The organism is Streptomyces sp. ID05-26A (assembly GCF_033794685.1).
GTDB lineage: Bacteria > Actinomycetota > Actinomycetes > Mycobacteriales > Pseudonocardiaceae > Lentzea.
This window is the reverse complement of sequence record NZ_JARAYZ010000007.1, coordinates 226835-284505: the sequence shown is the minus strand read 5'-3', so window position 1 is coordinate 284505 and position 57671 is coordinate 226835. Positions and strand designations below refer to the sequence as shown.

At 68.7% G+C, this 57671-nt stretch carries 54 protein-coding genes and 2 pseudogenes (2 of these 56 running past the window's edge); 43 read left to right on the top strand and 13 right to left on the bottom strand.

All coding sequences use genetic code 11. The features are described 5' to 3' along the window. Positions 1-1023: the 5' portion of an FAD-binding protein gene (locus PV646_RS41090; RefSeq protein ID WP_500348162.1), read on the bottom strand. The gene continues 198 nt to the left of window position 1, outside the view; 1023 of the gene's 1221 nt are visible here — the first part of the coding sequence; the start codon lies at positions 1021-1023; the stop codon falls past the left edge of the window. Then, a complete protein-coding gene (locus PV646_RS41085; RefSeq protein ID WP_500348160.1) occupies positions 1023-3224 on the bottom strand; it encodes a helix-turn-helix domain-containing protein in 2202 nt (733 codons plus the stop codon). The genes PV646_RS41090 and PV646_RS41085 overlap by 1 nt, the downstream gene beginning before the upstream one ends. A 321-nt stretch (positions 3225-3545) precedes the next feature. Here PV646_RS41085 and PV646_RS41080 point away from each other — a divergent pair, with 321 nt between their 5' ends. The 28 genes from PV646_RS41080 (at position 3546) to PV646_RS40945 (ending at position 26414) form a co-directional block, all read left to right on the top strand. Continuing rightward, a complete protein-coding gene (locus tag PV646_RS41080; RefSeq protein ID WP_500348159.1) occupies positions 3546-4190 on the top strand; it encodes an A24 family peptidase in 645 nt (214 codons plus the stop codon). A gap of 225 nt (positions 4191-4415) precedes the next feature. Continuing rightward, positions 4416-4976, top strand: coding sequence for a hypothetical protein (locus tag PV646_RS41075; protein WP_500348157.1), 561 nt, complete (start codon positions 4416-4418; stop codon positions 4974-4976). Between the two features lie 344 nt (positions 4977-5320). Then, entirely contained in the window at positions 5321-5836 is a 516-nt protein-coding gene (locus tag PV646_RS41070) for a hypothetical protein (RefSeq protein WP_500348155.1), read from the top strand. Between the two features lie 152 nt (positions 5837-5988). Beyond that, the gene (locus tag PV646_RS41065) at positions 5989-6630 is read left to right on the top strand and encodes a hypothetical protein (RefSeq protein WP_500348153.1); all 642 of its coding nucleotides are present in this window, start codon (positions 5989-5991) and stop codon (positions 6628-6630) included. Further along, positions 6630-7487: a MinD/ParA family ATP-binding protein gene (locus PV646_RS41060; RefSeq protein ID WP_500348152.1), complete on the top strand. Its 858-nt coding sequence runs from the start codon at positions 6630-6632 to the stop codon at positions 7485-7487. The genes PV646_RS41065 and PV646_RS41060 overlap by 1 nt, the downstream gene beginning before the upstream one ends. Then, complete coding sequence (locus PV646_RS41055; protein ID WP_500348149.1) at positions 7484-8986, top strand: TadA family conjugal transfer-associated ATPase; 1503 nt, start codon at positions 7484-7486, stop codon at positions 8984-8986. Before PV646_RS41060 ends, PV646_RS41055 begins: the two co-directional genes overlap by 4 nt. Further along, positions 8983-9891 carry a type II secretion system F family protein gene (locus PV646_RS41050; protein WP_500348148.1) on the top strand — a complete coding sequence of 303 codons (909 nt, stop codon included), beginning with the start codon at positions 8983-8985 and terminating at the stop codon, positions 9889-9891. Before PV646_RS41055 ends, PV646_RS41050 begins: the two co-directional genes overlap by 4 nt. 1 nt (position 9892) lies before the next feature. Beyond that, positions 9893-10795 carry a type II secretion system F family protein gene (locus PV646_RS41045; RefSeq protein ID WP_500348146.1) on the top strand — a complete coding sequence of 301 codons (903 nt, stop codon included), beginning with the start codon at positions 9893-9895 and terminating at the stop codon, positions 10793-10795. 46 nt (positions 10796-10841) lie between these two features. Then, positions 10842-11033 carry a hypothetical protein gene (locus tag PV646_RS41040; protein WP_500348144.1) on the top strand — a complete coding sequence of 64 codons (192 nt, stop codon included), beginning with the start codon at positions 10842-10844 and terminating at the stop codon, positions 11031-11033. 16 nt (positions 11034-11049) lie between these two features. Beyond that, positions 11050-11505, top strand: coding sequence for a TadE/TadG family type IV pilus assembly protein (locus PV646_RS41035; RefSeq protein WP_500348142.1), 456 nt, complete (start codon positions 11050-11052; stop codon positions 11503-11505). Positions 11506-11672: 167 nt separating this feature from the next. Continuing rightward, positions 11673-12335, top strand: coding sequence for a hypothetical protein (locus PV646_RS41030; protein ID WP_500348140.1), 663 nt, complete (start codon positions 11673-11675; stop codon positions 12333-12335). Continuing rightward, the gene (locus tag PV646_RS41025) at positions 12332-12820 is read left to right on the top strand and encodes a TadE/TadG family type IV pilus assembly protein (protein ID WP_500348138.1); all 489 of its coding nucleotides are present in this window, start codon (positions 12332-12334) and stop codon (positions 12818-12820) included. The genes PV646_RS41030 and PV646_RS41025 overlap by 4 nt, the downstream gene beginning before the upstream one ends. Next, on the top strand, positions 12817-13263 hold the full coding sequence (locus PV646_RS41020) for a pilus assembly protein TadG-related protein (RefSeq protein WP_500348136.1): 447 nt from the start codon (positions 12817-12819) through the stop codon (positions 13261-13263). Before PV646_RS41025 ends, PV646_RS41020 begins: the two co-directional genes overlap by 4 nt. Positions 13264-13329: 66 nt before the next feature. Further along, positions 13330-13734, top strand: coding sequence for a hypothetical protein (locus PV646_RS41015; RefSeq protein ID WP_500348134.1), 405 nt, complete (start codon positions 13330-13332; stop codon positions 13732-13734). Positions 13735-13989: 255 nt separating this feature from the next. Next, a complete protein-coding gene (locus PV646_RS41010) occupies positions 13990-16983 on the top strand; it encodes an AfsR/SARP family transcriptional regulator (RefSeq protein WP_500348132.1) in 2994 nt (997 codons plus the stop codon). A 1378-nt stretch (positions 16984-18361) separates the two neighbouring features. Next, entirely contained in the window at positions 18362-18613 is a 252-nt protein-coding gene (locus PV646_RS41005) for a hypothetical protein (RefSeq protein ID WP_500348130.1), read from the top strand. Between the two features lie 64 nt (positions 18614-18677). Beyond that, the gene (locus tag PV646_RS41000) at positions 18678-18899 is read left to right on the top strand and encodes a hypothetical protein (RefSeq protein WP_500348129.1); all 222 of its coding nucleotides are present in this window, start codon (positions 18678-18680) and stop codon (positions 18897-18899) included. Between the two features lie 13 nt (positions 18900-18912). Continuing rightward, positions 18913-19185, top strand: coding sequence for a hypothetical protein (locus PV646_RS40995; protein ID WP_500348127.1), 273 nt, complete (start codon positions 18913-18915; stop codon positions 19183-19185). Positions 19186-19228: 43 nt separating this feature from the next. Beyond that, entirely contained in the window at positions 19229-19492 is a 264-nt protein-coding gene (locus PV646_RS40990) for a hypothetical protein (protein ID WP_500348125.1), read from the top strand. A gap of 94 nt (positions 19493-19586) precedes the next feature. Next, a complete protein-coding gene (locus tag PV646_RS40985; protein ID WP_500348123.1) occupies positions 19587-19988 on the top strand; it encodes a hypothetical protein in 402 nt (133 codons plus the stop codon). A gap of 54 nt (positions 19989-20042) precedes the next feature. After that, positions 20043-21314, top strand: coding sequence for an AAA family ATPase (locus PV646_RS40980; RefSeq protein ID WP_500348122.1), 1272 nt, complete (start codon positions 20043-20045; stop codon positions 21312-21314). A gap of 33 nt (positions 21315-21347) precedes the next feature. Then, complete coding sequence (locus PV646_RS40975) at positions 21348-23093, top strand: hypothetical protein (RefSeq protein WP_500348121.1); 1746 nt, start codon at positions 21348-21350, stop codon at positions 23091-23093. Between the two features lie 133 nt (positions 23094-23226). Continuing rightward, complete coding sequence (locus tag PV646_RS40970; protein ID WP_500348119.1) at positions 23227-23601, top strand: hypothetical protein; 375 nt, start codon at positions 23227-23229, stop codon at positions 23599-23601. Further along, complete coding sequence (locus PV646_RS40965) at positions 23598-24179, top strand: hypothetical protein (RefSeq protein ID WP_500348118.1); 582 nt, start codon at positions 23598-23600, stop codon at positions 24177-24179. Before PV646_RS40970 ends, PV646_RS40965 begins: the two co-directional genes overlap by 4 nt. After that, positions 24166-24465, top strand: coding sequence for a hypothetical protein (locus PV646_RS40960; protein WP_500348117.1), 300 nt, complete (start codon positions 24166-24168; stop codon positions 24463-24465). The genes PV646_RS40965 and PV646_RS40960 overlap by 14 nt, the downstream gene beginning before the upstream one ends. Before the next feature lie 15 nt (positions 24466-24480). Then, positions 24481-25080, top strand: a complete 600-nt coding sequence (locus PV646_RS40955) for a hypothetical protein (protein WP_500348116.1) — start codon at positions 24481-24483, stop codon at positions 25078-25080. Further along, positions 25077-25376: a hypothetical protein gene (locus tag PV646_RS40950; protein ID WP_500348114.1), complete on the top strand. Its 300-nt coding sequence runs from the start codon at positions 25077-25079 to the stop codon at positions 25374-25376. The genes PV646_RS40955 and PV646_RS40950 overlap by 4 nt, the downstream gene beginning before the upstream one ends. A gap of 381 nt (positions 25377-25757) precedes the next feature. Then, entirely contained in the window at positions 25758-26414 is a 657-nt protein-coding gene (locus PV646_RS40945) for an HNH endonuclease family protein (protein WP_500348113.1), read from the top strand. A 162-nt stretch (positions 26415-26576) separates the two neighbouring features. Here PV646_RS40945 and PV646_RS40940 read toward each other — a convergent pair whose 3' ends face one another. Further along, the gene (locus tag PV646_RS40940) at positions 26577-27500 is read right to left on the bottom strand and encodes a hypothetical protein (RefSeq protein WP_500348111.1); all 924 of its coding nucleotides are present in this window, start codon (positions 27498-27500) and stop codon (positions 26577-26579) included. 1239 nt (positions 27501-28739) lie between these two features. On the opposite strand from PV646_RS40940, the gene PV646_RS40935 reads away from it, so the two are divergent. From PV646_RS40935 to PV646_RS40925, 3 genes are all read left to right on the top strand, one after another. Next, the gene (locus PV646_RS40935; RefSeq protein ID WP_500348110.1) at positions 28740-29009 is read left to right on the top strand and encodes a hypothetical protein; all 270 of its coding nucleotides are present in this window, start codon (positions 28740-28742) and stop codon (positions 29007-29009) included. A gap of 229 nt (positions 29010-29238) precedes the next feature. Further along, positions 29239-29724 carry a hypothetical protein gene (locus tag PV646_RS40930; RefSeq protein WP_500348108.1) on the top strand — a complete coding sequence of 162 codons (486 nt, stop codon included), beginning with the start codon at positions 29239-29241 and terminating at the stop codon, positions 29722-29724. Between the two features lie 299 nt (positions 29725-30023). Continuing rightward, entirely contained in the window at positions 30024-31211 is a 1188-nt protein-coding gene (locus PV646_RS40925) for a restriction system modified-DNA reader domain-containing protein (protein ID WP_500348106.1), read from the top strand. Between the two features lie 152 nt (positions 31212-31363). On the opposite strand, the gene PV646_RS40920 is transcribed toward PV646_RS40925, so the two are convergent. The 7 genes from PV646_RS40920 to PV646_RS40890 all read right to left on the bottom strand — a co-directional run bounded on the left by PV646_RS40920 (position 31364) and on the right by PV646_RS40890 (position 41886). Beyond that, on the bottom strand, positions 31364-32335 hold the full coding sequence (locus PV646_RS40920; protein ID WP_500348104.1) for a C40 family peptidase: 972 nt from the start codon (positions 32333-32335) through the stop codon (positions 31364-31366). Positions 32336-32342: 7 nt separating this feature from the next. Beyond that, positions 32343-33419 (bottom strand): replication-relaxation family protein, encoded by a 1077-nt coding sequence (locus PV646_RS40915; RefSeq protein ID WP_500348102.1) that lies wholly within the window; start codon positions 33417-33419, stop codon positions 32343-32345. 70 nt (positions 33420-33489) lie between these two features. Further along, positions 33490-36153, bottom strand: coding sequence for a DUF8128 domain-containing protein (locus PV646_RS40910; protein ID WP_500348100.1), 2664 nt, complete (start codon positions 36151-36153; stop codon positions 33490-33492). 40 nt (positions 36154-36193) lie between these two features. Further along, complete coding sequence (locus PV646_RS40905) at positions 36194-38149, bottom strand: VirB4 family type IV secretion system protein (protein WP_500348099.1); 1956 nt, start codon at positions 38147-38149, stop codon at positions 36194-36196. Then, positions 38149-39408 (bottom strand): PrgI family protein, encoded by a 1260-nt coding sequence (locus PV646_RS40900; RefSeq protein ID WP_500348098.1) that lies wholly within the window; start codon positions 39406-39408, stop codon positions 38149-38151. Before PV646_RS40900 ends, PV646_RS40905 begins: the two co-directional genes overlap by 1 nt. After that, a complete protein-coding gene (locus PV646_RS40895; protein ID WP_500348097.1) occupies positions 39405-41036 on the bottom strand; it encodes a TrbL/VirB6 family protein in 1632 nt (543 codons plus the stop codon). Before PV646_RS40895 ends, PV646_RS40900 begins: the two co-directional genes overlap by 4 nt. A gap of 568 nt (positions 41037-41604) precedes the next feature. Next, on the bottom strand, positions 41605-41886 hold the full coding sequence (locus PV646_RS40890; protein WP_500348095.1) for a pilin: 282 nt from the start codon (positions 41884-41886) through the stop codon (positions 41605-41607). 480 nt (positions 41887-42366) lie between these two features. Between PV646_RS40890 and PV646_RS40885 the strand changes: the two genes are divergently transcribed. Next, a complete protein-coding gene (locus PV646_RS40885; protein ID WP_500348094.1) occupies positions 42367-43581 on the top strand; it encodes an IS110 family RNA-guided transposase in 1215 nt (404 codons plus the stop codon). Here PV646_RS40885 and PV646_RS40880 read toward each other — a convergent pair. After that, entirely contained in the window at positions 43559-44638 is a 1080-nt protein-coding gene (locus PV646_RS40880; protein ID WP_500348093.1) for a hypothetical protein, read from the bottom strand. The two genes, PV646_RS40885 and PV646_RS40880, sit on opposite strands and share 23 nt — an antisense overlap. Before the next feature lie 536 nt (positions 44639-45174). Here PV646_RS40880 and PV646_RS40875 point away from each other — a divergent pair. The 3 genes and pseudogenes from PV646_RS40875 to PV646_RS40865 all read left to right on the top strand — a co-directional run. Next, positions 45175-46263, top strand: a complete 1089-nt coding sequence (locus tag PV646_RS40875; protein WP_500348091.1) for a hypothetical protein — start codon at positions 45175-45177, stop codon at positions 46261-46263. After that, positions 46260-47447 (top strand): TRM11 family SAM-dependent methyltransferase, encoded by a 1188-nt coding sequence (locus PV646_RS40870; RefSeq protein ID WP_500348090.1) that lies wholly within the window; start codon positions 46260-46262, stop codon positions 47445-47447. Before PV646_RS40875 ends, PV646_RS40870 begins: the two co-directional genes overlap by 4 nt. Further along, a pseudogene (locus PV646_RS40865) lies at positions 47444-47854 on the top strand (DNA cytosine methyltransferase); the annotation flags it as partial. The gene PV646_RS40870 and the pseudogene PV646_RS40865, both read left to right, overlap by 4 nt. A gap of 96 nt (positions 47855-47950) precedes the next feature. Here PV646_RS40865 and PV646_RS40860 read toward each other — a convergent pair. After that, on the bottom strand, positions 47951-50293 hold the full coding sequence (locus PV646_RS40860) for a site-specific integrase (protein WP_500348088.1): 2343 nt from the start codon (positions 50291-50293) through the stop codon (positions 47951-47953). 3 nt (positions 50294-50296) lie between these two features. Beyond that, a complete protein-coding gene (locus tag PV646_RS40855; RefSeq protein ID WP_500348291.1) occupies positions 50297-50893 on the bottom strand; it encodes a tyrosine-type recombinase/integrase in 597 nt (198 codons plus the stop codon). A 189-nt stretch (positions 50894-51082) separates the two neighbouring features. Here PV646_RS40855 and PV646_RS40850 point away from each other — a divergent pair. From PV646_RS40850 to PV646_RS40815, 8 genes and pseudogenes are all read left to right on the top strand, one after another. Continuing rightward, positions 51083-51718: pseudogene (locus PV646_RS40850) on the top strand (hypothetical protein); the annotation flags it as partial. 196 nt (positions 51719-51914) lie between these two features. Further along, positions 51915-52328: a hypothetical protein gene (locus tag PV646_RS40845; protein ID WP_500348086.1), complete on the top strand. Its 414-nt coding sequence runs from the start codon at positions 51915-51917 to the stop codon at positions 52326-52328. Between the two features lie 59 nt (positions 52329-52387). After that, the gene (locus PV646_RS40840) at positions 52388-52714 is read left to right on the top strand and encodes a hypothetical protein (protein WP_500348295.1); all 327 of its coding nucleotides are present in this window, start codon (positions 52388-52390) and stop codon (positions 52712-52714) included. After that, positions 52711-53694, top strand: a complete 984-nt coding sequence (locus tag PV646_RS40835) for a hypothetical protein (RefSeq protein WP_500348084.1) — start codon at positions 52711-52713, stop codon at positions 53692-53694. The genes PV646_RS40840 and PV646_RS40835 overlap by 4 nt, the downstream gene beginning before the upstream one ends. Before the next feature lie 131 nt (positions 53695-53825). After that, positions 53826-54329 carry a helix-turn-helix domain-containing protein gene (locus PV646_RS40830; protein WP_500348082.1) on the top strand — a complete coding sequence of 168 codons (504 nt, stop codon included), beginning with the start codon at positions 53826-53828 and terminating at the stop codon, positions 54327-54329. A 201-nt stretch (positions 54330-54530) separates the two neighbouring features. Further along, positions 54531-55670 (top strand): tyrosine-type recombinase/integrase, encoded by a 1140-nt coding sequence (locus PV646_RS40825; protein ID WP_500348081.1) that lies wholly within the window; start codon positions 54531-54533, stop codon positions 55668-55670. 236 nt (positions 55671-55906) lie between these two features. Beyond that, entirely contained in the window at positions 55907-56134 is a 228-nt protein-coding gene (locus PV646_RS40820; RefSeq protein WP_500348290.1) for an ArsR family transcriptional regulator, read from the top strand. Between the two features lie 2 nt (positions 56135-56136). Then, positions 56137-57671, top strand: the 5' portion of a protein-coding gene (locus tag PV646_RS40815) for a heavy metal translocating P-type ATPase (protein ID WP_500348080.1). Its footprint extends 109 nt past the window's final position; the window shows 1535 of its 1644 coding nt (coding positions 1-1535); the start codon lies at positions 56137-56139; the stop codon falls past the right edge of the window.

Sequence of the window (57671 nt, the reverse complement as noted above, 5' to 3'; positions counted from 1 at the left end):
GGCGAGAACAAGGCCGAAGTCGCCGTACAGGTCGGCGCTGAGGTCATTTTCGGTGTGGCGCAGCAGTTCTTCCGCGGCTGTGTTCGGCACGAGCAGGTTGCACCACGGGTGCGGAGATTCCCACAGCCCGGCGTTGCGCAGGAGGGGTTCGCCGTCGGCGAGCCGGTTGACGAAGTCCCAGTAGCTCGCGGTCCGGGTGTTGGCGTCGCGGAAGCCGAGACTGTCGAGGCGGCCGTGGCCGGCGGAGACGCCGGTGAACGTGACCGCTTCCAGCTCGGCGACACGCTGCCCGTCACGGATCTTGAGCTGTCCTTCGACGTAGTCGAAGGCGCCGGTGGTGACGAGGTGCCGCTGGCTGGCGATGAGCTGGTCGACGGTGTCGTAGTGGAGTTTGTGCCATGTCACGGTGTCCGGAGCGGGCACAAGGCACACGGTGGCGCGGGTGATGATGCCGCTGCGGCCCCGGCCGGCGCGCACCGCGTCGAACACCTCCCGGTTGTCGTCCGGGCCACAGGAGACGATGGCGCCGCTGGGCGTCACGACGTCGAGACTGAGGAGGTTGTCGGTCTGCGCGCCGTGGTGGTGGCTCGCGCCGCCGAGGCCACCGACCGACAGGGTGCCGCCGACAGTCAGTTCCAGGTAGTCCGTGAGCACCGGAGGGGTCAGGCCGTGAGGCAGCGTCGCTCGGAGCACATCGCTCCACCGCGCACCCGCGTCGACGACCACGCGATCGGGACGGACGTCGTGAACGCCGTTGAGCTGGTTCATGTCGATCACCACGCCACCCGGCGCCTGAGCCTGGCCGCCGGTGGAGTGGCCCTGCCCGCGGGGCACGACCAGCAGGCCGTGCTCGCGGGCGTACCGGACCACGATGCTGATGTCGGCCGCGGAGACGGGGCGCAGCACTGCTGCGGGTAGGTGGTGGACTGTGCCGCCGTAGTCGTGCGCGGCCCAGCGCAGCGCGTCCTGGTCGGTGTCGAGCGTGCCGGCCAGTTCGGGAAGGGCCGCAAACGCTTGGCGCACTACTGGTCCTCCTTCAAGCTGTTGATCATCTGCTGGCGTAGTCGCGTCGCGGTGGGCTCGATGTTGCCGTTGAGCAGCTCCGCGGCGGCAGACCACGCTTCGTGGGCGGCGTGCTGATTGCCGCGCTCGGCCTGCAGGTCGCCGATGCGACTGTGGACGTGGGCCTGGCTCCACACATCACCGACGTGGCTGAACGTCTCCAGAGCATCGTCGAGGTGCCGCAGAGCGCGGTCGTACTCGGCCGTCGACTCAGCCAGGCCGGCGAGCAGGGTCGACGCGCATCCCGACGACATGAAGTCCTCGGTCTCGTCGAGGCTCTTCCTGACGAGCTCGAGTAGCTCGCGCGCGTCGGTGGTGGCGCCGCAGGCGGCTCTTGCCATCGCGAGGTGTGCGGTCGCGACCGCGTGCTCCCAGCTGTCGCCTGCGTCGTCGCTGATCTGGCGGGCGGTCTCGCAGTGCGCGATCGCGGTGTCGTAGTCGCCGAGCTGGCAGTAGGCCCGTCCGAGGCCGACATGGCCCGCGGCGATGCCGCTGCGGTCACCCAGCTCGGCGCGGATGGTCATCGCCTCCCGGTAGAGCTCGATCGACGAGGCAGCGTCGCCCGCGTCGATTCCGGCATCGGCCAGTGTCTCCAGCATCCACGCCTCGGCATCACGGTGCCCACCTCGGCGCGCCATCGCGAGCGCGTCGCGCAACGCGGGCACCCACCAGGACCAGGCGCGCCGGTGGAACAGCATCTCGTTAATCACCACCGGCAGGTAGGCCACGGCGGTGATGTTCCACTGCGCTCCGCACCGGACCAGCCGAACGAGCAACCGCAGCTCCTCCTCGAACCAGCGGATAGCGTCCGCAGGCCGCCGGAATGTCAACGTTGTCAGGTTGTGGCTGGGCAGGTCTGGTGGACGCCGGGGCCGGGATGGCCAGAGCAGTCGTGTCGCCGCCGCTCCGGTACGCAGGTAGGAGTCGATGAGCCGATCGAGGGCGGCGATGTTGGCTTCGTGCGGATTGTGCTCCAGGGCGAGTTCTTGGGCGTAGGAGTGGACGAGGTCGTGCATCACGAACTGATCCTTGGCGGTCAGCTCGATCAGGTGCACGCTGGCCAACGCTGATAGGTGGCCCAGTGCGAACTCTGGTGGGAGTTCGGTGAGCGCCGCCGCGGCCTCGATACGGATCGGCCCACCGGGATGCAGCCCCAGCAGCCGGAACGTCGTTGCCATTTTTGCGGGCAGCGCGTCGTGGGAGTAGGACAGCACCGTCCGCACGGCCAGGGTGTCGTCGACGGCGAACACGTCGAGCGGCTGGCGCCGCGTGAGTTCGTCGGCCAGCGCGCTCAGCGGTGTGTTGCGCGTCAAGTTGGCGCGTTCGGCCGCGATGCGCAGGGCGAGCGGGAGTCGTCCGGCCCGGTCGGCGATAGCGCGCGCCGCGGCGGGGTCGACGTCAAGCCGCGGCCCGATCACCGATCTGAGAAGCTCGTGCGCTTCGGTCGCGCTCATTGGCTGGATGGTGAGGCGGACCGCGCCGTGGTGCACGACCGCACCCGACAAGCGGCTGCGGCTGGTGATCAACGCGAGCGAGGTTGCCGAGCCTGGCAACAGCGGGCGGATCTGCTCGGCGTCGAACGCGTTGTCCAGCACCACCAAGGTTCGGGTGCCCTCCAGCAGGGTGCGATATAGGGCCGCCCGCCCGCCGAGGTCGCTGGGGATTTCCGACGGGGAGGCGCCGAGTGAGAGCAGGAAGGCGCCGAGCACGACCGCGGGGTCTTCGGGCGGGCCGGCGGCGTAGCCGCGCAGGTCGGTGAACAGCACACCATCCGGGAAGTCCGCAGCGATCTCGTGCGCCCAGGTGACCGTGAACGCTGTCTTGCCCACGCCGGCCGGGCCGTCGATGGCGATCACGCCCTCGTGCACGGCCAAGGCTGCCTCGGCCTCCTCGCGCACCTCCCGGCGCGCTACGAAGCCGCGTACCGCAGCCGGAAGCTGCGCGGGGCGCACGCGCTCGCGCGTCGCCCTGGAACGGGGCTTGGGCACGACAAGCTCGACGAGCCGACCGCTGGCGCCGAGCGCATCGTCGATCGCCGCGGCGACCTCGGGGCTGGGTACGCTGCGGTCGTGTTCGAGGTTGCTGAGATAGCCCCGGCTCACGCTGGACTCAGCACTGAGCAGGGTCAGCGACTTTTTCTGCGCATCACGCAACTCACGCATTCGCCGACCGAACGTCTGGCAATTCGTTTGGATATGTTCATTCTTCGACCCCCCGGTCGTGTGGATAGCTGTCTTCTGTCTCTTGTTCATCGCGATACAGCTCCCCCCTAGCGGTTCCCCCTTGAACCTGCCAACACTGAACGTTGTCAACTGACCACAAGCAGTGGAAACAGCAGGTCCGAGGAGGTGAGGGTATGCAGACGACACGTTGCTACGTCACGTATTCCACGCAACCACGCGTACGAAGTCACCCGGTCGAACGACAACTTTCGTCGGTCATCCGAAACGAATTCGCATTCTGCGCTCGTCACAGGAGGCGCAATGTCGCTCTGGCTGACCTATGGCCTTCTCGGCGCGGTTGCGGGCCCCGTCGTCACCGTTGTTGGCCGTTGTGTGGCGCTGCGCGAGCCACTGTCGTGGAGTCCAGCTGTCCGAAGCGAATGGGCGGCGATGCTCGCGGCAAGCGCGCTGCTGAGCCTCGCGCTGGTCGAGGTCGCCGAGCGACAGCCCGCAGCAGCGGGCGCGATCTCGTGGCTTGTGATCATGGGCTTACTGCTCACATCGATCGACTGGGCGTGCCACCGGCTTCCCCAGATCCTGGTCGGCACACTGCTCGGCGGAGGCGTCATCCAGCTCGGTCTCGCCGCACTCGTCCAACACGACGGTGCCGGACGCGTACTGAGGGCTGGCAGTGCTCTTGCGGCGGTCTTCGCGGTCACGGTGACGATGGCGTTGGTGTCACCGCAGGGCTGGGGTGCCGGCGACGTCACCCTGTCCGCCACAGTCGCGTTCTTCCTCGGCTGGTTCAGCTGGTCGCACGTGGCCATCGGGCTCGGCCTAGCGCTCGCACTCGGCGCGGTCACCTTCGGTGTGCTGCGCGCGAGAAGAGCCTACTGGCAAGGACTGCAGATCCCCCTCGGACCAGCGCTGGTCTTCGCACCGGTCTGCACGATGCTGCTGATGTAGCGGAGGCCTCCTGATGTGCCTGCCGTTCAGAGAAGACGATCCCGCGATCCTGTACGGGGCACTACCGACGCTGCTGCACGCGATCGCGCTGTTCGCCCTCATCTTTGCTGCCACTCTCGGAAAAGACCTGCGCCCGCACACCCCCATGTACGCCGGGCGCGCCGGTCGAGGCGGACCCCGTCCCCCCTCGGGGTCCGCCTCGGCACCACTGTTTAAGTTCCCGGTTTGGAGGCCGCGGTGAACCCCACGACACGATTGGTGATCACGGCGAGCATGCTGGTCCTGCTCGGAGCCTGCGGCGCCCCGCCGGCCACGACGACGAAGGCGCCGACGACGGCCTTGCCGCCGTCCTCGGCGATCAACCCGGCAGACGCCGCACGCAACGAGGCTGTAGCCGTCTATCTGAAGATGTGGAGTGTCTTCTTCTCCGCGGGCAGCACCTCGGATTGGCAATCCCCCACGTTGGGCCAGCACGCCGTCGGCACTGCCCTCAACAAACTCACCGACGGACTTCGTCGTGACCGCGACCGTGGTGTCGTTACCAAAGGGGAGCCGACCCACGACACCAGTGTGTCCTCAATGGAGCCCCCGGTAGACCCGAAAAAGGTCGTTGTCCGTGATTGCAGCGACTCGTCGAACGCGCTGAAGTACCGAGCCGACAACGGTGAGCGCGTCGGCAACACGCCTGGTGGCCGTCAGCGGATCGACGCGATCGTGGAGAAGCAGCTGGATGGCGTGTGGAAGGTTTCCGATTTCGGGGTGCACGAGGTGGGATCATGCGACTGACAACCCGGCACGCCCTAGCCGTCGCTGCCCTCGCACTCACGGGGGTTACATCTGCTGCCCCACTCGCGTTCGCATCCGGGGACGGTGGCTACGGAAGCGTCGACTGTATCCAGACCCCTTCAGCGGCGTGCGACATCGCGGCGGGAACGCGCCCGAACCGGCCAACCCTCAACGGCCAGCAGCCGATAGGCACATACGACGACAGCGCTGCCACCGAGAGCGAGTTCGGCTGTCGGTACGTGCCGGTGGACTATCCCGCACCGAGCGGCCCGTCGCCGGAACCTGGCGGCTGGTTCATGGTGTTGTGCAGTCCCGACGGTAAGGATCCTGACTCGCACGGTCCGGTGTGGGTTCCCGCGGGTGCGGGCACGCCGCCGACGTTGAGTCCGGAGCAGGTCGCGCAGATGGCGCGCAAGCAGTTGCGGTTGCCTGCTCCGACGATTACGGCCAGTCCGTCCGGGACGCAACTGGTGCACTTGCCCACGTGGCTGTGGCTGTCCGCGGGGTGGACGGATTCGGCCGCAACCGCATCGGTGCCGGGTGTGTCGGTGACCGCGGTCGCGACGCCGGTGACGGTCAGCTGGTCGATGGGGGACGGCACCATCGTGACGTGCACCGGGCCCGGTACCCGGTATCAGGCCGATGCCGACCCGAAAGCGAGCTCGCCCGACTGCGGGCACACCTATCGCCGCTCCTCCGCTCATGAGCCAGGACAGGCTTTCGCCGTGTCAGCCACCGTGCACTGGACCGTCAGCTGGTCCGGCGCCGGCCAGAGCGGCACTTTCCCGGACCTGACCACCACGAACTCCACGACGTTCCGGGTCGCTGAGTCACACGCCCTGAACAACGGGTCCCGCTGACCTTCAACTGAACCCCCTTCCCTCAACCGCTCGCTGATGCTCATTCGCGACGCGGCGCACTACTCCCATGCCTTTTGGAGGGCGACATGAATACCTTCGTCACCGACGGCCAAGCCGTCACGAGTCAATCCACATCAGACAGTGGAATGTGGATGAGCGGCAAGCAGCGCAACGTCTCACGCTTGCGCGGCAGGCGACGAAACCGTCCCTACCTGGTGCTCGGCTTGTTGCTCCCAGGTCTGTGCGCGGGAGCGTTCCTGTGGATCTCGCTCGCCACCGACGATCAGCGGCCGGTGCTGGCGCTCGCCCGCGAGGTGACGGTCGGGCATGTGGTGGTGGAACAGGATTTGCGGCGCGTCAAGGTCGCTGTCGATGCGGGCGTGCTGGTCGTGGACGCCGGACAGGCGGCCGGCGTGGTGGGCAAGACGATGTCGGTGAGCCTGCCCGCGGGTGCCTTGCTCACCCCGCACGCGGTGGACTCCTCCGCGGTTCCCGTGGCGGGGCAGGCGATCGTGTCCTTGGCGTTGAAGTCCGGGCAGTTTCCTGCCGAAGTCGGGCCGGGAGCGCGGGTGGCCGTGGTGTTCGTGTCCGGCGCCACGAGCGGATCCGTGCCGCGTACTCCCTCCGCGGAGGGCAGCGGCACGTGGTCGGGTGTGGTGACGAGCGTGGCGACGCCGCCCAACGAGCAGGTCACGGTGGTGTCGGTGCAACTCGCGGAAGCCGCGGCCGGTCAGGTCGCCGCGGTGCCGGTCGGCCAGCTGTCGCTCGTGCTCGTAGCGGGAGGTGGCCGGTGATGCTGGTCGCCGTTGTCAGCTTCAAAGGCTCACCGGGTGTGACGACCTTTTCTGTCGCACTGGCCGCCCGCTGGCCGGCTCCCACGCAGCCGGTGCTCGTCGAAGCGGATCCGTCCGGAGGCGACATTGCGACGCGGTTCTGCTTGCCGTCCTCGCCCGGCCTGCTCAGCCTTGCCGCGGCCGCACGGGGCAGCGCCGACCCAGGGTTGCTGTGGCAGCACACCCAAGCGCTACCAGGAGGCCTGCTCGCGGTCACCGCGCCACCGGACGCGGATCTCACCCGCGGTGCCCTGCTCACCCTCACCACAGACTCACCCTGCGCCACAGGCCTCATCCGGGTCAGTGCGCACAGGCCCGATGTCGTCGTGATCGCCGACTGCGGCCGGATCGATCACGCCTCCGCGGCGATGAACATCGTCCGCGAGGCCGACGCCCTCGTACTGCTCAGCCGCGCCCACGCCGACGATCTCGCGCACCTGGCCCGCAGACTGCCCACAGCCGCGCGCTGGACACCCCGGCCGATGCTGCTGCTGGTCGGGGACGGCTACGCCACCACCGACGTCGGCCGCGAGCTCGGCGTGATGCCGCTGGGCCGCATCCCGCACGACCCACACGGTGCCACTGTCCTGTGTGGACGGCAACCGCGATCACGGTGGCGCCGCAGCCGGCCGTCGCACTCCGCGCTGGGCCGGTTCGCACACAAGGTCGCCGCCGAGCTGGCCCCCAGGACCGCGGCACCCACTCTCAGTTTCGTCACCGCCACCGGCCCACCCCACGAACTCCCTGTCACACCACGGCTTCCCGCAGACGACCAGTCCGGCGGGCAGGAGCACTCCTGGAGAGGAGTCTTGTCATGACTCACCCCGTGAACGGGCATCTCAGGTCGGTGCCGCCGCTGCCCCGCCAGGAGCCGTGGTCACCGCCCCACCAGCCCGGCACCAGCCCTACCGGCGGCGGTATGTGGAACGCCACAGCGGGCGGCAGTCCGCCCACCGTGCCACGCGACGATGCTGGTGAGGACATCGATCGTGCCGCGCGCGACGGGCTCCGGCAGCACCTGCGCGTCGTGCTGGCCGACGAACTGCCCAGCCAGGTAGACGCTCACGAGAAACGCAGCGGCGCCGCGATGATCCCGTCGGCCCGCCGCGCGCTGGGCGAGGCGATCCTGGCTGACGCGGCGCTCAGGCACAGCGAGCGTGAACTTACGGCCAACCGGCCTCTCGTCGCGCCGGATGTCGAGCGCCAGGTGGTCGTCGAGGTGCTCAACGAGATGTTCGGCATGGCGGGCCTGCAGCCGTTGCTGGACGACCCGACGATCGAGACGATCAACGCCAACCGCTTCGACCGTGTGATCGTGCAGCACACCGACGGCCGCCGCGAACCGGTCGCGCCGATCGCCGCGTCCGACGACGAACTCACCGATCTGGTCCGGCTGCTCGCCGCGCGGGCGTCCAGCCAGGAACGGCGGTTCGATCACGGTTCTCCCGCGGTTAACCTTCAGCTGCCGGGTGGTGAGCGGTTGTTCGCGGTGATGGGGTTGACCGCGGACGGGGTGACCTCGCTGTCGATCCGCCGGCACGGCTACCTCACCGCCACGCTGCCTCAGCTGCGCGAGCGCGGCACGATCGACACCGGCCTGCGGGAGTTCCTGCGCGCGCTCGTGCGCGCCCGCAAGAACATCCTGATCACCGGCGGTGCCGCGGCCGGGAAGACGACCATGTTGCGGGCGCTGGCCTCGGAGATGGATCCGCTGGAGCGGATCATCACCATCGAGGACGCCTTCGAGCTCGGCCTGGAACGCGACCCGAACATCCACGCCGACGTGACGGCGCTGCAGTCACGCGAGCCGAACGTCGAGGGCGAGGGCGCGGTCTCCCAGGCCGAGCTGGTGCGGTGGGGCCTTCGGATGTCGCCGGACCGGGTCATCGTCGGCGAGATCCGCGGGCCCGAGGTCATCCCAATGTGCAACGCGATGTCGCAGGGCAACGACGGATCCATGGCCACCCTGCACGCCTCCAGCTCCCGCATCGCCTTCACCCGCCTTGCCTCCTACGCCGCCCAAGGCGCCGAGCGGCTGTCGCTGGAGTCCACCGCGCTGCTGGTCGCGAGCGCGGTGCATTTCGTGGTGCACCTGGGCCGCGGCAGCGACCGGACCACCAGGGTCGTGTCGTCGATCCGCGAGATCGTCGACGCCGACGGACCCCTGGTGGTCTCCAACGAGGTCTACCGGCCCGGTCGCGACGGCCGGGCTCGCCCGGTGGCCGGCGCGCTGCGCACCGACACCCTCGACGAGCTTGCCGCCGCCGGACTCGACCCTGTCGTGCTCGACCAGCCCGACGGGTGGTGGCCACGATGAACGTCTCCCTCGGCACCGCCCAAGGACTTGCCGTCCTGCTGGGCCTCGGTACAGGGCTGGGAGCGCTGCTGTTCGTCATCGGCTGGCACGGCGTCGAACAACGCCCTCGCCTGTGGCGCGCGCGACCGCGCAGTGGCGAACAACGTCAGCGCATCGGAATCCGGTTCGGTGTCGCGCTCGCGGTCGGTGTAGCGGCCGGCGTGGCGACGGGCTGGGTTGTCGGCGCGGTCCTGGCCGCGATGGCCTGCTGGGCGTTGCCGCGTGTTCTGGGCCGCGACCCGGAGCACGCGCACCGGGTCGCGAAGGTCGAGGCGATCGCCACCTGGACCGAGATGCTGCGCGACACCCTGTCGGCCGCATCCGGTCTGGAACAAGCGATCCTCGCCACCGCGCCACTGGCACCGGCCCCGATCCGCGGCCAGGTCGCCGGCCTGGCGCATCGCCTCGAGAACGGGCAACGGCTCCCGCCGTCGCTGCGGGGGCTGGCCGACGAGCTCGCGGACCCGACCGGCGACCTGGTGATCGCCGCGCTGGTGAAAGCCTGCGAGCAGCAGGCCCGCCAGCTCGGCGAGCTGCTCGGCGCGCTCGCCCAGACCGCGCGGGAACAGGTGTCGATGCGGATGCGGGTGGAGGCCGGTCGAGCGCGCACGCGCACGTCGGTGCGGGTGATCGTGGGGACCACGCTGGTGTTCGCGGTGGCCGTGGTGCTGCTCAACCGCCCCTACTTGTCGGCCTACGACTCCGCGACAGGGCAAGCGGTGCTGCTGGGTATCGGGTTGCTGTTCGCGGTGGGATTCGCCTGGCTGGCACGGATTACCCGCATCGCGCAGTCGCCGCGGCTGCTGGCCTCCGCCCAGGCGCCGATGGGGGAGCGTCCCCGTCCGGTCGCCGAGGGGCAGGTGTGACGTGGCTGCCGTGGCGACCGCGCTGGTTCTGGGCGCTGGATTCGGTTTCGGCCTGTGGGCCTTGGCGTTCGCGGTGTTTCCGCCTCGGCCGGCGCTGGGCGTGGTGCTGGCGCGGGTCACCGCCGCGCCAGCACCGCCGCCGATCGCGGTCGTCGAAGGGACGGGATGGGCCGCGCGGCTGGGCAGTCCCGCGGTCGCGCCGCTGCGCGCGCTGGGGCTGCCCGGCGAGCGGCTGCGCCGCGACCTCGTGGTCATCGGACGGCCGATCAGCGCCCACCTGGCGGAGAAGGCCAGTTTCGCTCTCGCCGGACTGGTGGTGCCCGCGCTCCTGCTGCTGGGGCTGTCCGTCCTCGGGCTGCCGATCGGCTGGCAGTTCCCGATCATCGCCGGGCTCGTCCTGGCGGCCATCGGATTCGAGCTGCCCGATCTGCGCGCACGTGCCGAAGCGGCGAGGCTGCGCACCGCGTTCCGGCATGCGCTCTCGGCGTTCCTGGACCTGGTGTGGATCACGCTGGCGGGCGGCGCGGGCGTCGACAGCGCGCTCAACGACTCGGCGGCGGTCGGTCACGGCTGGGCGTTCACCCACATCCAGCGGGCACTGGCCGCAGCACGACTGACCCGCACGACCCCGTGGGCCACGCTGCGGCAGCTCGGCGACGAGCTCGACATCCCGGAGCTGGTCGAGCTGGCCGCCTCGGTCAGCCTGGCCGGCACCGAAGGCGCCAAGGTCCGCGCGAGCCTGGCCTCGAAAGCCACCGCCTTGCGGACGCGACAGCTCACCGACGCCGAAGCCGAAGCCCACTCCGCGACCGAACGCATGGCGCTGCCCGTCATGTGCCTATTCCTCGGCTTCCTCGGCTACGTCGCCTACCCGGCACTGACACAAGTGATCAACGGCCTCTGAGCCGAGGCACAAGCTCCGTTTTTCGCTATAGAACAAGGAGAAGACAATGACGATCAACCAGTTGAGCATGATGTGGACGATGATTCGAGCACGCATCGACCTGCTGCGCCGCAACCCCAGCGCGGGCTACGTGAGCGAAACGACACTGATCACCGCCCTGCTCATCTCTGCCGGAGTCCTCGTGCTCGGAATCATCGTGGCCAAGGTGATCGCCAAGGCCACGAGCATCGAACTGTGAGCACCCGATGGCACACTTGACCGCTCCCACTCAGGACTCCCACAACGGCTGGAAACGGCGCAGCTGTCGGCTTGGAGTCCGGCATCGTCGCTTCCTGCAGCGGATTCTGCAGGACGATCGCGGCGCGGCCAGCGCGGATCTCGTGCTCTACACACCGCTGCTGCTCCTGGTGCTACTGACGATCGTGCAGTTCGTGCTGTGGTCGCACGCCACCCACATCGCGCAAGCCGCCGCCTCACAAGGACTTGCCGTCACCCGAGCACAAAACGGAACTGTCGCGGCGGGCACGGCGAGCGCGCAGCAGCTACTCGACCAGCTCGCACGAGGCCCGCTGACCGGCGCGAGCGTCAATGCCGAACGCACCACCGAGTCGGCATCCGTGCGGATCACCGGTACCACGAGAGCCGTTGTTCCGTTCCTGCGGCTACCGGTTCATGCCGAAGCACTGGGTCCCGTCGAACGGTTCGACTGAAGTCAACGGGTTCGCGAGTCCCTGAAAGGCCCAACCCGGATCCAGCGGCGTCGCCCCCACACCGGGACGGACACCCGAGCGCAACCGATCGACCTATCAGATGTCCACAAAGGATCAAACAGCGTGGCGCTGTGAGAGGACGGGAGTGTCACATGAACGAGTCTCCTGTGCGGTACGGGAGCTTCAGTTCCGGTACCGAACCGGTGCTGTGGCGTCCCGGTCTGGCCCGTGAGCGGCTGTGTCGCCGTGCCGTGTGGCGTTGCCTGCTGCCTGATGCCGGGCTGTATGCACTCGGCGGGGTGCTGACGCTGCTCATCGGCGTGGCCAACCGGCCCATGCTTGTTCTTGTCGTCGTGGCGGGCGCGGTGCTGGTCGTGGTCGCGGTGCTGATCGCACGCTACGACTATCTGCGGTTCGGTCATGACCTGTCGGCTCGAACGGCTGCATGGCGCACCGATCGCGGGCGAGGTGAATGGTTCTTCCGTGGCGCCGATTTCCTCGATCGGGGACCGGTGGCTGCGGCAGCCCTGGCCGCGCAGATCATCGACGCGGTACACCTGAGCCATTCGGGGCCCGCCGCGCCGTGGATCGGCCACGCCCACCTGGACGCTGTTCACCGGCTGGCGTGGGACGTGCTGCTCGCGCTGTACCAGGCGCCCACGGCACACGACGATCTGCAGCCGGTCATAGCCCGGCTCACCCTCGCCACCGCACACATCCGCGAAGCCAACCGGCGGCTGCACCACGCCGCGGCCACGACCCGGACCGGCGGCCTGCTCGCGCACCTGACCGCACTGCACGACGTTCTACCCGCGGCGGTGACGCCATGACCGCCGCACGGACAGCGTCGTGCGGTAGGTCGCCTTGCCGCAGGTCGTGGTGGTGTGAGGACCGGGGCTCTGCGAGCAGCGAGATCGTTCTGGTCACGCCGCTTCTGGTGATGCTGCTGGTCTTCGTCGCGGTGGTCGTGCACCGCGGTGTCGACGCACGGCTGCGGATCAATGACGTGGCGCACCAGGCGGCGAGAGCGGCCAGTCTCGAGCGCACGAGTGCCCGCGCCGCTGACCGGGCACGCTCGACCGCGACCGCCGCGCTGGCCTCGGCGGGGGTGACCTGCCGATCCGTGGCCGTGGACATCGCTACCGCAGGACTTCGGCCGGGCGGCTCCGTGACCGTGACCGTCAGCTGCGACGTCGACCTCGGTGACGCCCTGATGCTCGGCGCAGGCCAGAAGCGCTTGTCCGCCACAGCGATCGAGCCGGTGGACACATACAGGTCCGGCGCCATCGTGGCTGCTGGGAGGAGCGGCAGATGACCTCGGTGAATCAGCTGGCACGGCGGGTGCGGCTGTGTGCGGACGACGGGCAGGTGAGCGCGTTCGTCGTGACGATCACCCTCGCGCTCCTGGCGCTCGCCGGGCTCGGCCTCGACGGTGGTCTGGCGCTGGCAGCGAAGGTCAAGGCCAACGGCCACGCCGAGGCCGCCGCCCGCGCCGGCGCGCAAGCCCTTGACCTCGCCCAGTACCGCGCCAGCGGTCAGCTTCACCTGATTCCGGCGCAGGCGGCGGCCGAGGCCCGCTCCTACCTCGGCAGCGTCGGCGCGTCCGGCACCGTCACCGTGTCCGGGAACACCGTGACCGTCACGGTCACGGCATCCCAGCCGACCCAGCTACTCGGACTCATCGGCGTGTCGCGCCTGCAGGTCCACGGCGAGGGCAGCGCGCATCCTCAGCGCGGCGTCACGACCGCCGAACCCTGACCCACCCCCGTAGCCCAGGGGCCTCATCGCTCGCACCGCAGCATCCGCACAGAAGGGGAGACCACGATGACCACGACCGATATCGCGACAGCGCAGGAGATCAGGCGCCGAGTCGAGGAAGCCGACACTGCTCGGCGGGAGCGGCGAGCCGCTGCGGCGCAACAGGTCGGTGAGCTCGCCCGGCAACGGGCGATCCACGCCGGCAAGGTCGAGGAGTTCGACCGGCAACTCGCAGAGGTCATCGCCGGCTCGCGTGACGTCATGGACATCGACGAGCTGTCGCGGTTCACCAGCATCCGGCCGGCTGTCCTGACGGGATGGCTCAACGCCTCCAAACCGGCTCGTGCGAAGAAGAAGCCGCTCACCGCTAGCAGGCCCGACGACCCGAGCCGCGAGCCGTCCGCCGGGAGCACAACGACCAACGGCCAGGCAGTCCCGCCACCGCAACTGGTCACGGCGGACGCGACATGACGGCCTCCGAACCGGTCGAGCTGGGTTGATCCCAGCAAGGCCGGTGCTCACCCGCAGGACAGGACGCATCGGGCCGCACAAGGCCTGTACAGCCAAGGAAACGAGCCAGCCGTGACCTCCAAGCCGCACCACACCCGCAGAGGGTCAGCTCCCTCGCCGACGCCGGGCCGGCGTGCCCGGCGGGGACTGGTCGGCACAATCCGTGTCGCTGGCCGTGTGCTGCGCGGTCTAGTTGCCGCGACGGCGCTACTGGCCTTGACGGCAGGCGTGCCGTGGGCGCTGTGGCACTACGTCGGCTGGCCGCTGCCTGACCACGTTCTGACCTGGACCGAACTGCAGGTCGTGGTGCTCAGCCCGATCACGGCCGAGTTCGTGCTGGATGGCATCGCCTGCGCGTGCTGGATCTGGTGGGCGGCGTTCGCTCTCGACGTCGTGGCCTGCACCGTGGATCTGGCCCGGCGCGGGTTCGACGCGGCCCGGTCCGTCGATTTCTCCGCCGCGGGCCCGACGCAGGCGCTGGCGGGTGCTCTGATCGGCACGATTCTGATGGCGGTACTGGGCAACCGGCTCACACTGGCGGCGTCCGCCCCGCTGTCGGCCACGCTCGGGGCCGGAGCCCCGGTCGTGGCGACCGCCCCAGCCTGGCACCACCCCACACCCGGCACCGAGGCGCTGAAAGACCGCCCCTCGGTAGCGCCCGCTGGCGGGGCGGGTGATGTTTCCACGCGGCCAGAGTCGGTGGTCGTGCTGGCACCGCATGACGGAGTCCACGACTCGTTGTGGCGCATCGCGCAACGCACCCTCGGCGACGGCGCCCGCTGGCCGGAGATCTTCGAGCTCAACAAAGGAAAACCGCAACCGAACGGGCACGCCTTCACCCAGCCCAGCCTGATCTTCCCCGGCGAGGAGCTCACACTGCCACACAAGGCACACGCACCCACGCCGCCGCCAGCCGATCAGGCCCCGAACTCTCCCGCCCCGCCATCGGCCTCCTCCGCGCCCTCGACCAGCCTCCAGCCGTCCACACCCGCCTCACCCGCGCCATCTACGCCTCAGGCCCCACCGTCCGCGACCAGCCGCACCCCAGCACCGCAGGCGGCGGACGAACCCGGCTTCCGATGGGGCGCCGAGCTGTTCGTCAGTCTCGGACTGGCCGCCGCAGTCAGCGCGACGCTGATGCTCGCCCGCCGCCGCCATCGCAGCCAATACCGGCCCGGCAGCGGCGACCGCGACGACCTGCCCGTCGCCCCGGTCGTCTATCAGCTGCGCCTGGCACACCTGCGCACCGAGACACACAACGACATCGACCTCGACGAAGACGAGACGGACGACGACGAACGCTCGCGGCCTGGCCCGGCCGCGCCGCCCTTGATGGTGGGCGCACACGAGGCCGGTGCAGGCGGCACCGCGGCCCTCACGCCAGGAATCGGTGTCCGCGATAGCCGTGAGATCGCCCTCGACCTCGCCGCTACTCGCGGCCTCGGACTGGTCGGCGCCGGCGCCCCCGCTGCGGCCCGCGCCCTGCTGATCACGGCACTCACCACCTCACCACGCCACCTGGCGACGTCGGCGGGGACAGTGGTCATCGTCCCCGCCGGCGACCTGGTCTCGATGCTCGGGCGAGACGCGCGCCACCTGCACCTGCCGTCAACAGTGCGCGTCGTCCGAGACCTGGCCAGCGCGCTGGACGCGGTGGAGGCCGAGATCCTGGTGCGCGCCACCACCAGCCGTGAAACCGGCGCCGGGCACAGGAGGTGCCCGCCGCTGGTGCTGGTCGCACAGCCACCAGCACCGCACCCGCGGCTACAGGCGGTCCTGGACACCGGCACGCCGTTCGGTGTCACCGGGCTGCTGCTGGGCCAGTGGCAACCCGGCGTCACCTGCTACGTCCGCGCCGATGGCACGATCTCGGCCACCGGCCCCGGCCTGGGCGAAGCCCTGCGCGGCACCCAGATGTTCCGCCTCGGCGGCGACGACACCACCCAGCTCCTTAAACTGCTGCACCAAGCCGAACCCCAGCCCGACCCGCCGGACACCAGCTACCTTCCCGACCTGCCACCGCCACCACACACGCCCGTCGCGGCCACGCCACCGGTCGGCAACGATCACACGGCGCCGAGCGCGGAAGGCCCGCTCGAGACCCGCCCCTCCAGTACGAGTGAGATCGAGCTGAAGGTCACGGCCGCGGCCACGCAACCCGCACCCTCCGACACCCAGCCGGAGATCCTCGATCCCAGCCCAGCGCAGGGCCTGCGGGAGCGACAGCACAAACCGGACCGCGCGGACGTCGCTGGTGCGGAGAAAGAACATCCACAGCCGGGCGCACTCACCGATGATCCGACGCCTGCGGACGGACACACCGAACCCGTGGCCGCAACACCGCCGACCTTCGCCACCCACCACGAGGACGACACGAACGCCGCGCAGATCACGGTCACCGTGCTCGGTGGCCTGCGCGTGCACTGGCACCCCGAGCCTCACCCGGCCACGAGCTCCCGGGAGATCACCGGAACCTTGCAGCCCAGAACCCAGGAACTGCTGGTATTTCTCGCCCTGCACCCTGACGGCGTCACCCGCGACCCGCTCGTCTCGGCGCTGTGGAGCCACGACCCGCCGGCCCGCCCCACCAACGCCCTGCACACCGCGCTGGCACGGATGCGCACCGCACTGGCCGCCGCCACCGACGGAGCGGTGACCGACATCGTCTCGACGAGCAACGGCCGCTACCAACTCGACCCCGCGGTGGTAAGCGTCGACTACCGGCGCTTCGCTCACGCTGTCGCCGCACGCCGCGCCGCCACCACCGACCACGCCCGAATCGACGCCCTCTGGGACGTGGTCAACGCCTACGGCGGAACACTGGCAGAAGACATGTCGAACGAGTGGATCGAGTCCGTACGCGAGGCGATCCGCCGCGACGCCGTCGACGCCGTCGCCGCGCTGGCCCGCGCACTGGTCGACACCGATCCGCAACAGACCCTGGACCTGCTGGAGGTCGCGCGGGCATTCGACCCGCACAACGAGCCGCTCTACCGCGACATCATGCGCCTGCAGGAACGGCTCGGGCAGATCGACGCCATCCCGCGGACACTGACCCTGCTGACCGCCCGGCTGGCCGAACTCGACGCCGCACCGACCCCACAGGCTCGCGGCCTGGCAGCCCAGCTGGGACAACGCCACGAGGACAAGCCGGCCGGCCCAGCGAGTTCACACGCTCAGGGCACACGTGATCGCAGCACGGCCAGTTGACACGGCGCCAGGACGGCACGGGCCTAACGACCACAGCCAGGACCGAGTTCGTGCCCGCAGGCTTGCCCTGTTCGCTGGCCTCGCCGTCGCTGGGACCGAGTTCGTCCAACTCGGCAATTCCGGTAAGTGCGACTACCTCGCCGCCAATCCGGCAGCGGTACGGCGCAGCGTGCGCGATGAGTTCCGGGTGCGCGCCAAGCGGGACGACCAGAGCCTCGGCCAGCGTCAAGAACTCCAGTGCTTCGACCTTCAACGAGTGCGTGACCGTGCCCGGAAAAGACTTTGCGCGCAGGTCGTGCAACAAAGTTACTTCGATAGTCATCTTTTTCGGTGTGCGGCCAGGAATGCTATTCTGCAGGTCGGGATGTTTGTCCGGATATTCTTCTTCGATGGAATACGAGCTGGCCGTGGAAAGAATTCCTTCTCGTCATGCGAGGCCACCCGAGATCGTCGTGACCAGTGTGGCCTGTTCCCGCTTGCCCCGACGCGGCGCCTCGGGTCATGGACATCCCGAAGAAACCCCTCACCCCTCATTGTCGCACTCACATGCGCAACAGTGCCGGCCGAGTCCTCGCGCCGTACCCGTCGCCCTCTTGTTCAGCGACACAATCCCTACGGCTCCTATTCGAGCGCCCGCCTCTGCTCAGTGCTGCCGCAGGAGTCGACCCTGGCCTCCCACTCGCTCCGGAGTAACGAGGCTTTTCGTCGTCCGGCAGGGCGGCGGAATCAGCCCTCCGTATTCCGGCTTACGTCACACCGTCGCAGAATGTCACGCCAAGTAGTGGCAGGGAAGATCATCTGCACGCACAGTGCCTTCCATTGGTGGTTCATACGGGGGGTCATTACGGGGTTCATACGGGGGGTCAGGTTAGAGGACCACCCTCTGCGGACTGCGGAGATGCTGGTCATCGATGCCGCAGGGGGATCCGCTGGTATCCCAGACTCGCTTGCCCGCAAGCCGGTAGACACATCGGCGCGGGCTGCGTGGTCGCTGTCTCCACCGCCATTCCGTGACCACCCCTCGCCCTGGTCTCACCTTCACTGCCACCCACCTTCCTTATTATTCTATTTCGTTTATTTCCCCGCAATGTCACTCCCTGTGCGTCGCCTGGAATTTCCGTCCGCGACGGCCGGCGCGCGCCCAGAATCTCTGACCTGCGGAAATCGGCGCAAGACATTCGGAATTGTGACCGTACGGTTTTATATTGCACCACAATGCGGGCGGCAATCATCACCCAAAAGGGTCCCGAAAAGACGGCTAGTGCTATTGCGCGCGGCACGTGGCAGAGTAATAATTGAATTACCGCCGGGGGAAGCGGAAACAAACCGAATACCACACCCGGCGCGAGCCATGTCCAACGCACGAACGGGGAACGTCATGATCACCACCGGCACCGCACCGTTTGAAACGATCGAGAATGGCACCGCCGTCATGTGCTACCCGGTCACGTTCGACGGCCGGAAAGTCACGGTCCACACGCCGCACGGCCCGCGCACGCGGACGCGTCGCAACTGCGGCGGTTACGCCACCGCCGCCGTGTTGCGCGCGATGGGCTACACCCATCTTGTCGGCACGATTTCAGGTGACGGCGACGACGAAAAAATCACGCACTACACCACCGCCGCATAAACCCCCACCCGCCGAACTCCCGTAACGGTTCCGGGCTACCGCAATGCGTGAAAGGACACCAGCGATGACCACACCCGCCACGCCAACGGCCACCCCGGCGACGTTGTGCGAACGAGCGACCGAAGCCGGATACCACGATGGCTGGACGCACGCCGCCTACGTCGACGCCTACGGCGGCGACCCGCACACGGAACCCGATGTGCCACAACGGTTCGCCCCGGTCGCGACCTACTACACCGCCGCCTACACCGACGGCGTCACCACCTACCTCGACGACACCGAATAACCGGAGGCCCGTCATGACCGCACCCGCCACCGATCCCGGGCTGACCCTCCCAGAGTTCGTGTACGGCATCCGCGACCTGATCAGCGGCGCCAGCCACACCGACCTGCCCGACCCCAACCGGCTCGACGTCGAGATCTACGACGGTCCCGACGGCGCGGCATACATCAACGTGATCGCCCGGTACCGCGACGACGCGGGCGACGATCGCCGCCAGCACTGCCTGCTGCGCGTGGTCGAGGTCAGCACCCCGGAATGGAACCACGACCACGGCGAACCCCTCGACTAACCGGCACCGCAAACCCCTACAGCTCAACCGGAAGGGCACCGTCATGGCTGTCTGGCCGAACCAGATCGACACCGTCGGCGACCTGCAAGCCGCGCTCGCGCAGTACGACCCCGCCACCCCGATCCGATGGGCCGCGCAACCCGGCAACCCGTTCGAGTACACCATCGGCCCGGTCGTGTGCACCCCCGACGACGCCGAAGGCGACGGCACCGAACATGCCGATCCGCCGGTCGTGTGGCTCGGCGAACGCGCCCAGGTCGGCTACCTGCCCGACCTCGCCGTCAACGCCCTGGGGTGGTCACGATGACGACCGCACCCCGTGGTCTGGTCGCCCGCGCGATCACCGAGGCCCGACACCGCCGCAGCATCGCGGCCGTCGGCGCGAACTACCGCCCCAGGACTTGCCGGACTGGACACGCCGCGACGTCTCGGCCCGCAAGATCGCCGAGCGGCTCGAGGTCCCGCGCGACACCGTGGCGGTGATCGACGACCCCGACCGACGCTACGGCATCTCCCGGCCACACCACGGTGACCTGATCACGATCACCGACCCGGCCACCTCCCAGGTCTTTCGGTTCGTGCCGGACTTCACCGCACCCGACCAACGGTGGCTGCTGATCGACGAATGCCCCGGATGCGGCGGCATCGTGCCGATGGCACGCGTCGCCCGGTTGGCCGATGTCGGTGACTACCTCGACCCAGACAACGACACCCGCTTCGACGACCTACCCGCCGAACACCACGGCGACCCCGCACGCCGGACCGACTGCGCACACCGGACCGACTGCTCACACCGCGACTGACGGCCTGACGGTCCGCATCATCCCGCCCGCACTAGGTCGAAAGGAACGCCCGCGATGACCACGCCCGCCACGTCAACGGCCGCCCCGGCATCGTCCGGCACGGCCGCCACCAGCCCGGCGACCGGACCCGTGTCGCGGTTGCGCAACGGTGAACTCCGCGCGATGGTCGCCAAAGTTCTCGCCGACGCACCCGGCACCGACTTCACCCCGCGCGCGATCGCGCACACCCTGGACCGGTCATCGGGCGCGGTGGGCAACGCGTGCAAAGCACTGGCGGACAAGGGAGAAGCTCAACGCGCCTCGGCCGCGCCGCTGACCTACCGGGCAACCACGAGCACGGCTACCGCCGCCGCGTCCACGATCACCCCCGCCCCGCCGCGCACCCCACGCCCGACGGTCCCGAAGACACCGACCACCGGTGTGGCGACCGCCGCCGCGCCCGCGACCACCCCGCCCCCAAAGACCGCGCCCGTCGCCAGCCCCGCGTCGCCTGGTGCGGGCAAGGCCACGACCTCAGTGGTGGGTGGGGTGACCGGTCCGGTGAAACGGGCGAACGGCATGGAGTACCACCCCCGGATGTTGTCCGGGATGCCGGATGTGACCGCGCTGCAGCGGTTACGCGACGCCGGAGTTTCCGCGCTCATGTACGGGCCGCCCGGCACGGGCAAGACGTCGGTCATCGAGGCCGCCTTCCCGGACCTGCTGACCGTGCAGGGCGATGGGGACACCACCGTCGCCGATTTCGTCGGCGAGTACACGCAGACCGACGACGGCCGCTACGTGTTCGTACACGGCCCACTCGTGCGCGCGATGCGCGAAGGCGTGCCGCTGTTCATTGACGACGCCACGCTGATCCCGCCGACCGTGCTCGCTGTGGTCTACCCCGCGATGGACGGGCGCCGTCAGATCATCATCAAGGCCAACGGCGGCGAGGTCGTCGATGCAGTACCAGGGTTCTACGTGGTCGCCGGACACAACCCGGGTGTGCACGGCGCGATCCTTACCGACGCTCTGTCGTCGCGGTTTTCCGTACATGTCCACGTGTCCACTGACTACGACCTCGCCGCACAGCTCCAGATCGACAAGCGGGCGGTCAAGGCCGCCCGCAACCTCGCCACCCGGCAGGCCAAGGGCGAGATCGGCTGGGCACCGCAACTGCGGGAACTGATCGCGTTCCAGAAGATCGCGGGCGTGCTTGGCGTGAACGCCGCTGCCGGAAACCTGGTTGGTGTCGCCCCGGAAGAAGACCGCAAAGCCGTCGCCGCCGCCGTCAAGAACGCGTTCGGCACCACCGTGACGCCCCTGGCCCTCGGCGCCCGCATCTAACACGCCCTGTCAGTGTCGCGAAAGGACCTCGCCATGACCACGCACCTCGTAGCCGACCCGGACGCGACCGGTACCGCCGGACTCCCCGACCACCCCGACTGGCTGGCGCTGTCCGCCGCACTCGCCGACGAGGTCGACATGATCGCCGACCGCGAGGACCTGCTGGTGACTATCGCGCCCGGTGCGGGCGGGGGTGCCCCGGCGTGTTTCTACCCTGCCCGCGCGCTGATCGAGGTCGACGGCGAGCACCTCGGGGTGGACCCCGCCACCGTGGACCCCGCCGACCTGTCCGACCGTGCCCGCTACGCCACCACGTGGGGACTGCTCACCCACGAGTGCGGACACGCCAAACACAGCGTGTGGGAACCCCCGGACGGCACCCCGCCCGCCGTGCTCGAGGCCGCCATGCTGCTGGAAGAGCCGCGGATGGAAGCCGCGCAAGTACGCCGCCGCCCCGACGACCGGCACTGGTTGCGCGCCTCGGCCACCAACCTGATCCTCGCCGACACCGACGCCACCGACCCCGCCCGTGCGCCACAGATGACCACAGCCGACGCCGCCCGCACCGCCGCGCTGGTACTGGCACGGGTGGACGGCGGCATCCTCACCACCGCCGAAACCGCACCGATCGCCACCGTGATCGAGACCATCCTGGGCGCGGACCTGCTGGGCGAGCTGCGCGCGCTGTGGCGCGAAGCCCTGGACACGGCCGACGACGACGCCGAGACGATGATCGACCTCGGGCGGCGGTGGTGTGAGGCCGTCGGCACCGACCCCGACAACCCGGACCCCGACCCTGGGGCGTCAGGCGACCCGGACGAGGCGGGAGTGTTCTCACCGCTGACGCAAGCCCTCGCGCAATCACTGGCCAACGTCGCGCTCGCGGTCGCGGCCGAGGAACCGCCACAGGACCCCGCCGACATCGCGGCGGCACAGCTCACCGCCGAGGACGCCGCCTTCGAAGCCAGCGAGGCGACCGCGCGCACGGTGTTCTCCGGCGCCTACCGCAACCCCCAGGGCCTCGGTACGACCGCCACGGCGGGCACCCGCCGACCCACCGCCGACGAACGCACCGCCGCCCGCATGCTCGGCCGTGCCCTGTCCACCGCCGGGGTCCGGGAACGGGCGACAGTCAAGTCCACCTCCCCGACCCCGCCTGGACGGCTGCGGATGCGCGGCGCACTCGCCGCCGACGCCCAGCGCGCCGCCGGGGCGACCGTGACCGCCGAACCGTTCACCCGCACCACCCGGCTGCTGACACCTGTCCCGCCGCTGCGACTGGGTATCGCCTGCGACGTGTCCGGCTCGATGAGCAAGCTTCGCCACCCGGTCGCCTCGACCGCGTGGATGCTCGCCCACGCCGGACATCACGCCACCGTGCCCGCCACCACCGCCACCGTCATCTACGGCGCGCACGTCCGCCCCATCACCCACCCCGGCACCGTCCCGAACCTCGTGACCGAATTCGCGGCCAACGACAACTCCCACGACGTCGCCGCTGCCACCGCCGCACTCGACGGCGCACTCGGACTGTCCCGCCCCGGCGCGGCACGCCTGCTGGTGATCGTGTCCGACGGCCACTACGGCACTGACGAACGCGACGCCGGACGCACACAAGTCGACCGGTTGCTCGCGTCCGGTTGCGCCGTGCTGTGGCTGACGAGCAACGACAAGGACAACCCCTTTGACGGCGTCACCGTGCACCGCCTGAGTACACCCACCGCCACCGCACAGGCCATCGGACGCGCGGCCACGGCCGCCCTGCGAACCGCCCGCTAACACCCGCAACCGGTTCGGGGCCAGGAACACCACCCCACACCCACCGCCACCAAACAGGAGGCGATGTCCGACGACCGACCACCACGACTGCCACCAACGCCACCGACCCACCACCTGAGGACCGAGGGAGACCATGAGCACGAAGGCTGACTTCTTCGACGCAGCAGGCCAGCGCACCGTCTGGCTGGGCTCGCTGCAAGGCGCCGCCGATCCCGACACCATCCGCACCATCGCATGTGGACAGAGGGCACTCGACGCCACGGACGCGCTCACCTACACCGCCGCCATCACCGAACTGCTTGACGTGTGGGCGGAGGAGGACCTCTGCTACAGCTACCACCCGCGCGACGGCTGGCCATGGCTACAACCGGACAGCCGCCACACCGACTGGGTGTTCACCTTCACCGACGGCCGAGCCCAAATCACGACCGGCCGGGCTCATTCGGCCGATGTCGTCGAGTCCGACCTTCGGGATCCAGCCGACACGGCCCGCAGGAGTACCTCATGAGCGCCAGGACGCCAGACGGAATCGTCGGGCTCGCCGGACGAGCGGTGCGAGTCGCGCGTGCTCATCGCGAAGCCGACCGCGACGGGTTCCTGTGCCGCAACAACTCCGCCGAGCAGTGGAACAGGTGGGCACGCCGTGCCTGCGTCGCCCGGACCATCGCAGCCGCACTGCAGGTACATGTGGACAGCGTCATCGTCACCGACGACCCCCAACGGGAGCACCGCACGCGAGAAGGCACGGTCCCCGGTGACCTCATCACAGTCACCGAACACCTCACCGGGCGCTTGTGGCGGTTCATCCCTGACAACACGCCCCCAGGTACAGCGTGGCTGCTACTCGACCTCTGTCCCGACTGCGGGGCCGAGATCCCCGTCGTCAACGTCGCCGGCCTCGCCGACCTCGGCGACTACCTCGACCGCAGCGGCGAGCCTCTCTCGCCCATCGTCGAGGCCCGCGACGACTGTCTGCACGCACCGGGCTGCACCTTCGCGCCATCGGCGATCGACGACTCACTCGTGTCGCCAGAATCCGCGCACGCCCCACACCCTGGAGGAGGGGAACACCGTGTCACCACATGAGGCCACCGAGATCGTCATCCGCACGTTCCAGGACAACGGCTGCGTGGTCACGTCCGTCGTCGCCGATCCCGCCGACGCACAGCAAGTTCTCTACGGCACCGTCACCCGCGACGGCATCCTGATCGGCAGCTACTACTGCGCCGACCGAGTACGCCAGTCCGGGTGGCGCGTGGTCGACGCGAACGGTGAGCACATCGCAATCGACGGACAACCCGTCGAACTCAGCCACGACGGCGACGCCGTCTACTTGCTCACCCTTCCACCATCTTCAGCAAAATCCACATAGGACAGAAAAGGTAACGTGATGACTACAGCATTTACGGCGACAACGGTCGACGAGGACTTCGGCGTGAACAGGGGCTCCTCCTACACCTACACCCGGATCGTGCATCTCGGCCCACACACCGTGCAGGTACGGATGAAGCGAAGTCTCATACCCGATGACTCCTGGGCGGTAGCGGAAATCCTCAGCGCCGACCTGACCTGGACCGCGCTCGCCCACAGCCACAGCGACCACTGGTTCGAGCACACCGACGAGCCCTACGGTGTCAACGCCAAGGCCGAACTGAACGAGATCGCGGACGACCTGATCCAGCGTGTCACCGCGATCATGCCCAGCACTACCAGCGTTCCACAGCAGTCCCTCGACATAATGGGCACGCTGCTGGCCCTCGCCTGCGGAGACACCGGAGAACGCGTGATCACGCCCGACGAGGTGCGGTGGGCCAAGGAACACGGCGGCCCGTTTCGCATCGTGCCGCTATCCGGCGGCAGTGTGCTGCTCACCAAAGCACACCGGTACGACTGCCCGTTCCTCGCGACCGCAGGCACGGAAATGTGCGACGGCTCATGCCAGCCTGGCCAGCCCGCCGCCATGCCGGAAGCGGGGAGCACACGGTGACGGCACCCGGCAGCATTTCTCCACATCAGGAACAGTGTCCCGACTGCGAGGCGCGGGTCGACGAGGAGCACCTCGACGGGTGCGACGTCGCCCGCTGTCTGATCACCGGCCTGCAGCAGCTCAGTTGCCCGCACGACCACAACTGCGTGATCGACGCGTGGACCGGCCGATGGCCGGGCGACGCCGACTGCGAACGGCTCGGCTTCATGATCGCTCCCGGACTGCCTGACCTGCTCCGGCTGCACCTCGAAGCGACCTGGGACCCCGCCTCCCGGCAATGGATCGTTCCGAACTAGCTCCGTACGCACCTTCAACCCGACCGACGACCAGGAGTCGCCGGTCGGCCTTCTCTAGCAAACAATGGGCCGTCAAGTCCGTCCTGAGCGCCGCACCCGTACCCGAAGGTCACGTCCCGCGCAGGATGGTTCATCAATGGCAGTGGTCATCGGCTGACCTGGGTGTGATCCCCACCCCGGGAAACGCGCTCGTTCACGTGCTGTGGACCACGTCGCTCACCCGGCTGAAAGTTCCACCCAGACAGCGGAAAGTGTCCGTAGCGCCGTCGTGCCTGCGCGGTCTTGGCGCCTTGTGTGAGTGCACTTGGCCGGCGATCAAACCCCTCGAGGGGCTCGCGGCCGGCGAGTCTCCCTTTCCCCTTCGCGCAGGAGCCTCTGAGAATGCCGGGACTTGCCGCTGTCATCGTCGCAGCGACCCTAGGAGTTGCGGTCACCTCCGCCCCGACGATGGCTGCCGCGTCGCCCTCAGCCACGGCCGTGCCGCTTCGCGACGCGGTCGCCGCGCTGCCCGTCGCCGACGAGATCCGTGACGGCTACCAGCGCGACAAGTACAAGCTGTGGACCGACGCGGACCACGACGGATGCAGCACTCGAGCCGAGGTGCTGATCGCCGAGGCCGCGGTCGCACCCGAGGTCGGCCCGAAATGCGCCCTTACCGGCGGACTCTGGTACTCGTCCTACGACGACGAGTACGTCTCCGATGCCCGCAGCGTCGATATCGACCACATGGTGCCACTGGCCGAAGCATGGGACAGCGGTGCCTATGCGTGGACGGCGAAACGACGCGAGGACTACGCCAACGACCTCGACGAGCCTCGAGCATTGCGGGCGGTGACCGCGCGCTCGAACCGGTCTAAAGCCGACCAAGACCCGAGCACCTGGCTGCCACCGTACGTCGCAGCACAGTGCGGCTACATCACAGACTGGGTGAGCGTGAAGGTCCGCTGGGGCCTGACCGTGGACAACAAGGAAGAAGCCGTACTCGCGCAACAGGCCGCGAACTGCCCCAACGTGCCGATCGCGGTCGACATCACCTGAGCCCGCCACCCACCTGTCGCGGCGAAGCTCGGCTCGGCGTGAGCAGGCCTTCGGCGACAGGAAGCACCCCGTCGACATCCGACGGCGAGAACGGGGCGTGTCCCGGCGGGATCGCAAGCGACCCATCGCCGGGACACGAGCCGGTCGGACACCGACACGCGGCTAATTCGTTGGCGCGGCGACAGCCGCCTGCTGCGCCGAGGCGAGGGCGAAACGCCTTGGTTTCTCGCTGGACTTCACGGCCGTGCCGTCATCGACCAGCTTGTCCAGCGCGTTGCTCACCGCACCCGACGACTTCCCACCCAACGCCTTCGCGATCGCGCTCGGCCCGAACTCCTCACCAGCGTGGTCAGTCAGGAAATCCTCGACCATCCCCCTCAGCGCGCCGGACGGCAGCTTTGCTTTCTTCTCTCCCGCCGTCACCGCATCGCTCCTGATCGCCGCGTGGTCGTGATCGGGCGCCGCGTCGTCAGCGGTTGCGGTGTCGGTGATGACCGGTCCGGTCTCTACGGCACTGGTCACATCGTCGTCCGTCTCCGGCGTGCCTTCAATCTGGGCGATCGCCGACACCACATCGACCGACTCAGCGTCAACAGGGTCGGCGTCGATCGGCTGCGCGTTGACCAAAAGGTTGGAGTTGTCCTCGTCAACCGTGGTGTCCTCACCGGGAACCGGCAGGGCGAGCGCGTCGGATTCGGCCTCCGCCATGCCTGTCACGTCGTCATCTGCCGCCGCAGGGTCCTCTGGAGCCGGGTCGCTCTGAGGCGTGTCCGCAGCGATGATTGCCCACAGGTCGGCTGCGCGCCGACCACCCTTGGCGATCCCAGTGACGCGGGCGACGCTGCCGTCGTCGGCCCATTTGGCGAGGATCTTCTGGGCGGTCGATTTCCCGATCTTCGCCGCCAGGGACAGGTCGGCGGCGGTGCTGTTCGGGATCGTGTGCAACGCTTCCCACAGCTTGTCCTCGGCGTCCGTGCGATCCGTCGCGGCGGCGGCAGCCTGATCGGGAACCGATTGCAGCGTCCGGGCAGATCCGGTAGGTCCGGTGGTAGAGCTGATTTTGCGGGTGCGGGTCTTGCTGGACATGACGTCCCTCGATTCGCGTACCTGGATCGGGTGGTGGTCATGCCCCGGCCGGAGCGTGGCGTGGCCCCCGGTGCGCTGCCGGTGTGTTCGGGCTACACGACTATGGACGCTTCCTTCGCCCCAAGAAGTCAAGCGGTCCAGCCAACAAGACGTCCGTCTCGTGTAGACGGTCGCGCGGCAACCGGGCATTCCCGTCCAGTGGAGGGCCGCAACTGTCACCGGCAGGGTCTAGCCGCTTGCTGATGGCCCGGTGCGCGCCGCCGACGAGAGATGAACGAGGAATTAGGCGAACCACCAGGCCGCGCAACAAAAGTGCAGGGACGGTTCTCCGCAGAATTGGCGCCGCAATCAACAGCTGTTGCCACGACGCCAGATGACATTCTGCCTGCGGCGGACAAGCCGACGCCGGACACGCCCATCGCCCTTGCCGTTGTGGGCACGGCCGTATCCACGCTTGAACCCGTAAGCCCGGTAGAAACCATCATCAAAATGATCACCGTCCACCTTGTGCGCGCCACGGTTGCGGCGACAGGCGCTCATGCCAGGCACTGCACTCCCTCTTCTCCAAGCGAAAAGCCGATCGGCCGGCGTTTGTATCTCCAGGCACCTGCTGGGCCGGAACGACTGTGTTTCCGCAGCTTGAGATTGACTGCGTCCCGACCTGCTTCCCTTGTGCGCTCTCTCCTCAACAGGGGCCTGCGGAACTCAGGTGACCGAGCCCGGCTTGCCACCATTGATGCTTCCGTCAGGCAACGACGTCAAGTCGAATCGCTCCACGACGCGACGCAACAGATCCAATGTGGATAGTTCTGTGCCACATACCGAGCGGGACCTACACCTGAGGTCAAGCCGTCGCTGGCATCGTCGCGCAAGTCGCAGACTCGCAACAACTCCCTGCGTCCACCGTCGCATGTAGTCACACCCGTGAACACGTCCCGGTCGATGTTGTTCAGGTAACCCAATCCGGTCCTTTACACCACGCCGCTTGACATGTGCCGACGCAGCGAGCGTGGATGGACATGTACACGACAGCGCATCGAACAACACGACAATTCCCTTTACAGGCAAAGGGAATGTCGCTGCGCCCGACAAGCGAAGGAACCGCTATGAACACCGACACCACTACCGCGGATCGTGGGCGGCTGACGGGCGACCACCACACCGACACCGCCGACCTGCCCCTTGAGGAGATCGCGGCCCGGTTGACCAAGAACCTGCACAACGTGCAGAGCGACGGGAATGCTGCCCGCCGACGCCGAGTTCAGGGTCACCGCCGACGACACAGGCCACGTGCCGGTGCTGCGGGTCACCCTCACCTGCGAAACCGACTTCAGCGACGCTATCTCGGGAATCGCCGCGCACATCGTTGCGCAGGTGTTCCAGCTCGCCAGCCACTACAACGAGGTCGACCTCGACCAACCCAGTGATGCCCGTTTCCTGCAGGACGTTCATGTGCAGTGCGGCGACAGCTCGGCCACCCTCGTCGGGGCGATGATGCAGACCAGGTGACGGCTCCTGGCCCGGGCTCGATCCAAAAGTCACCCGTCGGAACGGGTTGCGTCCCCACCGGATCGAACCAGCACGCGGTGTACGCGAAACCCCAGTCGATCGCCTACATGACATCTACGCGTTGACAACCCGGCACAACCCCCCACGAGGCCCGTTGCCGTGATCAACCATTCCCTTGGCGAGTCACACCTGGCTCGCCCTTCCCGAGAACTACAGCAGGAGGCGAGACATGACATCCAACTACTACAACGAGACGGAGCTCGGCGATGTCAGCTACCGACTGTCGGTAACCGTCGACTCAGAAGAGTCTCTGGTGTTCGATCTGTTCGGAAAGACGGAGTCGGGCGAAGTCGTCGCCGACGGCCGTCTTCGTCTGCCCGTCGAGGGTGGTGCCGCGATCGGCAAGCTCATCGTGCGTGTCCTCAGCGCGCACACCCGCCTGGGACGCCAACCCAGCCGACATGCGAACGCCAACAGCCCATGGGAACAATCCCTCGACGACGAATTGCGGGAAGCATGGCTGCAACCCGGCGGCGAAGGTGGTGCCGTGGAGCGGATCAACGGTCTCGCCGTGCGCATGGGACGCTCCAAGACCGCTATCAGGGCCCGTCTTGCGAAGGTGGGCTGCGACCCGGACGTGGTGGGCCGTGAACTCTCCGATACAGCCGCCACCTTGCTGAGGGTCGAACCACCAGCTGTGAAGGGCAATTCCTGATCCACCAGCGGTCGCGCACACTCCAGCCGCCAGTCATGGGGCACGCACTACAGGCGCCACCTGGTCATCGCGGGCGAGTGCGACGCCTTGGTGGCGACGCCACCCTAGGCGCGCACGAGACCGTGACGGAGTCAACTTTCTGCGATTCCCCTGCGCGGACTGAGCTCCGCCCAACCCGCAACCAGCCATGCCCACGGCCAGTCCCCGCGAACATCGCAGCTGTACCGGCGGGGCGGGGCCCTCGACCTTGCCTGTCTCCCATACAACACCCGGCCACAACCCGAAGAGCGGGAAGCACAATGTCCATCGCCACCAACGCGGTCGCGCCAGATCCGTTCGATACGGGCGCCTCCGGCGCAGCCGTGTCCACCACCTGCCACACCATTGCGAACTCAACATCCGCCATCGACACGGCCGCCGTGCGCAAACGCGAGGCACTGCCCGCCGACGCCGTGGTGATCGTCGCCGACGGCTGCACCGTCGCGCCACCACCGGCTTGCGGCCTGTGGGGCCTTCAGGTGATCGCCGCAGACACAGCGATCGACGGCGGGCAGCTCGCGCTGTTCGCCGCTCAAACGCTGACCGCGCAACCCGATGCGCGCGCCCACGACGGTGACGTGGTGGTGCGGCTGCGAACCGCAGCCACCGCGTCTGCCGACGACATCTCGTCGTTCGTCGATGTCCACGTACTGGTCGCGCGGGGAGGCCGGTGGGAGCAGGCTGGAACATGGACCGGGATGAATGCTGATTGGCCGCATCGGATTGCCGCCACCGTCATCCGGCTCATGGCATGCGACGCAGGCCCCGTGGTCAAGTCAGCTTCACCGACAAGCGTTAGTGGCCGGTTCGGGGTGCTGCGCGACCTGGTGTCGGCGGGCAGGCTTCACGACGGCGAGAAACTGGTGTGCGCGCGTCCGGGTGAGGGAGTCCGCTACGAGGCGCACGTTGTCGACGGCGGTATCCAGTTGCCTGACGGCCGCTGGTTCGGCCGTCCGTCCGGCGCGCTGACCTCGCTCGGCTATCCACACCAAAACGGCTGGCACTACTGGTGTCGCGCCCGCGACGGCGTGCCCCTGTCCCAGATCAGAATGAGCCGGTCCCTGCGCTCTCCCGCCCAGCGACCATCGCACGACCGGCAATTGTCCGACATGGTCGCCGACGGCACCTTGTGCGCCGGCGACGAACTCCGCTACGTCCAGCCACGCAAGGGTGTCGTCCACACCGCGTACGTGCTCGCTGATGGTCAGCTCCAAGTCGATGCTGGACGCCGCTTTCTCACGCCCGCTGCGGCCATTCGCGCCTGCTGCCATGGGCGTATCAACGACGGCTGGCGAACGTGGCGACGTGTCAGCGACAACCACACCCTGGCCGAACTCTGGGATCAACACCGCAACCGCACCACCCCGCCAGCCACGCAGCGGCGACCTGAAGACCTGGCACCAGAGCAGCCCGGCCAAGCGCAGCCGCCAGCGCCCTCGACGACATGAATGTCCGGACGACCCCAATGCCGGAAACCGCGCCCAAACGTAGCCACTACGGCTTATCGACTGCGCGCGAAGCTGGCTCGCCGTGAAATGTCGATCTTGCGCCGACAGGGCGCTGCAGTGCGGCAAGACGGAACAGCGGCGGCGAGCGCCCGTCAGCTTCGTGACCGCCGGGATGCGGGACGCGTGGCGGCGAGAAGGTGTCCGATCTTGTCGATACGTACGACGGTGCCGGGTTCGGGTGCGTTGACCATGTGGGTGGGCGAGATGGCGATGCCCACATGCGTGATGCTCGCGGTGCCGGGCCCGTAGTACACGAGATCTCCCGCCTGCAGCGCTGATCCGGCTGGCACGAGTGGTCCCATGTTGTACTGGTCTTGGGCGACTCGCTCGAGCTTGATTCCCGCTGCGGCGTAGGCCGCCTTGGTCAAGCCTGAGCAGTCCCAGCCGCCCTCGGCGTCTCCGTCGCCGCCCCACACGTACGGCTCGCCGAGCTCTCCGCAGGCGAACCTCACGGCTACGAGCGCGGCGGGCGCGACCGCGAGATCACTGGCCGTTTGCAAGGCGGTGCACGCGGCAGCGGTCTCGGATGCGGCCTGGGTGTAGATGGCGGCTTGGTCGAGGACTTTGCGGACGTACCAGTCGGCGTTGTTGTAGCTGAAGATCGCCCGGTAGAGGTCTTTGCCATCGCGGGCACCGGAGTCGCACAGGTAGTGGGCGGCGGCGTGGATGGCGTCGTGTGGGTTGTAGCGCGACGGTGGGGCCTGGCCGCCGGGCGGGATGATGTGCCGGGAAGTCACCGAGGCGAAGGTGGGGGCGAGGAACTGCATCGGTCCGCCCGCGCCCGCGAAGTTCTCGCCGCTGTGCACGCCGGGCAGGGTGGAGCGGCCGTGGTCGGTCTCGACCTTGCCGATAGCGGCGAGGATCGACCAGTCCAGTCCTGGACACACCCCGGCTGCCGCCCGGTACAGGACGAGGTAGTCGGCGGGGATGTCTGACAGCGCGGTCGCGCTGGGCCGGCCACTGCCGCCGAGAATCGCCGAGAGTGCACCTGACACCCCACCGGCGATCAGCATCGAGATCACCAGGATCGCCGCGATCACAGCGGCACCGATCTTCACGATCATGGGGTGTTCACCGCCTGCCGGTGCTCGGTACGCGTGAGATGGGTTTGGGCGGCATTGGCGCGGGCGCGGGGGCCGTCAGCGGCAGCGACACGTCTGCCCCCGGCGTCGGCTCACTGCCCTCGTCGGCGCTGGGAGGTGAGACGTGCGGCCAGGCGTCGAGCAGCCGATGCAGCTCCCGCCGCGCGCTCACGCCGCCCCCGGCGGTGCCTGTGGTGCCCAGGGGCATCCAGACCTCGTCGGCGGGACTGGGGTGCGCGGCCTCAGGGTCGAGCAGTTCGGCCGCAGCGGTGGCGACCGGAACCGAGCGCGGGTCGTCGAGCTCGCGCCAGGCGCGCTGCAACAGCCGGCGAGCGGTGGCCTCGCGCCGCGAGGTCGGCAGCCACACCAGCAACGGGGTCGTGATGCCGGTGGCCGCGGCGAGGACGGCGTAGCCGGTGAGTTTCCCGGCGAGCTTGGCCAGGACCTCGGTGCCGAAGTCGTACTCGAGGAAGAACTCGACGTCCCTGCCGCCAGTGGTCCAGCGGCCGTAGGCGTCGGGTTTGATCAGGTCCCCGAAATGGCGGGCGCAGCGGGTTTCCGACCACCATGCGCCCAGCGCGGTGTGCTCGGCCGGATCGGTGTGGCGGGCGCGGTCGACCAGGGCGGTGAACCACTCGGCGACGCCGACGGTGTGCGCGAGTCGCAGGGAGTGGGCGATGCCGAAGGCGCGGTCGTGGCGGTAACCGAGTTCTTTGACGTCCAAGCCGTCCTCGGCGGCCAGCACCGCGGCCCCGGCGGGCGCGAGGATGTAGTGCATCGGCGCGGTGCCGGAGGTGATGAACGGCTGGAACCGGTCGACCACGCCCCACTGGAACAGCTCCCGCAGTCGCATCCGGCCGGACCTGAAGGACGGGAACGCGAGTGCGGTGATCTGGTGGGCGGTGAGCACGCGGTGTTCGTGCAGCATCCGGATGATCCACCGGTCCCTCGGTGTCAACCGGCCCGCGAGCACCGCCTGGTGCTCGGCGTTGTTCGCCGCGCGAGGGGTCGGCCGGGTTGCCTTGTGGCCTCGAAGGGTTCGCTGCCTGGTGGGATTGGTGATCATGGCATGAACCTCCGGGAGGTTGTTGTGCGAAAAGGGCTTTCGTCCGCTGCGGGGCGCGGGGGAGGGTGGGTCATGGTTGCTGGCGGCGCGGGTCGGCGTTGCGCGCCCGAGCGCCGAGCTGTTCTCGGCGATCGCCGTTGGCCGGCCGTGTGTGCTCTGAGGTGGTGGCGGGACGCCGTGGAGACCGGGATGGGGTTTGCGGGCCAGATGCGGGCGTGACGACACCTGGGATATGGCTGCGCGAGGCGCGTCGGGCAATGCCGCGGATTTCCCGTGCGCGGCCGGGGATTGCGCGTGGGAGCGGCTGGGTGAGCATGGTGAATGGCTGTGACTCCTCCCCGTTCAGGACAAGCCGGACGGCGGCGTGGTAGACGCCGAGGTGGGCCAGGTCGTGGTCGGAGAGCCGGGGCGTGGTGTGCCGGGACAGCTCGCGCGCGTCCTCCGGGCTCGCGTTGAAGAAGATCTTGCTGCGTGCGTTGGTGGACATGCCTTCCCGCAACTCACGGGGAAGCTGCCCGAGGTGCTGGTGCGCCAGGGTCATCGCGACCCGGAACCCCCGTGCCTCGGCGAGCATGTCCTCGATCGGGTAGGGCAAGTGGAGGAAGTTGTGACACTCGTCGATTACGAGCGAGGCGTCCTTGCGCTGGCGTTGCGGAGTGCGGGCGCGCGCGGTGGTGGCCTGCCAGGTGCGGGCGACCACCAGCGACCCGACCAGCCGGGTGGTCTCCTCGCCGAGCGAGCCTTTAGGGATACGCACCAGACAGATCCCGCCGTCAAGCACACTGGACATGTCCACTGTGGAATGACCGCCCGCGATGGCGTCGCGCACGAACGGCCGCAGCAGGAACGCGCGCAGCTTGTTCATCAGCGGGCTGATCACCTGACTGCGACTGGAATCGGTGAGCTCCTCGTACCAGGACCAGAACCCGCGCAACACCGAGTCGGTGACCCCGGCCGTGACCCGGGACCGGAAGGCAGAGTCGGCCAGCAACTTGGGTAGGTCCGCGAGAGTGGCGACGCCTTCCTGGCTGCGCAAGGTGAGGCAAGCGGCGCGCATCACGTCGTCGGTGCGCGGACCCCAGAACGCTGAGTAGACCCGGCGGAACACCGAGACGAGGTTGTCGACGGTCAGGTCGGTTTCTCCGCCATCGAGGGGGTTGAGGCACGGTGGTCGGGACTTCGAGTCGGCGTCGAAGATCACTACGCGGTCGCCGGCCGATTTCGGCAGCCGGGAGAGCACGTCGGTGACGAGGTCGCCCTTGGGGTCGATGAGCACGATGCCTCGCCCGGCTTCGGCGTCGGCCAGGATCATGTTGGCCAGCAAGGTGGATTTGCCCGAGCCGGTCGCGCCGATGACGTGCAGGTGGTGCCGTGCGTCGGGGACGCGCAGCGCCACGGGGCGTTCGTGGCCGGTGTCGGTGACACCGATTCGCTTGGCCTGCGGTCCTGGTGTGGCGATGCCGGGTGGCGGTGCGATCGCGCGGGCTCCGGCGCGTTGGACGCCGGGGATCGCTTCATCGATCGGCAGGTGCGCCACGGCGGCCAGCTCACCCACGGACAGCAGGTCGCCTGTGCCGAGACGACGCCTGGCCAGCACGACGCCAGGTTGGCGCAGGCGGTGGCGGGTGTAGTGGTTGTACTCGGTGTAGGAGGCGAAGCTCGCCGCGAGGGCGTGTGCTCGGCCGCGGGCGACGTCCCGTGCTGTGCGGACCTCGGTCTCGGCGGCGTCGGCCGGCAGGAGGGTGGCAACGGCGTAGCGGATGACCGTCTCGTACTGCGAGCCGCGTTGCTTGGCGACGATGGCGCGGTTGTGCGCCGCGTACTCCAGCGCGGTCTGCGGATCCGTATGCGGCGCACCGGATTTCGTCGTGTTCCGCGCCCGCCCGGTTGCCGCGCTGGGGGTGATCAGGTCGAGTAGGCGGCCGGCCACTCGGGTGGAGCGGCCGGTGTGTACCCGGCGCGCGGAACGCCGCGCTCGGGCGACCCGGCGGCCGGTGACCGGGCGGGCCAGGATCTGCACGCAGGCGTACTCATCGCGGCCAAGTCCGACCGGAGCGCCAATCAGCGCGCGCAGCGGGTCAGCGCCGAAGTCGGTGCGGATCGGCAGCGCCTCGGACCTGGCCAGGCGCAGCTCACCGCCGACGACCAGCCGCCGCTGCCCGGCCTCGGGTGGCGGCAGGGGCAGGTGGGCTGGACCAACGCGGGTGTGTGCGCCCGGCCAGGCGGCCTCGATGGCGCGTTCAACCAGGCCGGGCGGGATCACGCCGGGCACCCACAGCCGGATGGCGACACCGGCTTCGGAGAACACGTACTCGCACGCCACGTGCGGTTGCCCGGTGAACCACCGGCGCCAGGCCGGGCGCAGCAGCCCGACGAGGTTCGACCACAAGGCCTCGCCGCCCGCGGGATCCACTGTGGGCGGCGCGAGCACGGTGATCTGACGGGCTTCGGCGAGCAGCCTGGTGTGGCAGCGCCGCGCCCACCGGCGCCGGCCAATCACGACGCCCGCGACGCCTATCGCGAGCGTAGAGGCGACGACCGGTCCCCACCTGACCGCCCACGCCCGCATGTGGCCCAGCAGGCATAGCAGCGCACCGCCGGGGTCGCGCAGGTAGTCACCAAGCCACCCGTCAGCCAGGCCCGTCCGCGCGAGTACGTGAGCAACCAGCGGAGCAGACAGCTCGGGGTGGGTGAGTGCAGCAGGAAGCCAGGCAACCATCACAAGTTCTCCCAAGAAAGTAGGGAATGCTCGATCAGCGGCGAGACGACCGGCGTCAGGCGGCGTCGAGTTCGATGTCGTCCTCAGCACCGAACGACCCGAGCTCGTCGCCCTCGGCCGCGTACGCCTGCTGGTCGGCGAAGCCGAGATCGACGAAGGACTGCTCGTCGTCGGACTCGCCGGTGGGGTCGGCGTCCGCGGCATACCCGGCGAGTTCTGCGGGCGCGGTTGTAGCCAGGTAGTTCTCGCTCGGCGAAGCAACACTTTGAAAGGCGACCCGCTGGGTTCCCGCCGACAGCAATCCCTGGCCCCTCTCCGCCGAGAGCAGGAACTGTCGTTCCCCGGCTGACAGATCGAAGGTCTGGGTGATCTCGTCGATGGCCTGGGACGCCTGCCGCAGCAGGATCTGGGTCGCCGCGTTCGCGACCACGGCCTTGCCGAGATCGTTGCCCAGCACGTCGGCGGTGTCCTGGGTCGCGACGGTCAGGCCCGCCCAGTGCTTGCGGGCGGCTTTGGCCATGCGGAACAAGAAGTCCGCTCCGGACGGGTCTTTCATCAGCAGCCACGCCTCGTCCACCACTACCAGGCGAGGACGGCGAATCGCGGGATTCGACACCCGCCGCCACGCCGAGTCCAGCGTGAGCAGAGTGCCAATGGCTTTCAGCTCGTCGGGCAGGTCTCGCAGGCTGAACACCACCAGGTGACCTTCGGGTGTGGTGGAGGTCGGCCCGTCGAACAACTGCTTGAACGCGCCCTCCACATAGGGATGCAGCCTCGCCGCGAGCTCGGCCCCGGCCCGGTCGCCGGCCTGGCCCGCGGTCGCGAGCTGATCGCGCAAGGACCGCAAAGTGGGCGCGGGCCGGGTCCAGGTGCGGGCGTCTGAGGTGATCCCGGCCGACTGGTAGGTGGCGGCGATGCCCCGGTCCAGTGCGGCCCGCTCGGCGGCCTGCAACTCGCTGCCGACAAGCACGGAGATGACGGTGTGCAGGAACAACGACCGGCGCACGAGCGCGTCTTTGGGCGCGGTGCGGTGACCATCCGGGCGGGTGTGGATAGGCAGGTCGAGCGGGTTGAGCCGGACACCCGCAGCACCGAGGTGGACATACGTGCCGCCGACCGCGTGCGCGAGCCGGGCGTACTCGTCCTCGGGGTCGACGACCGCGACCTCGATCCCGCGATACAAGCTGCGCAGCAACTCCAGCTTGACCAGATAGGACTTGCCCGCACCGGAGCGGCCGAGGATGACCGAGTTGTGGTTGTGCATCCCCGCGCCGAACCGGTCCCAGTGCACCAACCCCTGCGATCCGACGTTATAGCCATAGAGCACGCCGGACGGCGCGGCCACCGACGTCGGATCGGCCGCAGGCAAATCCGGGCTAGTGAACGGGAACGCCGCGGAGAGCGCGGAGGTGTCGAAGGTGCGGCGTATCCCGATCAGGTCCAGGCCCATCGGCAGGGTCGACACCCAGCCCTGCAAGGCTCGGTAGGTGGTGTGTTTGGCGTCGAGCAGCAGGCTCGCCGCGAGCGAGCGCAGCGCGGCCACCTCATCAGCCAGCGCCCGCTCTGTGGGCGCGTGGATCGTGAGGTATAGCCCGACGCGGAACAACTTGCCTTCACCCCGAGCCACGCGAGAACTCAGGTCGTAGGCGTCCTCGGTCGCGGCTTCGACCTGCGGGTCGTACAGGCGCCCGTGCTCGGCGGTGTGCCGCCGACCGGACTCGAGCTTGGCGAGCTGCTTGCGCAGCCGCGCGGAAGCGGTGGCCGGGTCGATCGGCTCGACGTGCAGCGCCACGTCCAACCGGCCGGGATAGGTCATCAACGGTGTGAGCCAGCCGGGGTGAACCTCACGCGGGAACCCGGTCACCGCGAAGCTGGAGACCCATTCGGTGCCGACTTCCAGGTGCCGGGCGCCGACGGACAGGGCGTCCGGGGTGAACGCGGTGGCCCGCTGGTTGGCGGCCCGCTGGTTGTGGCGGCGTTGGCCGCACCGGGACCGTGTTCGGGTAGTCATCACACCCGTCCCCTCTCTGGGAAGTCGTCGTCCTCGTAGTCCCAGCCGTCGTCTTCGTCGTCTGGTTCGTGCTCTCCGGTGTCGGCCGCGCTGTGGTCGGCCTGCCAGAACGGGTGGTCGTCGCCGAGGTCACCGTCGGTCAGGTCGGCGCTGCCGGCGGTGGTGATGACCTCGTCGGCACCGGCCAGGGCCGCCGAGGGCGGCAACAACGTGTCCGGGTTGCACGCCGACGCGAGCACGGCGGTGGACTGCCTGGCATCCAGCGGGGTCACCACGATCCCGGCGGGCGCGAGCAGCTCGATCGCCTCGTTCAAGCGGCGCACCAGCCGGGATTCCGCCGCTCGCCGCGTCGCGGCGCTGGCCTGGGTGGTCTCGCCGCGCCCGCGGCGTGTGCCGCGGGTCAGCGAGGCCAGCACCGCGAGCGGGCCGGGGCCGCCGAGCCCGTCAGCTGGTGCGGCGGCGCCCATCGGCTCGCGCAGGATCAGTAGCACCTGGCGGCGCAGCAGATCGGTCTGCTCACCGAGCTGCACCAGGTAGTCGGCGTGCTCGAGCGCGGCGGCCTCCAGCGCCGGGTGTGGCAGTCCGCCCGCGCGTTCGCGCAACTCGCCGATCTGGCCGGACAGATCGAGCCGTTCGGCGCGCACCAGCACCTGCACCGGGGCAGTCAGGCTGTGCAGATAGCGGCCGAAGCTGGCCACCAGAGACTCCTGCTCGGACGGTGTCCGCAACGCGAAGTTCACCGTCGAGGCCACCGCGACAACGGCCAGACCGTCGGTACCCAAGTCCACGACGCCGGTGTCGGTCACGGCCTCGGCGGGCAACCGCAACGCCGACGGCGAGATCTGCCCGGACACCGGCGCAGAGTTCCTGACTGTCTCGGCAGGACTGTTCTTGCCGGAGCCCTCCGTCCGGGTCGCGCTTGTCGCGGTGGTTTGGGCGGTCAGCCATGCTGGCGCGGGCCGGACACCCTCAGGGGCCGCCACTTGGTGACGTGGTCGGATGCGGTGACCGATCGCGGCGACCAGCAGCCGGTCCATCGAGATCCCGTCGCGCTGGCCGAGCGCGACGACCGCCGCGCCCGCCCCGACCGGGATAGCCAGCGCGAAAAACACCGGCAGCGGCAGCACCGCGCGGGTCACGATCCACCCGGCGTAGAGCACCAGACCGGTCACCGCGAGGATTGCGAGCTGGCGGGCGGTCAACGGGCCGACCACCTTGTCGGCCATATCGACGTCAGCGGGAATGCGCACCGAGCTCACGGCGTACCTCCAGGAGTGGGTGGTGGCGGCGAGGTGCGCCGCGGTGGTTTCGGAAGGTCCAGCGGGAGCCGGAGTTGCCGGCCTGCGGGCGAGGCTGGTCGCGGTAGTGGCGCCGGTGTGGGTGTCGCGGGCGGCACGCGGCGCATACCGTCCAGCGGCAGCGGGTACTGCCCGGAACGGGTCGGCCGGTTGCCCTTATACGGGTCGAACGGCAGCTCCGGCTGTGTTCCGCGTGCCCGTGCCGGAGGCGGCGCCGGTGCCGGTGCCGGGCTCGGCGGACGCGGTGTGCGGCGCACGCCGTCCAGCGGCAGCGGGTACTGCCCGGAGCGGTCCGGCCGGTTACCCCGGTACGGGTCGAACGGCAGTTCCAGCTGCTGCCCGCTACGACGGCGACCGCCACTTCCTGACTGGCTGGGCGGGACCGGTGGCGGGGGTGTCGACTTGACCCGCGTGACGTTCAGCGGCAACCGGTACTGGCCGTTGCGTCCCAGGACTGGGTTGTTCTGCGGCCAGTTGCTTCCGAGTGGCAGAGTCAGTTGGCGTCCGCGCTTGACAGATGGTTTCGACGCGGGAGCAGGTCCGGGCGTGGCCACCGGGCGGCTGCGGCGCAGTCCAGGCAGCGGCAATATGTACTGCCCGCTGGCGGTAGTGCGGGTGTGGGAGTAGGGATTCGCCGGTCCGCCACCACGACCGCTGCTTCCTCCCTGAGGTGGTACACCGCCGCCGGCCGGGCGTGACCTGCTGCCACGACCGCTCCCGCCGCGCAGGAGGCCGAAGGTCTTGTACGCCACGAACGCGCGCACCAGCGAGCCGATCAGCGAACGCCCGCCACCGCCGAGCTGGATGTGGGCCATGACCCAGCTGGGGATCTTGACCAGGATCCAGAGCAGGCCGCCCGTGGCGATCAGGTTGACCACGCCGTCCGGGGTGGGCCCGAGGAAGGTGAAGCCGCCTTCGGAGAAGAACACCCGCAGCGCGGTGATCAGCGTGAGGGACTGTCCGATTTGGATGGCCAGTACTCCGAAGAAGGCGCGCCACCACCAGCGGGCGATGCCCTCGGTGTGCTCGAGGCCGTGGCAGCTCAGCGCCAGCGGTGCTCCGGCGACCAGCACGGCGGTCAGCGCGATACGCACGATGTAGGTGCCGATCAGAGAGACGAGAAGGACGACCAGTCCGAGCGCGATCAGCACGCCGAACAACCCGGCCGAGTTGATCGAGTTCATCACGGTGTTGGTCAGCAACGCGGACATCGTCTGTGCCGCACCGCTGGGGTCGACGCCTCCGCCGACGAGCGCGTACGAGAGGGCGTTGGCGAGTTCGATCGCCTTCGCGGCGAGGATCAGTGACAGGTTCGCGGCCAGGAATCCGACCACGATGCGGGGCGCGGTCTGGCGGATCGTGGTGCGGGCCTGCAACGTCTCGTAGGCCATCAGCACGATCCCGGCCACCATGATCAGCAGCGCGTAGCTGGAGACCGCGATGCCGCGCGAGGACTCCCACAGCTCACCGATCCGGGGCAGCTGATCCAGCGTCGGCGTGGCCAGCAGCGTCTGGGCGACCAACCGCAACAGCGAGTTGAGCGCGGCCACGACCAGTGCCCAGAAGAAGCTCTTGATGCCATCGGCCATACAGGCGCCGATGTCGGTGATGCCACACGAACCATTGGGAGAGCTCGGCGGCGGCACCGGTGGCGTCGTCGTTGATGTCGTGACCGGTGACGAGGTCGTGGTTGTTACCGATGACGCAGGGACGGACGTAGTGCCACTGGGCAGGCACGGGACGGGGAGCGGTCGCCCCGACGCGGCAGTACGGCACGGATCCGGCTGTGCTGTGGGCGATACCGTGCCGGTAGTGGCCGACGGGCACGGCAGTGGCCCGAGGCAGGGTCGGGCGGTCGTCGTGGCCGACGGCGAGGGTGTATCCGTCAGGCAATGCAGAGGCCGTGGACCCGGCAACAGACACGGATTCGGCGCGACCGGGCCAGGCTGCGCCGCTGCCACGGCCGCCGCGCCGGCCACGAGCGCCAGCAACGCGGCCAGCAGCAGCCACGCCGCGCGCCGCCGGAAGGCACCTGGCCTGACAGCAGGGGGACGGTCTTCGTCTGGCCTTCCGCCGAGCAGCCTGGATGTGCGAGAGAGTCGGCGCGGCGCGGGAGCCGATGCGCGGCGCGGCGGAGGCGTGGTCGCGGGCATTGTCCTACGCCCCCACGATGCCTTTGAGCACGCTGACGACCAGCGGGGCGAGCGCGGCCAGGCTGTAGCCGATCGCGGCGGCCTTGAAGCAGTCCTTGGACTTCTCGTGCTCGCCGGGGTCACCGCCGGCCATCACCCGGCGGACCCCGCCGACGGTGAGGAACACCGTTGCGAGCAGGGCGAGAATGCCCATGATCCAGGTGCGGATATTGGTCAGGACCTGGTCGACCGACGCCACCTCGGCCAGCACCGTGACGCTCTTCGCGTGCGCAGTCCAGACGGGCACGACCAGCATCACAACCGCCACACCGGCAAGCACCACGAGTGTGCGTCGCAGACAGGCCTGCCCTCCCACTACCACCGAAGACATCCGATGTACTGCGGTTGTAGCGGTGCACGACCGCGCGGCGTGCGAGCGCGTGCGTCGGACTCGGTGGGACCGCCGGAGGGACTCGGCGACGGGTCGGCTGCGAGGGCGCAGGGCGCCAGCGTGGTGACGTGGTGAGCGGTGAATGAGGGAATGGGTCAGGCGCATCGCGGCACCCCTAAGTTTGTTGATGTTCAGGGAGGAAGAGCCCTGGATGCCCAGGGCGACGGGGTGTGGCTGATCGCGGCACTGCCGATGGCGTGGCTCCCGGAGGATGGCCGCCTCGTCGCTCTGGACGCCCTGGTCGCTGATTGAGATGTGCTGCGCCGAGTCGCTACTTAGGGGTCTGCCGACAGGTCGTCCGTGGGGTTGTTCAGCAGAGACCGGAGGTGGCAACGGATGACGGCACGACCAGGCCCGCTGTGGGTGGGCATCGACGTGGGCAAGCGGTTCCATCACGCGGTGGCCGTCGATGCCGAGGGCACCGTGGTGTGGTCGCATCGGGTGCCCAACGAGCAGACCGCGATCACCGAGCTCATCGGCCGCACCACCGACACGGCATCCGATGTGCGCTGGGCGATCGACCTGACCTCGGCCGCTGCCGCGCTGTTGCTCGCTCTCTTGCTGGCCACCGAGCAACCGGTGATCTACGTGCCCGCGCGCGTGGTGAACCGGATGAGCGACGCGTTCGCTGGCGAGGGCAAGACCGACGCCAAGGACGCACACGTCATCGCTCAGACCGCACGGATGCGCCGGGACCTGACCCGGCTGGCCGTGCCCGAGGAACTCATCGTCGAGCTGAACCTGCTGACCGGGCAACGAGAAGATCTGACGGCCGACTGGGTCCGCGGCGTCAACCGCCTGCGCGGTCTGCTCACCGGTGTGTTCCCGGCACTGGAAGCCGCACTGGACTACACCACCAGCACCGCGCTGACATTCGTCCTCGAGTACTGCACACCTGCGGCCATCCAGCGCGCGAGCGACACCGAACTGACCGCGCACCTCGCCACCCACCACGTGCGCGCGGATCGCGCGGCCAGCGTCGTGCGCAAGGCCCGCGCCGCAGCCGATGCGCAGACCATCGCCTTGCCTGGCCAGGCGTTGTCCGAGGACCTGATCCGCCAGATGGCGAGTGCTCTGCTGAACCTTCGCCGGCAGCTCAACGCGCTCGACAAGCTGATCACCGCACGGTTCCGTGCACACCCGCAGGCACAGATCATCGAGAGCATGCCCGGCATGGGACCGGTGCTCGGCGCCGAGTTCCTGGCCATCACCGCAGGCGACCTCAGGGCCTTTGCCACCCCAGCGAAGCTGGCCACCTACGCGGGGCTCGCGCCGATCCCGCACGACTCGGGAAACCGCAGCGGCGTGCTGCACCGACCCAAGCGCTACCACCGGCGGCTTCGGCACATCTTCTACATGGCGGCGTTCTCCAGTACTCGCACCGAGGGCCCGTCCCGGGCGTTCTACGAACGCAAGAGATCCGAGCACCAACGGCATACCCGCGCGATGGTCGCCCTGGCGCGCCGCCTGGTCGATGTTCTGTGGGCTTTGCTGCGCGACAACCGACTGTGGGAGCCGATCGCGTCGATCACGCCGCGGGCTGCTGCTTGACACACGCATTGAGATCCTCCGGAGTCGGGTCCGCCGGCCGCCGGGTGGTCCCGGTCGGTCGGGCGGGCGAGGCGGTCTGCGCGGGAGCGGCTGCTTGTTTCCCGCAGCCCTCGACTCCGGATTTCGGGGCGTTTTTCAACACGCGACCCCGAACTTTTTTCGATGACTTTCCGCCGAGCTTGGTCACCGTGTGTGACTCGTCGTGTGGAGGTGCGGAGGGACGCGTGGCTTCACGGGCGGCGGCGGTGATGGTCGCCGCGTTGACCGCGCGGATCTCCACGTCGTGGTCGCGGCGGTCGCTGGGGTCATCGAGTGGGGCCTGCCCGGACAACCACGCGGCCAGCCGGTGTTCGGCCCGGCGGCGGACTTGTTCGATGGCCTTGTAGCTCACGCCCCAGTCGGCGGCGGCCTGGGTGAGCGTGTACTCCGGTTCCAGCCGGGTGGCGCCGATCAGCTCGGCCTGCTCGCCGGTGATCACACCCTCGGCCACCGCGCGGGCGAGCACGAAGTCCGGATGACCCCACGGCGAGGTCGGCTCGCTGGAATGGAAGTCCTCATCCGACGGCATCGGGCGTTCCAGCGCGTCCCGGATGAACAGATGTCCCGCGCGCAGAGCGGCGCACCGCAACCGCCACATCACCCACGGCCGGGTGAGGTCGATCGTGGCCAGCTCCGACAGAAAGCCGGTCAGGATCGCGGCGTGGATGTCGTGGTGATCGTCGGCGAACGGTGCGCACAACTCGGCGGCGATGCTGAACAGCGCGGGCAGCGCGACCCCGACGCAGCACACCGTCGCGGCATCTCCCTCGTCGCGGGAGCGGGTTACCAGATGCACCCAGACCGGGTCCACAGTCGCCATCGGCAGCTTCGGGTCCAGCAGTAGGTCCCGCAGCTCGTCCAGGGGCACCTGCCGCCGGGGCAGACCTGGGAAACGCCAGCCCTCGACACAGGCCGGGCTCGGCCCGGCGACCAGCCATTCAAACGCCGTCCGGGCGGCATCCAAAGGCAGGGAATCCCGCCCGAGAGGAACGCAATTCAAAACGTGACGCGAGACCATGTCCAGACTCCTTGTGTGATCGGAGAACAACGACCACGCAAGGAACTCAAATAAAGTCCACCAAAACGCCACCAGACCGCCACGAAAAGGCCACAACAACGCCACTGATGATCTTGGGTGATCGTCTCAAGTCGCCACGAAGATCAGCCGGTTGCGCATCGGCAGCCTCAGTCAAGATCGTTTGATGATCACGGTAGACGCCTATCGAACTGCTGAGACGAGGTCTTGGTGGCGTTGTGGTGGCGCTCCGGTGGCGGGGCAACGCCGCCAAGAGGCAGTACAGGCCCACGTCTCGAACCCTGCAGGGAAACTTGCCCAAGTTGGCCTCATTGCTTTTCTCGGCAGGCTGCTCGCCGGTTCTCCGCGCGGGCGCAGCGCGCGAGGGCCTTTGCTCGCAGCCTCGTGGGCTGCCGGGTCAAAAAATTCCCGAAAAAGTCGGGTACGCAGTGTTGAAAAACGGGCCAAATTTCGGAGTTGAGGGGTGTACGAGGGCGCCACATCACCAGGTGCACCCCTACGGCTCCTGCGAGGAATCCATGCCCCAGTCAGACCACACCGCGCACCGTTCCCGTCGACACGGCCCGACGCGGCGCGACGACTCCACCCGCCCGGCGAACAGCCGCACCGCCATCGCCTCCGAGGCCGAGCGCCGCCCCTATCCGACTGCCCCGTCCACCACCAGGATCAGCCCCGCCACACCGGGCGCGCCAAGTGTCCGTGCCCGGTCGCGCGGCTCGGCCCCCACGCCCGCCCCGGCGACGGTGTGGACGGCCGGCCCGGCGCCGATCGACCTCGACGCGACCTGGCCGGCACCGTTCATCGAGAAGATCGTCGACGCGTTCAGTAAGCCCGGCGGACAGGTCGCGCTTCTGCCCTGGCCGAGCGCGCAAACGTCTCCCGATGACCGTCCGCAACGCACGCCGGTCTTCGCCGACGTGGTGCTCAAGCACGCCCCGGAGGCCGAATCCGCCGACGCGCTCGCCGACGCGCTCGCCGCCGTCGAGGAGCTCGGCCGGAGCGGTCGCGTAGTGCACGTCGCGGCGGACCCGAGCGCCACCGGTCCGGGAACGCGACCGTTCTGGGCCGACCTCGACCACACGGCAGTGACCGACGCCCCGCCCTCGCGCTCGAGCCTCAGTCACAAGCTCCCTGGAGAAGTCCAGGATGCGGCTGCGGACACCGACTTGATCATCACGAGTCTGCGTCCCGAGTACGGCGGCGACCGGTTCAGCGATCTGGTGGCGTTGGTCGCGGCCCGGCTGCTGCGGGTCGGCGGCATCCTCGTCGTAATCACTCACTGTGACTGGTCTGCGGGTGAGCTGGTCGACCCGACCGGCGCGGTCGTGGCTTCGGCGCAAAACGCTGACCTGCTCTACCTGCAGCACATCGTGGCCCTGCATGCGCCGGTGCGCGGCGGCCGGTTCGCCGACGACCCGCTCACCGATCCCGACGGCCCGGCGGCCGAGAACGAGGCCCGCGCCCGTCACCGCGCGGTCGTGCGCGGGCTGCCCGAACCCCATCGGCGCATCCACTCCGACGTCCTGGTCTTCGCCCAGCCGCACGACCACGAACCGCCTCGCCTGAGCCCCGGCGACGCTGCGCGCGAGGGCGGAGTCATCCGATGACCAGCGTGCCGTTCCCGAACCCCGCTGAGCCCGCACACCACCGTCCGGAAGGCACGCCCGTGGCCGACGACCGCGCCCCGCACACCCTGTCCGACATCCCGGCTCCGCCCCAGGCGGGCAAGCCGGCGAACGACCCGGCCCGGCTCGTCCCGCACGCGGTCATCGGCAGCCCCGCTGACCTCGACGGCACCACCAGCACGGCCTCTGCCCGAGCCGCGGCCAGCCCAGTGCGGGAGCCTGCAGTGTCGGTGTGGACGACCGCGCAGACCTCCCCGGCCGCCCAGCGCAAGGGCCGCTACGTCGCCGACTCGACCGCACACCCGGCCAAGATGCTCCCGGCTGTCGCCGCGCACGCCATCGCCCACTACACCCGGCCGGGCGACCTGGTGCTCGACCCGATGTGCGGCATCGGCACCACTCTCGTCGAAGCCGTGCACGCCGGACGCCGCGCCGCCGGCATCGAGTACGAACCGCACTGGGTCGACGTCGCGCGCGCCAACCTCGTCCTCGCCCACCAGGCCGGTGTGGCGCACGAGGGCCGGGTGTTCCATGGCGACGCTCGCCAGATCGGTACGCTCCTGCCGCCGGAGTACCTCGGGCAGGCCGCGCTCGTGGTCACCTCGCCGCCGTACGGGCCCTCCACCCACGGACAGGTCGCGGTCACACCGGGCAAAGGCATTCAGAAGTACCACCACCTCTACGGCAACACCCTCGACCGAGGCAACCTCGCCAACATCGGCCACCAGCGGCTGCTCTCCGGGTTCACTCGCATCCTCGCCGGACTCGTGCCGTTCCTTCGGCCTGGTGGGCACATCGCCATCACCATCCGGCCCTGGCGAGAACATGCCGAACTGATCGACCTGCCCTCGCAGATCCTGGCCTGCGGACTGCACGCCGGCCTGATCTCGGTCGAGCGGTGCGTCGCGCTGCTCGCGCGCGCTGCCGAGCACGACCTCGTCGCGCGGGGCTCCTTCTTCCAGCGCGACTTCATCCGCAAACAACGTGAAGCCGGGCTCCCGTTGCACCTGATCGCACACGAGGACGTGCTCGTGTTCCGTACACCACTCATGCCCCAGAGTTCACGCGAACTCAAGCGTTCTCAACACGAACCCGGTGTCGCGACGCGGTCACTGTCGAGGGTGGACAGTGGGGTTCGCGCCGAACCCGAGGGCGTTGCGGCATGAACGCACCGCCCCACCGTGCCCGGCGCGGACCACAGCCCACGCCGGGCACGGTGATAACAGCCCTACCGCACACGCTGCGCGTTCCCGAGAGCCTGGGGCCCGTCGTGGGATCCGTCTGCACTGGCTATGGCGGGCTGGACCTCGGCGTGCTCGCCGCACTCGGCGGGGGCCGCATCGCCTGGTGCGCCGACCCCGACCCGCACATCCGCCAGATCCTCGACGCGCGCATGCCCGGCGTGCCGAACCTCGGAGACCTCCGCGCTATCGACTGGACAGCGGTGGAGCCGGTCGACGTGTTGACCGCGGGCTGGCCCTGTCAGGACATCTCCGCCGCCGGGCGGCGCGCGGGCATCGAGAAAGGCACACGCAGTGGACTGTGGACCAACGTCGTGGAGGGCATTCGGATACTACGACCAGCGTTGTGTTCTCTGCACTTGTCAAGCTGGCGAAGCGGGACAGCGACATCGTTGCTCGTGTTCGCTGTGATGGGCGGTGCGTGCGGATCAGTTCATCGCTTGTGGAGTGTCGGTGATGCCGTCGGCTGTGAGTCGTTCGACGAGTTGTTTCTTGTCGCGCAACGCGGTCAGGGTCAGGCGCAGTCCTTCGACCTCGCCGAGCCAGGTGTGTTGCTGAGCCTCCGTGATGCGCTCGTTGAGGTTGTCCTCCAGTTCGCGCAGCAGCGGCAGCCGGCTGGGCTCGGCGCGCAGCATGGGACAGCGGATGCAAGCGTGCTCATGGACGCAGGGTGTGCCGTAGGGACGGTCGCAATTGCCGTAGGCGACCTTGCGCAGGGTGAAGTGCCGTTCGAACTCTGCCCATTCCGCCTGGGTGGGCTCGCGGTATTCATCCGTCGGGCGTTCGGCGCGGCGGGTGTGGATGAAGGCCTGGTAGGTGCGGATGACCTCGTCGGGATAGACGGCGGTGTAGCCCTGGGTGGTGCTCAGGTTGCGGTGGCCGAGCAGGGCCGCGGCGATGTGGATGGGCAGGCCGGTGTTGACCGCGTTGGTGGCGAACAGGCGCCGGAAGTCGTGCGGGGTGAAGCGCAGCGGGGTGCCGTCGGTGTCGTGCAGCGGCGCGCGGGCCAGCGTGCGTTCCAGCCAGTGGCGCACGGTTTCCGGGCTGAACACCTGGTGGCCGGAGCCGATGGAGCGTTGGAACAGGTGCGGCAGCGGCGGGCCGTAGACGCGTTCGTGGGTGTCGAAGCGGGAGCAGGCGGGGATCGTGCCGTCGCTGCCGCGGACGCGGTCGATGATCTGCGCGAGGACGTGTGCAAGTTCCGGGGAGATCGGGAAGACCCGTTCGGCGTCGAGTTTGGACGGAGCGATCTGCAGCAGGGGCACGACTTCGCCGGTGGGCTGGGTGTAGCGGCGGATGGACAGGTGGGTCAGTTCCATGACCTCCTCGATCCGGCAGCCGGACAAGCGCAGCACCTCGATGGCCTCCCACGCCCAGAACGCCTCGGTTTCCTCCTTGATCGCATTGAACGCCGGGCGGTCGCTGTCGCCGGTGAGAGCCTGCACCAGGATGCGGTTGCTTTTGATGGTGCGGTTGGCGATGCGCCGGTAGCCGACGTTGTTGATGGTGAGCACGGTGCCGGACTCGGCCCCGTGGGCGGCGGCAAGCAGTGCGCGGGCGTGTTCTCGTCGGGATCGCGCGGTGGTGACCAGGTGTGGCAACGCCTCGGCGAGAGTGCGGGTGCGGGCGTGCATCCGGGCGGTGACCTGGGCCCTGTGTTTGCGTCGTGCGGCCAGGTCGGCTTTGGTGACCGGGCAGGGCGCGGCCCAGACCGCCCAGCGGGCGGGGTCTTCGTAGGCCCACTGGTTGAGGTCGGTGTAGAAGGCCCGCACCGCGGTGAGCAGACCGTAGCGCTCGCCGCGCGGACGACCGTCCGGCTGGGTGGCGATGCGCTGCTTCCACGCGGTGGCGACATCGGGCGGAAGCCGCAGCGAGTCGATGCCGGGATGGTGGCGTTCCAGGTCACCCCAGAACAGCTCGGCCAGCCAGTGGGTGAGGTTGGACAGCGACCCGTAGTCCATCGCCGGGGCGCGTTCACGCACGTAGTCCACCAGCAGATCCCGCACCGGCCGACAGGCCAGACGATGCCGGTCCACCAACTCCTCGACCGACAGCTGTCCACGGCTCATGGCCGCCTTGAGTCGTGCGGGACCGGTGATGATTCCCAAGCCGTGCAGGGCACGCCACAACGCCTCACTCGGTGTGCCCGGCTTGCGGCGGGCCCGGACCGCGTAGTGACAGTCCAGGACGTCCTCGGCATTGACGTCCTCGAGCCGTTTGCCGGTGGCGATGCGGATCCGGGCCAGGTGATAGAGCGCGTCGTGCGCAACGCCGTCCCGGCTTGCCTGGGCGCGCAGAGCGTCGCGGACGCGGGCGAACCCGGCCGGGTCGCAGGTGCGCTGGTAGGTGCCAAACAACGACATGAAGCCGGTGTCGAGCAGCCACGGGTAGTCCGGGTGCAGCACGCCGCAGCAGATCAGCATCTCGGTGCCTTTGATCAGCCGGGCACGGCGGTTGCGATTAGGTTCCTCGGCCCAGGCACGCCCGGATCCGTCGATCCCGCTGGCGACCCAGCGCTGCTGCCAGGTCTGGCCCTCGAACGCTGCAAGCCAGGTGGTGACCGCCCGGATCGCCGCCCGGCGCCGGTTGATCCGATCGCGATCTGTCTCCGGCAGCACGCGCAGGCTGGACGCCACCAGCTGCTCGAACTCGGCGTCGCGCAGCTCGGCGCGGCAGGCGCCGAGCTCGGCCCGGTCGCCGACAGGCCGCGCCGGTGCGGGCGCGGTGGCCGGCGTCTTGCGCACGGCGGTGGTCAGATGTCCCGTCGTCATCGCTCAGCCGGTCTGCTCGCCGAACAGCACAGCCAGGTCCGTCGTGTCGTAGGCCGGATGCGGCCGAGGTGGCGGTGGGTCAGCGCGGCGAGCGTGATGCTCCAGCGTCCGAGTGATCAGCTCGTTCACCCCGACGGTGCCGTAAAGGCCTGTGGTGGCCAGGTTCTTGTGCCGCAGCACAGCTTGCACGTCGGTGATTGCCATGTCCGGGTCGGCCATCATCCGGGCCGCGCAGGTGTGCCGCAGATCGTGCAGGGTGATGTTTGCGCCGAGCTTGTCGTTGGCGCGGTTGAGCACCGCCCGCATCGCCGAGTACGTCAGCGGCCGATGTCGGCCACGCAAGGTGACCCACAACGGCGCGTCCACGGGCAGCGGCGCATCAGCGGGAGCGGCGTGCCCTTCGGCCAGATAGAGCCGGATCCACACGAACGCGTCCGGCGACGCCGGGATGATCTGCCGGACACGGGTGCCTTTGCCGACCACGGTGATGGTCTGCCGGCCGAAGTCCAGATCCCCGCAGCACATCCCGAGCAGCTCGCTGGCCCGTGCCGCGCTGGAGATGTAGGTCGCCAGGATCGCCCGGTCTCGGTGACTGGTCATCGCGGCGAACAGCTCGTTCCACAACGCGTCGTCCACCACGCGCGGCGCCTGCTCGGGCACCTTCTGCCGATAAGCGCCGCGTCGGTGCGGCATGAACTCGTGCAGCGGGTTGCCGTGTGCGCCCGGCCTCGTGCCGCCGCGCGCCGCGGACGGGACTGGGTTGAGCAGCGGGCCGCGTCCCGCCGCGAGATGGAAGTCGTAGAACTGTTTCAACACCGACAGCTGATGGTTGATCGTGCGCGGGGCGTACCCCGCGGCCAGGTAGGGCTTACCGGTCCGCGGGTTGACCGAGCCCGCGAGCGGTGCGCCCGGCCGAGTGCGGGCACGTTGCGGGTTAGGCGCCTGCCGCAGCCACAGCACCAGATCCCGCACATCCACACGCTGCGCACGGTCCCACTCCACCCCGATCGCGGCCAGAAACCGCCACCAGCGCAGCAAGTCGAAGGCATACGAGCGGCACGACGAGTCGGGCATGTCCCCAGCCGATATCTCCCGGACGAACTCCGAGATCGGCTCGACCATCCTGCCCGCGGCGTCGACTACCGCGAACGGCAGCCCCACCTGTTCGGTCGTCACCACGCTGCCCACCACGGGCAGCCGCAGCCTTGCGACATCACGACTCACGCCCGGTCCCACGCTCTGCACGAACAACCTCCGCTGCACCGTCGGGAGATCACCCATGATCAGGCCACTGTGGATGATCGGCTCGTTAGTGCAGTCAACAGGGTCGTGCTGGAGAACGTCTCCGCGCTTCGCTGGCGCAACGGAGGACTCCACCGTGTACTCGGCGACCTGGCCGAAGCAGGGTATGACGCGCTCTGGCGCAGCGTTCGCGCCGCCGACGTCGGCTGCGCGCACCGACGCGAACGCGTGTTCCTGCTCGCCTGGCCCCGCACTCCCGTCGCCGCGAATGCTGCCGACTCCGCAAGCACGCGATGGCGATCACCGAGGTGCGGCCGACCCGACACGCCGCCGCGCGCTGGGGCACCAGGTCAGCCTCCACGATGCGGTGAACGCAGACGTGAAGCTGTTGCCCACACCGACGGCGATCAACCCGAACGACGGCGAGGATCCCAGCCTCTGGCTGCAACGCCGGGAGAAGCACCGCGCACGCGGGATCAACGGCAACGGGATGGGCATGCCGTTGTCCATCGCGGTCAGGCTGCTGTCGACTCCCACGGCGTCGGACGCGAAAGCGTCCACCCACTGCACCCACGACGGTGGCCCATCGCTGACGGATCAGTGCCGACTCCTGCAGCCCCTGGCCACGCCGAGCAACCACGCAACGAGGCGGCCGACAGTCCTCCTGCCGACACCGCGAGCGACCGACGGAACCAAAGGCTGTCCAGCGCAACGCGGTTCCAAGGGCGACCTGATGCTGCCGTCGGCGATCATCCAACTGCTGACCCGCGCCACGCCGAACGGCACTGTCTAGCGTCCGAAGAGGACTCCGCCACCGAGTTCGCCGCACCACCATCGGCCGCGCACGCAGTCGTGGACTGGGGTGAGTACGCCCTGGCCGTGCAGCGATGGGAACGCCTGCTCGGCAGGCCAGCGCCTTATCCAACCCAACCAGGACAACACGGCCGCCCGGTATTGGCTCCGGCCTTCGTCGAGCATCTCATGGGCCTGCCACAGGGCTGGGTCACAGACATTGCGTTGCCTCGCACCGCCCAACTGCGAGCACTGGGCAACGGCGTGGTTCCCCAGCAAGCAGCCCACGCCGTGTGCCTGCTGCTGGACGACCTCGCTGAACTCCTCGGCATCAGAATCAACACCGATCACCGGCCACAGACAGGGCAGGAGGTGACCGCGGCATGACCACCACACACCCGAAGGCAGCTGGCACCCCACCCACCTTGAGGCTGCTGTCCCTCGGCGCCGGAGTGCAGAGCACAACAGTTCTGCTCTTGGCGTGTGAGGGCGCGATACCGCCCTTCGACGTCGCGTTGTTCGCCGACACGGGCTGGGAACCGCGCGCGGTGTACGCGAACCTCGAACGGCTCACCGCGCACGTCGAGAAGTACGGCATTCCGGTACGGCACGTCTCGGCCGGCAACATCCGCACCGACGCACTCGATCCCCGGCACCGCTTCGTGTCCATGCCCTTGCACACTCGCAACCCGGACGGGAGCAAAGGGCTCGCACGCAGGCAGTGCACTTCGGAGTACAAGATCACGCCGTTGAAGAAGGCGGCGCGAGAACTGCTCGGATATCCGCATCCGAGACGAGTGCCGAGCGGTGTCTACGCCGAGCAAGCGATCGGCATCAGCACCGACGAGTTCACGCGCGCCAAGGACTCCGGACTCCGGTTCCTGAGGAACGTCTTCCCTCTCATCGACCTCGACTTCGACCGCGCGCGGTGCATGGAGTTCCTCTCAGAACGAGGCTTCGGCGAGACGGTCAAGAGTGCGTGTGTGGGGTGCCCGTTCCACGGCAATGCAGGGTGGCGTTGGGTACGTGACCACGATCCGGACGGCTGGGCGGAGGCGATTGAGTTCGACCGCGCCATCCGGAACGGAAACCCACGCGCGAATGCCCAGGGCCAGGCGTTGCACGGCCAGTACTTCCTGCACCGCTCCTGCATCCCACTCGACCAGGTTGACCTGGACCAACCCGCCAAGTCGAGAAGCGCAAGGCATCTGCGCTCGATCGTCCTCGACTCGGCCGCCGACGCAGCAACGGACGCGGCGGAAGAGGGAGACCCCGATGGGTGCTCGCCGTGGTCGTGTCGGTCCGGCGACCCTGCCATCGCCGCGTTACCCAATGACGACGACGGCTACGTCGAACTAGCAGCCTGAGTCTGCAAGCAAACCCAACGACCCGCCGGTCGCGACGCTGTTCGATCTGACGCAACCAGGCTTCGACCGACACAGGCAACGGCGTTGCTGCAGCGGCGAGCAGTGCGGAACAAGTTGGGATCGTCGCCGCCATGTCCTTACACCTTTCAGCCGTCACTGGCTGCCCAACAGTGCTCGGCTTCGCGGAAGACCAGCGCTCCTACTTCGGCAACGATGCCCGAACTCAAGGTCTCGTGAAGGCAGTTGCCCCGCTCGCGTGGCTCCGCCATCCCGCGCTCCACCTCCTCCAGAACGGCTTCGACATGTCCGCTTTCCGTCCCACTCGCATCAGTTCAACTCGTCAGACGCCGCGAGATGTCGAGTCCGAGTACTTGGCACGACGAGTCCCAGAAGCGTCAGCCCCTCAAGACGCCTCACATCCGCAAGAACTGCCGCTCCTCTACACGCCGGCCCAAGCCGCCGAGATTCTCGCAGTCAAGGAATCCTGGCTTCGTCGACAAGCCAGCCGGCGCCACATTCCCGCTACGTACGTCGGTAAGCACCTGAGGTTCTCGCGCGCAAATCTGCGAGCTGTCGTGGACTCGGCACAGCGCGCGGCACGAGATAGAGCCGCGCCACCGAAGCGCCGGCGGTGACGCTGCTGAATCAGTGGACAGGTCTGTCAGAGCTATCCAGCGTTAGAGGCGCGGGTCGGAACGCCGAAACGAGTTCCGCAAGAAAGAACTGGGCGTCTTTCGCTGCACGAACACGTCTAGCTTGCCCTTTTCGATGAAACGAGCGTTCATGTGGATGTGCAGTTCTGGCGCGTTCGAAATTGCTCGATTGGGGGAGAGGTAATGGCTTGGGTTGAGCAGCATGGTTACGACTGGCGTGTTCGCTATCGGCTCGACGACGGAACCATTTATTCAGAGAAGGGTTACCCAAACAGGTCTGCGGCTGAAGAACGCGCGCTGGACGTGGAGTCCGATCAACGGCGGAAGCGGTTCGCTGATCCGCGGTTGGCGAAGACCACGATCGATGAGTGGATCCGGAAGTGGTCGGACGCGCACAGTGTGACCGAGATGACGTGGTCGACCTACGGTTCGCATCTGCGCAACCACATTCTGCCTTTCTGGTCCGGCACGGGGCTTGGTGAGATCGAGCGGATCAAGGTGAAGGGGTGGGTGAACAAGTCGCTGAGGTCGACGCTCGCGGACAAGAGCGCGAAGGACGTCCTCGTACTGTTCTCGCAGATCATCGGTGAGGCGGTCGACGAAGGGCTGATCGGGTCGAACCCGTGCCGCAAGTTGCGGATCAACTTCGCCGATTCGCCGGAACGGCCGCACGCCAGCACCGACGAGGTGGATGCGATCGCGGGACGGATGCATCCCAACGACGGCCTGCTCACGATCACCGCCGCCTACACCGGCCTGCGCTGGGGCGAGCTGGCTGGCCTCCAGTGGATCAGGACCTACCTGGAAGAGAACCCGCGTATCGCGGTGGACCCCGAGTTCGGCGCCTTGCACGAGGTTCGAGCGCAGAAGCTCGTGCTCGGTCCTCCGAAGTCCCCAGCCAGCGTCCGCGATGTTCATCTGCCGCAGTTTCTGGCGCGTGAGTTGCTGGCGCATCGCGACCGCAGCCCCGACTCGAAGTTCGTGTTTCCCGGCGCGCGGGGTGCGTTGCGGCGGCGGTCAAACTTCCGTCAGCGCGTCTGGCTTCCAGCTCTCGCGGGCAATGAAGCGCTCGGCTGGGCTCCTCTCAAAGAGGGATTGCATTTCCACGATCTGCGTCACACGCACAAAACATGGCTCGTCGAAGATGGTGTGCCACATGTGCTGAGGTTGGAGCGGTTGGGGCACAAGCGCAAGGACGTTGACGACAGGTATTCACATGTGACCCAGGTAATGATCGGCCAGATGTTGGCGCAGTTGCAGTTGCGCTGGGAACTGGACGGCGGATGGTCGTGGATCATGGAAGGCCGGGATGAAGCCTGGTGAGCACTCTGGTGCAGATGTGCTCAGCCAGTTCGACCCAGTTCCGGCAAGCGGACCATTCACGTTCGGCGTCTACGCAGCAGCGATGACAAGGAACGGTCTGTTCAGTACGGCTCTCCGAAGCGGCTTCGTCGGCTCACCCGGCGTGGTCGTCCCGCGAGCGCCAGGTTGACTACATGTCTCCCAGCTGGGAGGGCACAACTACCGCAATGCCATGAAGACCATCAACGGCCTCCTTCCTGACCGGCGGGGAGCTGTGCGTGTGCGACGCCTCGTGGGTCGTCGGCGCGGCGCAGAACCTGACCTCGCACCACCTGCGGCAGCTCAAGATCGGCGGGCTGGTGTCGTCGCGGCGGGACGGCCGGCTGGTGATGTACGCGCTGACCGGGCGTGGACGGGCGTTGGTCGCCGCGGTCTTGGACGAGTCCGCGCCTGTGTTGGCGGACAGCAGAATGCTGGAGGGGTAGCAGTGGCTGACGAGTGCTGCGGGCCACAGGAACCGCGCCCGACGACGACCACGACGCAAGAAGATCAGCAGGCCGACGACCACGGCGACCAGGGGCCGGCGAGTTGGTGGCAGGTTCGTGAGCTGCAACTGGCCGTTGTCGCGGCCGTGCTGCTGGCGGTCGGCTGGTGGGTTGGTTCCACGGGCGCTGAGCTCGTGGGCAACGGGCTGACGCTGGCTTCGGCGGTAGTCGGTGCGGCCTCGTTCGTGCCGGGAGCGTTACGCAGCCTGCTGCGCCGCCGGATCGGCGTGGCCACCTTGATGACCATTGCCGCGATCGGCGCGGTGGCATTGGGGCAGATCACCGAGGCCGCCATGCTCGGTGTGCTGTTCTCGATCGCCGAAGGCCTGGAGCACTACGCGATCGCCCGCACCCGCCGAGGCTTGCGGGCACTGCTGGGGCTGGTCCCCCCGACCGCCTCGATACTGAGGGACGGAACGGAGCTGCAGGTCGCGCCGGACGAGCTCGTGGTCGGCGACCGGATGGTGCTGCGGCCGGGTGAACGCGCCGCGACCGACGGGATCATCCGTACCGGCCACACCAACCTCGACCTGTCCGCGATCACCGGCGAGTCGGTGCCGGTCGAGGCCGGACCCGGCGACGCGGTGCATGCCGGCGCGATCAACGGCGGTGGCGCGATCGAGGTCGAAGTCACCGCGCGGGCTTCGGACTCCTCGCTGGCGCGCATCGTGCACATCGTCGAAGAGGCCCAGGATCGCAAGGGGGTTGGCCAACGGCTGGCCGACCGCATTGCCCGGCCGCTCGTTCCGGCGATCATGATCCTGGCCGTGCTCATCGCCGGGCTCGGTGCGTTGCTGGGCGACCCGATGGTGTGGCTGGAACGTGCGCTGGTCGTGCTGGTGACCGCTTCGCCGTGTGCGCTGGCGATCTCCATTCCGCTGACCGTGGTCGCTGCCGTGGGGGCGGCGAGCAGGCAGGGTGCGCTGGTCAAGGGTGGTGCCGCACTTGAGGAGCTCGGCCGCATCGGCACCGTCGCGCTGGACAAGACCGGCACGCTGACCCGCAACGCTCCGCGCGTGGTCGACGTTCTGCCTGCCGGCGGGAGCACCCGTGAGCAGGTACTTGCTGCCGCTGCGGCGCTTGAAGCCCGCAGCGAGCACCCGCTGGCCCGCGCGATCCTGCAAGCCACGGACACCGTGCCGGCCGCCGATGACGTCACCGCCGTTGCGGGTCACGGCCTGACTGGAACTCTGAACGGCGTTGACGTGCGGCTGGGCAAGCCCGGCTGGATTGATGCCGGCGCGCTGCGCCGCGATGTCGACCGGCTGCAGCAAGACGGAGCGACCGTCGTGCTCCTCGAACGGGACGGGGCTCTGCTCGGTGCCATCGCCGTCCGCGACGAGCTGCGAGACGAGGCCCCCGATGTCATCAGCAGCCTGCGAGGCTTGAACATCGACACCGCGATGCTCACCGGCGACAACACCGCCACCGCAACGGCTCTGGCCGCCAAAGCGGGCATCACCACCGTCCACGCCGA

What these genes read in the sequence shown, in the direction of transcription:
- PV646_RS41005 (WP_500348130.1), top strand. Translation starts at nt 18,362, where the DNA reads ATGATCACCACCGGCACCGCACCGTTTGAAACGATCGAGAATGGCACC.
- PV646_RS40825 (WP_500348081.1), top strand. Translation starts at nt 54,531, where the DNA reads ATGGCTTGGGTTGAGCAGCATGGTTACGACTGGCGTGTTCGCTATCGG.
- PV646_RS40940 (WP_500348111.1), bottom strand. Translation starts at nt 27,500, where the DNA reads ATGTCCAGCAAGACCCGCACCCGCAAAATCAGCTCTACCACCGGACCT.
- PV646_RS40830 (WP_500348082.1), top strand. Translation starts at nt 53,826, where the DNA reads ATGTCCTTACACCTTTCAGCCGTCACTGGCTGCCCAACAGTGCTCGGC.
- PV646_RS41080 (WP_500348159.1), top strand. Translation starts at nt 3,546, where the DNA reads ATGTCGCTCTGGCTGACCTATGGCCTTCTCGGCGCGGTTGCGGGCCCC.
- PV646_RS40945 (WP_500348113.1), top strand. Translation starts at nt 25,758, where the DNA reads ATGCCGGGACTTGCCGCTGTCATCGTCGCAGCGACCCTAGGAGTTGCG.
- PV646_RS40980 (WP_500348122.1), top strand. Translation starts at nt 20,043, where the DNA reads ATGACCACGCCCGCCACGTCAACGGCCGCCCCGGCATCGTCCGGCACG.
- PV646_RS40965 (WP_500348118.1), top strand. Translation starts at nt 23,598, where the DNA reads ATGAGCGCCAGGACGCCAGACGGAATCGTCGGGCTCGCCGGACGAGCG.
- PV646_RS40905 (WP_500348099.1), bottom strand. Translation starts at nt 38,149, where the DNA reads ATGACTACCCGAACACGGTCCCGGTGCGGCCAACGCCGCCACAACCAG.
- PV646_RS40885 (WP_500348094.1), top strand. Translation starts at nt 42,367, where the DNA reads ATGACGGCACGACCAGGCCCGCTGTGGGTGGGCATCGACGTGGGCAAG.
- PV646_RS40870 (WP_500348090.1), top strand. Translation starts at nt 46,260, where the DNA reads ATGACCAGCGTGCCGTTCCCGAACCCCGCTGAGCCCGCACACCACCGT.
- PV646_RS41020 (WP_500348136.1), top strand. Translation starts at nt 12,817, where the DNA reads ATGACCTCGGTGAATCAGCTGGCACGGCGGGTGCGGCTGTGTGCGGAC.
- PV646_RS40935 (WP_500348110.1), top strand. Translation starts at nt 28,740, where the DNA reads ATGCTGCCCGCCGACGCCGAGTTCAGGGTCACCGCCGACGACACAGGC.
- PV646_RS40895 (WP_500348097.1), bottom strand. Translation starts at nt 41,036, where the DNA reads ATGGCCGATGGCATCAAGAGCTTCTTCTGGGCACTGGTCGTGGCCGCG.
- PV646_RS41015 (WP_500348134.1), top strand. Translation starts at nt 13,330, where the DNA reads ATGACCACGACCGATATCGCGACAGCGCAGGAGATCAGGCGCCGAGTC.
- PV646_RS40920 (WP_500348104.1), bottom strand. Translation starts at nt 32,335, where the DNA reads ATGATCGTGAAGATCGGTGCCGCTGTGATCGCGGCGATCCTGGTGATC.
- PV646_RS40880 (WP_500348093.1), bottom strand. Translation starts at nt 44,638, where the DNA reads ATGGTCTCGCGTCACGTTTTGAATTGCGTTCCTCTCGGGCGGGATTCC.
- PV646_RS40925 (WP_500348106.1), top strand. Translation starts at nt 30,024, where the DNA reads ATGTCCATCGCCACCAACGCGGTCGCGCCAGATCCGTTCGATACGGGC.
- PV646_RS41065 (WP_500348153.1), top strand. Translation starts at nt 5,989, where the DNA reads ATGAGCGGCAAGCAGCGCAACGTCTCACGCTTGCGCGGCAGGCGACGA.
- PV646_RS40975 (WP_500348121.1), top strand. Translation starts at nt 21,348, where the DNA reads ATGACCACGCACCTCGTAGCCGACCCGGACGCGACCGGTACCGCCGGA.
- PV646_RS40875 (WP_500348091.1), top strand. Translation starts at nt 45,175, where the DNA reads ATGCCCCAGTCAGACCACACCGCGCACCGTTCCCGTCGACACGGCCCG.
- PV646_RS40860 (WP_500348088.1), bottom strand. Translation starts at nt 50,293, where the DNA reads ATGACGACGGGACATCTGACCACCGCCGTGCGCAAGACGCCGGCCACC.
- PV646_RS41000 (WP_500348129.1), top strand. Translation starts at nt 18,678, where the DNA reads ATGACCACACCCGCCACGCCAACGGCCACCCCGGCGACGTTGTGCGAA.
- PV646_RS41055 (WP_500348149.1), top strand. Translation starts at nt 7,484, where the DNA reads ATGACTCACCCCGTGAACGGGCATCTCAGGTCGGTGCCGCCGCTGCCC.
- PV646_RS40995 (WP_500348127.1), top strand. Translation starts at nt 18,913, where the DNA reads ATGACCGCACCCGCCACCGATCCCGGGCTGACCCTCCCAGAGTTCGTG.
- PV646_RS41050 (WP_500348148.1), top strand. Translation starts at nt 8,983, where the DNA reads ATGAACGTCTCCCTCGGCACCGCCCAAGGACTTGCCGTCCTGCTGGGC.
- PV646_RS40930 (WP_500348108.1), top strand. Translation starts at nt 29,239, where the DNA reads ATGACATCCAACTACTACAACGAGACGGAGCTCGGCGATGTCAGCTAC.
- PV646_RS40835 (WP_500348084.1), top strand. Translation starts at nt 52,711, where the DNA reads ATGACCACCACACACCCGAAGGCAGCTGGCACCCCACCCACCTTGAGG.
- PV646_RS41040 (WP_500348144.1), top strand. Translation starts at nt 10,842, where the DNA reads ATGACGATCAACCAGTTGAGCATGATGTGGACGATGATTCGAGCACGC.
- PV646_RS41060 (WP_500348152.1), top strand. Translation starts at nt 6,630, where the DNA reads ATGCTGGTCGCCGTTGTCAGCTTCAAAGGCTCACCGGGTGTGACGACC.
- PV646_RS40970 (WP_500348119.1), top strand. Translation starts at nt 23,227, where the DNA reads ATGAGCACGAAGGCTGACTTCTTCGACGCAGCAGGCCAGCGCACCGTC.
- PV646_RS41025 (WP_500348138.1), top strand. Translation starts at nt 12,332, where the DNA reads ATGACCGCCGCACGGACAGCGTCGTGCGGTAGGTCGCCTTGCCGCAGG.
- PV646_RS41085 (WP_500348160.1), bottom strand. Translation starts at nt 3,224, where the DNA reads ATGCGTGAGTTGCGTGATGCGCAGAAAAAGTCGCTGACCCTGCTCAGT.
- PV646_RS40915 (WP_500348102.1), bottom strand. Translation starts at nt 33,419, where the DNA reads ATGATCACCAATCCCACCAGGCAGCGAACCCTTCGAGGCCACAAGGCA.
- PV646_RS40990 (WP_500348125.1), top strand. Translation starts at nt 19,229, where the DNA reads ATGGCTGTCTGGCCGAACCAGATCGACACCGTCGGCGACCTGCAAGCC.
- PV646_RS40855 (WP_500348291.1), bottom strand. Translation starts at nt 50,893, where the DNA reads ATGACCAGTCACCGAGACCGGGCGATCCTGGCGACCTACATCTCCAGC.